The following is a 57,270-nucleotide window of genomic DNA, read 5'->3' on the forward strand; positions in this document are numbered from 1 at the left end:
CCCACATGTCCCTTCATCTAAATCACAATGTCAAAGAGCCGTCCAAACATCGAAGCGGACAGTGATCGTTCCCCGCTATCTCTATCGGGGGACATACTGTCCTGCTATGTTGGCGACCGTGCCTGGCGAAAACCGTTGGTCTTCACCGCGTCGGTGGAGTGGCATCTAGGCCCGTCAGGCGAGTCGGTCAACCACTTTTTCGCAAAAAATCGACAGCAGCCCCAAATCCGCATGCACCGTCCCTGCCGCTCTCCCGGCCACATCGCATGCCGCCGGCTTCCCGAGCCTGACTTGTAGAAGGAACAGAATAACTTAATTCCCCCCTCTCCCTCTTTCGGATAGCAAGCCGGCAGCGATCTCATCGCCCTCGCTTCCGCAAAGACGACGACGTCATGCGCTTCCTTCCACATTGACGGGGCAGCAGCGTCGAAAGCCGGCGGCGCGTCCCGAGGGACAGTCCATGATCTTTGCACAATTTGCGCAATCGCCCGCCGCGACACCGGATATTCCGTGATGGAAAGTGGGGGGTCGCTCGTTCTGGACATCGGGTCGGAAGAATAAGGCGTGTCCGTGGTGCGAAGGTGCAGTAGAGCCGGTGTCGCGCGGCCGGGGTGGCATGCGCTGCGCCGGATCGCGCCCCTGGTCGTGCCGGCGCTCCTCGCCGCCCCTCTCCTGCCCGCGCCGGCGCTCGCTCGTAACAGCGCCAACCCGGCCTTCGACATACCGCGCCAGAAGCTGGAAACCGCGATCCAGCAGCTTGCCTTGCAGGGCGGTCGGCAGATCGTCTTCCGATCCGCCCTGGCCGGTTCGGCCACATCGCGCAGGCTGTCAGGCGCCATGCCCTTTTCGGGCGCCCTGCGCCGCTTGCTCAAGGGCAGCGGCCTGACCTTCCGGGAGACGGCGAACCATGTCATCCTGATCGAACCGGCCTCCCCTGTTCGCGACACGACCGCCATCACCGCCGACGGGCCGCAATCCCCCCTGCCCCCTGCCCGCCCGCTGATCGTCACGGCGCAGCGGCGCACCGATCCGGTGAGCTTTGCCGGCGACCTGCGGCTGCGGCCCAGCGCCGCCGGAATTGCCGCCCTGGTCGAGGCCAGCCCCGGCATCAGCAGCGAACCGGGCAATGCCGGCCAGCGCGCGCTGATCGTGCGCGGCGTCGGCATGGCCGGCGAATCCACCACCCTGGTCTATTTCGGCGACGTGCCGATCGCCGGTCCGTCCGGCACCGGCAGCGACGCCGCGCGCACGACCAGCGACCTGTCGCTGGTGGACGTCGCTCAGGTGCGCATCGCACGCACCGCCCGCAGCGCCGAGCATGGCGTCGGCGCGCTGGCCGGCGAGATCGAGATCGCGCCCGAAGAACCGCATCTGGGCCAATGGGGCGGCGGCGCCAGCCTGGGCCTCGGCATCCAGCAGGGCGGCGAGCCGGATCTTTCGGCCTCCTCCACGCTCAATATCCCGCTCGGCGAGCGCGTCGCCCTGCGCGCGACCGCCTATGCCAGCCGCGCGGGCGGCTATATCGACAATGTCCGCACCGGCACGCACAACGTAAATGACGACGACATATCGGGGCTGCGCCTGATCGCGCGGATGGTGCCACAGCCCGATCTCGACATATCGGCGCTCTTTACCTGGCAGCATCGCCGCATTGCCGATGCCAGCTCCTGGTTCCAGTCGCTCGGCCCCTATCGCACCGATCGCTATTTCGCCGCGCCCACGACCCACGACTTTCTGATGGGGCGGCTGAAGGTCGGCTATGGCGGTGGCCCGGTTCGCCTGACCAGCATCACCGCCGCCTATCGCTGGTCGCTCGACCGACGTTACGACCGGACCAACGCCACCTTGCTGCAGGGCCAGGATCCCGAAGCCTGCCAGCGTTACTTCGCGCTCGATACCGCGTCCTGCGATCCGGCCCAGACCCAGCAGTTCGCCGATTATGCCGCCGGCCTCGCGCCATCGCTGCTGCATATCCCGATCGTGTCGACCCGCATCCTGCAGGAACTGCGCCTGGGCCATGACAATGCCCATGGCCTGGGCTGGGTGGCGGGCGTGCTGATCGATCATCGGACCGAGCGGCTACGCAGCGAACTTTCCTCCTACAGTGGCGATCCCGATATTAGCGGCGAGATATTCGGCGCGCGCCGGCTGGCGATCACGCGCGATCAGGCGGCGATGTTCGGGACGCTCTCCTATCGCGAGGATGACCTGCTCGTCTCGCTGGGGCTGCGCTATGATGATTATCGCGTCGCGTCGCAGAATGACGTGGTCGTGCCCAACCTGCTCAGCGGATCGATCGACTCCTGGCCGCGCACCGTCAACCGCTCGGGCGGGCTCAGCACGCGCGTCCATATCGACCTGCCGATCGCGCCGGGGGCCAGCTGGCATACCCAGTTGACGCGCAGCATCCGGCCGGGCGGGGTCAATACCGCCTCGGTGCTGCTGCCTAATCGCCGCACCTATGATGGCGACAGCCTGTGGGGCGCGGAACTGGGCTTCAACCTGCATCTGGGGCGCGACAGCGAAATGACGCTGACCGCCTATATGAACGATTGGCGCGACCTTCAGTATCGCGCCCTGTCGGAAAATCGCTCGCACGCCTATCTGGTCAATGTCGGCAACGCGATGATCCTGGGCACCGAGTTCGAACTGGTCGCCCGCCCCTTGCCGGGCCTGACCACCCGGCTGGAGGCCAGCCTGATCCGCGCCGACCTGACCCGCGTGTCCGACGCCGCGCCGCTGGTCGGCGGCGCCGACAAGGGCGACAGCATCCCCTTCGTGCCCCACCGCCGCCTGCAGGCCAGCCTGGCGCGCAGCTGGACGATCGGCGGCCATGGCCAGCTCACGGTCGAGGGCGACTGGCAATATCAGTCCGGTTCCTGGTCCACCTTCACGTCCGACGATCCCGACTTCGTCGAGACGTCGGCCTTCTCGCTGTTCGGTGCGGGCCTGAGCTGGCGCCGCGAGCGGAGCAGCCTGTCGCTGCGCGCCCGCAATATTTTCAACCGCGTCGCGAATTTGCGCGCGGTGACTAACGGATATGGGGTCGGTCAAACGTTCAGTTCGGGACCGCGATCGATTCTGCTGAGCTGGGACCGGCATTGGTGATGCAGGCCGCCGGTGCGGCTCGCAAGGGGTTGGAAAGCGCGGACAAGGGGTTTTGGGATTGAACCGTCTATCAGGATCGTCATTGCCGCAATCAGGCGGGGCGGAAAACAGGGCGACCGACTATTCCGCCTATATTCCCGCCCTGCGCCGCTACTTCGCCCGCCGCGTGGCCAACGGCCATATCGTCGACGATCTGGTGCAGGATGTGATGCTGCGCATGCATGTGCGGGATTCCCCCAATGGCATCGACAATCTGGATGGCTATATCTTCCGCACCGCATCGAGCGTCCTGCGCGATCAGGCGCGGCGCGATCAGGTTCGCCATGCCAAGGGCCATGACGAACTGACGGAAAAGGATCATCCTGCTGAGGAACGGACTGCCGACCGCGTCTTACAGGCAAGGGAAGAGATCGCCCAGGTCGTCCGCGCGCTGGAAGAGCTGCCGGAACGGACCCGCGATATCTTCCTGATGCGGCGCTACGAAGGGCTGGCCTATGGCGATATTGCGGAAAGGCTGGGCATTTCGGTGAGCGCGATCGAGAAACATGTCGCCAAGGCCGTCGCGCATATCGCCCGGCGCATGGCACAATAGGATAGCGGTCACTCCATGACCCAGGACGGGGACGACCCCTTCGACATCGCGGCAGCCCATTGGGCGCGGTTGCAGTCCGGCACGGCGACGTCTGCCGAGCGGGCGGCGATCACGGCCTGGTGCGACGCGGCCCCGGCGCATCGCGCGGCCATGGACGCCGTCGAGCGCGGCTGGGACAGCGCCGGCGCCGCGCAGCAGGATGATGCGATCGCAGCGATGCTGGCCCAGATGCAGGCGCGCCAGACCGAAGCCGCTGCGCCATCCAGCGGGCGCCGCCCCTGGCGCGCGGCCCTGCTGGCTGCGTCGCTGACCGCGCTGCTGGCGGTGCCGGCGACGCTCTGGTTCACCAGCCGCCCGGCCGACCATCCCGTGCCGCCTGCCCTGTCCGGCGAACAGGTGGCGCAGGCGACCGGCACGCGCCTGTTCAGCCCGGCCGGCCGTCGCCGCAATATCCAGCTGCCCGACGGATCGCGCGTGATCCTGGACGCCGACAGTGCGATCCGCTTCGCCTTCTCCGCCGACAAGCGGGCGGTCGCGCTGGAATCGGGCCGCGCCTATTTCGCCGTCCACAAGGACAAGAGCCGCCCTTTCAGCGTATCGGCCGGCAAGCTGACGGCCACGGCGGTCGGCACCGCCTTCGACGTGTCGCGCCTCTCGGGCCGGGAACAGGTGACCACGACCGAGGGGCTTGTCCGCGTCGTGACGGCTGCGGCGACTCACAATGGCAGCCGCGCCACTTTGCTGCCCGCCGGCATGCGCCTGACGCAGAAGGACCAGAGCGTTTCGGTCGATCCGGTCGACGTGACTCGCGAAAGCGCCTGGCGCGATGGCCGCATCGTCTTCACCGGCCGCTGCCTGTCCGACGTTGCGGCGGAAATGAACCGCTATGGCTCGGGCCGGCTGGAGGTGAAGGAAGATGCCGCCCATATCGCCATCAGCGGCGTGTTCGACATCGACAATGCCGATGGCCTGGCCGAAGCGCTGGAGCAGCAGGGGCTGGTGCATGTGGCCCGAAGCGCCGACCGGATCGTCCTGACCCGCGGCGATCAGATCATCCCGGGCGACTGCGCCGTCCGGGGCTGATCCAAAAAAACGGGGCGCCTGCCGACGCCCCGCCCCTTTCCCTTATTTCCGATTAGCCGCGCCATAGAGCAGCGCGTTGAACAGGAATTTGAACGTGCCATAGGATTGGGCGCGCTGCGCCACTTCCGGCCCCATCACCAGCAGCTTGCCCTTGCCGACATCGACATCGGCGACGGCGATCGTGCCGGCCAGCTTCTCCTGTCCCACGGCCCAGCCGCTGCGCAGCAGATCGCGCCCCTCGAACCAGGACACCTGGCCATAGGGGGTGGCATTTGCCGTCACAAAGGTCTGCGAGCGGTTGAAGAACATGTCCACCTGGTCGGGCAGGCCATAGGCCAGCGGCTGGCGGTTATCGACGCGCGCGCGCAGGATCGATCCGGGGATGAAGAAGCTCTTGGTGTCGAGTGGCTTCATCGCCCCCTCCACCTCACGCGCCAGCGCGGGTTTGAGCGGCGTACCGAGCAGGTCGATGAAGCGGGCCGAATTGCCGATCGCCACCACCGCGCCGCCATTGCGGGCAAAGTCCGCGACCGCCGGCACCGTCTTGGCGTCGGTCAGGTCGCCCAGCATCGGCACGAACTCGGCCGGTATGTCCTTGACGTCCGGCTGCTTGCCGGCGCGGGCCGTTCCCCAGGCGCCGCTCGGCGGCAAGGCGCCATCGGCGAACAGCAGCACGTCATAATCCTTGGCCAGATTGCCCGCGTCCAGACGCTTGGCATAGACCGGCGCGAACGGGAATTCGAACTTCTCCAGCAGGAAGCGGGTCCAGCCGGTCGGGATATTGCCGCCATAGCGATCGACCAGGCCGATGCGCAGCGGCTTGAGCGCAATGCGCTCGCCCTGCGGCGCGGCGTCGAGCGCATGGGCGGTCAGGCCCAGCTGCGTCACCGCGTCGCCGACGATCTTCTGCGCGCCGGCCGATGCCGGGATCCAGATCGCGCCCGCCTGCATCGCCTCGCCATCGGCGCTCACCGCCTGCTTCAGCCAGGCCGGACGCACGCCGGCCTTCAACAGACGGTTGGTCAGGATGAAGCTGTTGTTGCTTTCATGGCCGACGATCCAGCCCGCCTTGCCCTGGCCGACGATCCGGCCGGGCGGCGGCGCCAGCAGGTCGGGCACCGGGGTGAAATGCTGGTCCAGTCCGTCGAGCAGCCGGTCGAAGCCGATCCCCATCTGATAGGCCAGCGTATAGCCGGTAATATCATAGGGCGCCTTGGGCGGACCACCGGGAAAATCCGTATCGTGCGGATGGTCCTGCGGCTCGAACATGTCGATCACATGCGGGCGATAGGCCTGGTCGGTGCGCACGATATAGGAGCCGGCGGCATAGCTTTTTCCGCCCGCCTGGAACGGCGCGTCGGCGCGCTCCACCTCGACGCCATTCTTGATGAGCGCGTTGAGGAAGGCGATCGCGGTCGGCATGTCGCGCTGGTCGGCGGGAAGGATATAGGCGCGCGGATCACGCTCGGCCGGGGCCTGAAGCATCGTCTTGTAGAGGGCCGGATCGACCTTCTTGGGGCCACGCCCTTCGTCGAGCGCCTTGGCATTGGCCAGCCGGTCGACCTTGGACGGGGTGATGGTCCAGCTGTCCTTGCTGCCCTTCTCGATGCTGTTGGCGCCCATCTTCCAGATGTTGAACAGCAGCCGCTCGCGATTGCGCGAGGCATAGTCGATGACGGCGCGGTCCAGCGTCCACTGATAGTCGAGCGAATCCTGCAAATGCCAGTCGCGCGGTCCGATCGGCATCATCTCGTCGCCACGCGGCAACTGGGTCGACGGCACCAGCGGGATCTTCGCCGGGGTCGGCCCGCCGATGATCTCGGTCAGCAGGCCGATGCTGTTGTGGAAATAGGCGACCGATCGTTCCATGCCATTGTGCCAGGTCGAATAGGGCGCCGCGCTGCGCGTGCCCGACCCGGCCTTGCCTTCGGAAATCAGGCGCGAATGCATGGCGAAGCCGACTTCGTTGAGTTGCGCCATGACGATCGGGTCATAGTTGAAATTGAACGGATCGCGAAACGGCGGCACGAACACCACCATGCCCTCCGGCCCGGTCTGGTGCTGGTTATAGACGATCTGCGGATACCATTGGCGGAACAGCACCCGATTGACATTCTCGGTCTCGGGCATCGCCGCCATGAAGCTGTCGCGGTTATTATCGTGGCCGATATATTTCTGGTAGAGGCGCGGCAGCGTCGCCATCTCGCGCTTCTTGGGATCGGCCGAGCGCATATACCAGTTGGCGACCAGTTCCATGCCGTCGGGATTGTCATGCGCGAACAGGATGATGCAGTCGTCCAGCATGCGCATCGTTTCCGGGTCCGACTGGGTCAGCATCCGGTAAAGCACCTGGATCTGCCCCTGCGACGTCACCGTCTCGGTCGCGTGCATGCCCGCGTCGATCCAGACCACCGCCTTGCCCTGTGCCGCCAGCGTGCGCGCCTGCGCCTCGTCCACGCCATGGGCGCGGGTCAGCTTCTCGGCGATGGCGCGATACTCGTCCAGTTTCGCCAGATTGGCCGGCGAGGAGACGATCGCCATCCACTGGCTGCGCCCTTCCGCGCTCTTGCCGATGTCGACCAGCTTCATCCGGTCGCTTTCGCCCGCCAGCTTCTGGAGATAGGCCTCATATTCGCTGTAATTGGCGAGATAATAGTCGGTCCCCGGCGGCTGCTTGAAAAAGCGCTCGGGCGGGGTTGGCGTGCCGGTCTGGGCAGCGGCGGGAACGGCCTGCAACAGCAGCGCGCCCGACAGGAAAAGCCAATGGGGTTTCATGCAATCTCTCCAGATATCTGGTCGTAAGCGGGCAGAAAGGGAAAGGGGCACGATGCGGACCTTGATCGTTTCAGGCCGAATGGCCTGAAGCGTGAATCAAGGTCCATCCTCAAAAAATGGAGCCTGATTCACGCCATCGGTGGAAGCGCGTAGCGCTGCCACCTCAGGCGATCAGGCTCCAGATCGCGCCCCTTCAAGCAGGCCGTCAGCCCTTAGTAGAAGCGGACATTGTCGATCTGCAACCACATGCGCTTGCCCGGGCCGCGCGATCCGCCGAACTCGACCTGGGTGATGCCGTCACCGGTAAAGGCCGGGCCAGTCTTGCCGCGCCGCTCGACCGGCTTGAACTGGCTGAACGGCACCTCGACCGCAGCCCAGCCGGCGCCGCCCTGCACCTGCGCCTCCCAGACGCCGTCCAGGCCGTTCAGGCGAACGGTGTAGGCGCCGTCGCCCTTCAGCTCGAAGCGCAGGCCCTTATAGCCGCTGATCTTCGCCGGAGTGATCGACCCGCGGCTGAGCGGAATGGCAAAGCCGGCATAGGCCGCTTCCTTGACCGCCATGCGCGCCGACAGCGACAGCGCCTTGCCGCCCTCGTCGCGCGGCACCGTCTGGGTGATCTCGACCGACCGGTCGATGCCGCCATCGGGCGTATCGACGCGCAGCGTGTCGATCGACGAGCGGCGATCGTCGCGCTCGAAATCGTCGATCAGCGCGGGCACGCTGATCGAGGGCAGACGGTCGGTCTTGTTGGCGGCGGGCAGCGCCGGGGCGCCGGCGCCAAAGGCCAGCTTGCCGTCGATCAGCACCTGCGAGACCTTGTAGACATCCTTGATATCGGTCCAGGGCGTGCCGTCGATCAGCACGATGTCGGCGCGTTTGCCGACCGTGATGGTGCCGCGATCGGCATCGATGCGCATGATCTTCGCGCTGGTCTGGGTGCCGGCGACCAGCGCCTGGCTCGGCGTCAGGCCGGCCTGCACCAGCAATTCCATCTCGTGCAGGGTCGACGGACCATGCGGCGTGCCCGGCATGCCCGCATCGGTGCCCAGCGCGATCGGCACGCCGGCATCGAACAGTGCCTTCACATTGCCCAGTGCATACCCGAACTTGCGGAAGGTCTGCTTCAGGCGCGGATCGTCGGCCTTCACGTCGCCGCGCTTATAGGGATCATAGACCGCCAGCGTCGGCGCCATCGCCATGCCGCTCTGCTTGATCGCGGCGACTTCCTCGGCGGTGATCGGCCGATCCTGCAGCCCATGGGCCAGCGAATCCACGCCCGCCCGCGCCGCAACCAGGCCGCGATCGACGGTGACGGTGTGGGTCAGGATCGGCCAGTTCTGGACATGCGCCGCCTCGACCGTGGCCTTCAGCGTCCATTCGTCCATGCTGGTATTGTCGGGCGACACGCCATAGCGCCAGCCGTCGGAGAAGATCTTCACCAGATCCGGCTGATAGGGCACCAGGCTTTCGATCGCGGCCTTGCCGGCGGCGGGGGTGTTGACCCAGATGGTGGTTGCCTGGTCGGCCCAGTCGGCGCCATGGCCGCCGGGCGTGCTGATGCGCGCGGCGAAGCGGACATGGGGGGCGTTCAACTGGCCCAGCCAGGCGCGCAGCGGCGCGAACGCCTCGGGCGCTTCATTGAAATCATTCACCGTGGTCACGCCGGCCGCGACATAGGCATTGGCGATCTGCGGAAAAGTGCCGGGGCTGCCGCCGGCGGTCCAGTGGGTATGGACGTCGAAGAAGCCGGGCAGCAGCGCCTTGCCCTTGGCGTTGATGACCCTGGCGCCGCGCGGCACCTTCACATCGGCGCCGACGGCGGTGATGCGGCCATCCTGGATCAGCACGGTGCCGGGCGCGGGCGCCGCGCCGGTGCCGTCGAAAATGGTCGCGCCGACGATGGCGACCGTGCCGCCATCGGCCGGGGCCGAAACGGAAGCGGCGGAATACAGCGCGATCGGCAAGGTGATGGCCGAGGCCAGCAGGGCAGTGACAACAGATTTACGCATGGGACTTCCCCCTCAAAGACAAGGATTATTCTTCGGTCGCCGGCACTGCCGGCATGCAGAACCAGCATTCGGCATCGCTGCCGATCGGCGCGCCCGGCGGGATCGGCGGCGGCGGCGCGATCGGCTCGGCCAGCTTGGCGCGCTCGTCTGGCGACGCGGTCAGCATGGTGGCGAGATAGCGGTTATGCGCGGCGTCAGCGGCGGCCCCGCGTTTGCCGAGGCGCCCGGCCAGACTGTCCATATGTGCCCGCACGATGGCGATCGCGGTCGACGACAATTGCTTGTCGTCGGCCAGGCTGATGAGGCGCAGGACATAGCGGGCACGAACCTGCCGCGCGATTTCCGACTGGCGCCCGGCCGATGCCGGAGCGCTCACCCGATCGTCGATCGCACCCAGATATTCGTCGAGCGACAACTGGCCGGCATCGGCGGCATGCTGCGCCACCAGCCGGTTGAGCCGCTCGGGCGCCAGCAGGGCGATGAAGCTGCCGTCGGCCGCGACCTCGGCCGCGCGCGCCCAGTCGAAGGCGGCGGCGGTGCGGCCGGGCAGCAGTTCTATGTCGGTCTGGCGGTCGCTCATGCCCGACTGGATCGATGACAGCAAAGGTGACAGGCGATCGGGCAGATCGAGCGCGGCGGGATCGAGCGTCGCGAGCAGGGCGCGCAGCGCCGCCCGCTGCTGCGCGGCGTCGACCGGCAGCGCCTGCTCATGCCCGTCGCCCTTCACCGCATAGCTGTAATCCACCCCGCCGATCAGCTTCGACGCGGCCGTCACCTGATAGCGATGGAACAGATAGATCGGCACGATCATCCGGCGCAGATCGGCGGCCGCCGCCCCGGCTGCCAGATTGTCGAGGCCGAAGCGATCGAGCGCGATCCGGCGCACATCCATGATATGCGTCAGTTGCGCCGCCGCGTCGGTGCCGTCATCCCACATATTGCCCCAGGGCTGGGCATCGCCATCGCCGCGTGTGTCACCATCGGCGACAAAGCGATAGCCCTTGGTCTGGACCGCGCGGGTCATGGCGTCGAGTGCGCCCTTCTCGTCGGTGCCGGCCGGGAACTGGCGATAGAGCCAGTCGATCGCGAACTTGTCCCAGGCGCCGACGCCGGTGGCATAGGCGTCGGAAAAGTCGAGCGCACCGTCCCGCACGGCGATGCGCGGCGCGGGATAGTCCATCACCGACGCCCGGTTCTCGAAGGTCGAACCGGCGAAATTATGCGACAGACCCAGCGCATGGCCGACCTCATGCACGGCCAACTGGCGCAGCCGCGCCTTGACCAGCATGATCGGGTCGTCGCTGGCGCCGGTGCCTTCCCTGGATGCGCCGGCCAGCCCTTCGAAGATCAGCTTGTCCTGCCAGGCGCGCAGCGATCCCAGCTGCACCACGCCGCGCACGATCTCGCCAGTGCGCGGATCGACGATGGTGGTGCCGGTCGACCAGCCGCGCGTCTCGCGATGAACCCAGGCAATGACATTGTAGCGCGCATCCATCGGATTGGCGCCGACCGGCAGTTCCTCGACCCGGAAGGCATCGGCGAAGCCGGCGGCGTCGAACGCCTGCGCCCACCATTGGGCACCTTCCTTCAGTGCATCGCGGATCGCCTGCGGCGCAGCGCGATCGACATAGAAGATGATCGGCTTCTTGACCGGCGAGCGGTCTGCGCCGGGATCGGTCTTCTCCAGCCGGAACCGGCGCACCAGCCGGGTGACGATCGGCTCGTCCAGCGCGGCGGCATAATTGTTGCGGATCACCTGCACCGACGTGCCGGTGCGCGGATCATGGTCACGCGTGTGGAACTTGTCGTCGGGCAGGCGGATGAAGCTGTGATGCACCCGCACCGTCAGGCCGCGCGCGTCGGGCAGCACCCGTTCGATGCTGCGACCCGGCTCGTCGCTGGTGAAGGTCAGCGCCGCCTCGAACTCGACATTGTCCGGGAAGGCCAGGCTCTGCGCCGGATCGACATAGGACAGCGCCGGCGCAATCTTGAAATTGCCGGCCTTGGTCGCTTTCAGCCGCCCGGCGACGTCGAAGGCGTCGCGCATCAGCAGGCCGGACAGGTCGAGTATGATCCCCTTGTCATCTTCGCTGACAATGTCGCCCGACCAGATCGGCGAATTGGAGAAGGAACGCGCGACCGCCTGTTCTTCGCCAGCGTCGCCATTGAGCGCGCGGAAGCGGTAATTTTCGAACTCGGCCAGCACCTTGTTGCCGACCTTGCGGAACAGCAGCACCTGCGTCTCGCCCAGCCGCGCCCGATCCAGGCCGATCTCGGCGGCGCCAAGTCCCCCGGCGATCGAGGGGGTGTAGAGATAGCGGGCGATGACGCCATTGGCGCCCGCCCTGGGCAGGACGATCTTCTGCCCGCCCGCCAGCGTGAACAGGCTGGCCGGGGCCGGACTTGCAGCTACCGGCGCGGGCTGGGCCAGCGCGGTGCCGGCCGGCACGCTCAGGATCATCAGGGCGACAAGCGGCAGCGCGCGCAGCGATTTCATCAATAACATGTCCCGAAAGGAAAAAATGGGCACCGGCGCGATGGCCGGTGCCCCAGGAGGCATCAGAATTTGTGGCTGACGTTCAAGTACCAATAGCGACGCAGCGGCGAATAAAGCTGGCCCTGATAGCCACTGGACGACAGCGGCGGTGCCTTGTCGAACAGGTTGCGCACGCCGATGCGCATGCTGGTGCCGCTCAGCGATCCCTCGGTGAAGCGATACTGGCCATAGAGGTTCGCCGTGGTGGTCGCCTTGACCGTCCAGTAATCGCCATCGGCATCGATCAGGCCGGTGTCATAGACCTTGCCGGTATATTGGGCGAAGGCGCCGACCGTCACATTGTTGAGCGACCAGGTGAGCGAGGCCGAACCGCGCCATTTGGGCTTGCGATCGAGCTGCAACAGGCTGCGGCCGCCCGAGATGTTGACGGCGGCATCGATGTCGCCCGCATCCTGCGCCGCCAGCAGTTCGGCGATGCCCGGCGAGGGTTCCTGATAATATTTCAGGAAGTGCGACGCATTGACCGCGAAGTTGAAGCTGCCGATGCTGGTTTCGGGCGTGCGATAGGTCAGGTTGAAGTCCAGGCCCTTCACCGTCTGCGGCTGCAAATTGGTATATTGGTCGAGGACGTAGAGAACCTCGCCCGCCGGGGTCAGGCCGGTGCCGGCAAAGGCTTCGACATCCGAAGCGGTCGCCGCGGCGCGGATCACGTTCGGATTGCTCGAACCCTGCTTGCGCAGCAGATAGTCGAGGATCAGCGCATTGCCTTCGCCGAAGATGCCGACCAGGCCGGTCTGGCGCACCCGCCACCAGTCGGTGGTGAAGGTCAGATGGCCCATGCCGTCGGGCAGCGGCGGCTCCAGCACGACGCCGAAGGACAGGGTCTTTGCCCGTTCGGGATCGAGATCGGGGTTACCCGAGCGCCGGGCCGAGGTGGTCTGCGCTCGCGAACATTGCGAGAAGTCGGTGATGCGGCCGGCGCGGACGTCCGCCTCGCACATGATATAGTCGGTGCGGCTGTTCGCGCGCGTCACGACCGTCGCGTTGGTCTGCTCCAGGTTCGGGGCACGGAACGACTTGGCCCAGGAACCGCGGAAGCGGATGCCGCGCACCACTTCCCAGGCGCCGGCGATCTTGGGCACGGCGACATCGCCGAAATCGCTATAATGTTCGTAGCGACCGGCCAGCTGGAGATCCAGGCTGCGGACCAGCGGGATGTCCATTTCCGGCGAGACCAGCGGCACGGCAAATTCGGCATAGGCGCCGAACACTTCGCGATGGCCGCTAGTGTCGTTGTTGAGCGCGGAGTTGACGAAGTCGCCCGCAACCGCGCCGGTCAGCGGATCGGTATAGGTGATGGTGCCGTCGATGCGCGGATCACGATCGTCGAGCTGGGTCTCGCGCCGCGCCTCGATGCCGGCGGCAAAGCCGACATTGCCCCCCGGCAGGGTGAACAGGTCGCCCTTGGAGATGCGGAAGTCATAGGTCGCCAGCGTCGACTTGGTATAGCGGACCAGTTCCTCGCGCATCGCGTCGATGGTCGACTGGCTGTTCACCGACGTACCGAAGATGTTGTAGGCGTCGGGCGTCGAGAGCGACAGATATTCCTGCAACTTGGTGCGGCTGATATTGTCGCTGACGTCGCGGGCCCAGGCTTCGGAATAGCTGACCGCGCTTTCCCAGTTGAAGCCCTTGAACTCGCCACGCAGGCCGGCCAGCAGGCGATATTGCTGGTTGGTCACGGTCACGTTCATCGGACCGAAGTCCTCGAACAGATAATTGTTGATGGTCAGCGGCAGGCCGGCGGTCGGCGCGTTGGTGCCGGCCAGGCGATTGGGATTGGCGGTGCCGTTGGCGAACACGGCCTGGCCCAGCGGGTTCCAATAGTTGCTTGCCGGCACATAGATCGGGATCGAACTCAGCGTCGCGACCGGGCTCTGCTGCGCCTTGGTCTTGCTGCGATAGAAGCCACCCTCGGCGAAGAAGGTGACATCGTCGCTGATGTCATAATGGCCGGTCATGAACAGGTTGAGGCGGTTGAGGCGCGGCATGATCGACGTGCCCTGCGCCAGCGAGTCATAGCGCAGGTCACGGTCCGCGCCCGCCGTCGCCATCGCACCATTCTGGATACAGCGATCATTGCCGATCGACGCAACGCAGCCGGTGCTGCTGGTCGGCTGCAAATGGAACTGGCCCGATGCGTTGGTCAGCGACGTGCCGTTGATCGTCACCGGCACATTGCCATAGGTGCGCAGGTTGGCGAAGGGCGTGGTGGTCGACCGGCCGTCGAGCGAGGTCGAGCCTTCGAATGCCGTCCCCTCGAACAGGCCGCGCTTGTCGGAGGATTCGGTATAATATTGCTCGGTCGAATCCAGGCCGGTGCCATGGTCATAGCTGCCGAACAGGGTGATGTTGCCGCGATTTTCGGCAAAGTTGGTGCCGATCACGCCATTGCCGTTGAACTCGCGCAGGCCGGTGCCTTCCGCGCCGCCATATTGCAGCGACAGTTCCGCGCCCTGATAGTTGGTCTTGAGCACGGTATTGACCACGCCCGCCACCGCGTCCGCGCCGTAAATGGCGGCCGCGCCGTCGCGCAGCACTTCCAGCCGCTCCAGGCCGTTCACGGGGATAGCATTGGTGTTGTAGCTCAGCACCGGCACCAATTGGTCGTTCGCCTGGCTGGTCGGGTGGGCGACGACGCGGCGGCCGTTCAGCAGCACCAGCGTGTTGCCGATGCCCAGGCTGCGCAGGTCGAGCGAACCGATGTCGCCACGCGCGCCGTTGGAGCTGCCGGGCAGATACTGGCTGTTGAACTGGACGTCGCCAAATTGCGGGATCGAACGGAACAGTTCGTCGCCCGATACGGCGGCCGCGCTCTTGATCTCGTCGGTCGATATGACCGTGACCGGCAGCGCCTCGTTGATCTTGGCGCCCTTGATCTGCGATCCGACGACGACGATGCCGTCCGCGCCATCCGCCGCCGGCGCCGCGTCCTGCGCGAATGCGCTGCCTGCGGTCATGGCCCACCCCATGGCGATCAGGCTCGCCGCACAGGCCCCCTTGTTCCGATACAGTCCCATATGTCTTCCCCTGGCTCCCGCCATCCGATCCCTTCGGATGGGCTCTGATTTCTGTGGCTTTCCCCTCGTCCGGGTGTTTGGCCGGAAACCCTCTCATTGTCGGAGACGCAGGCCCGAAAATTTCCCCCATCAAAAATTTCACTTTTGTGATGGCGGTATCCATGTCCCTGATCGATAAGCCGTTTCACCAGTGGGGGATGGTGCTGTCCGCCCCGCTTCATGCAGCCAGGGGATCCATCCATGTCACGCTTCGCCCGCTCCTTCCTTGCCCTCCTCGCGCTCGGTGCATCGGCGCCGGCCCTGGCCGGGCCGCTGGCCGATGGCGACCGGATGGCGATCATGGCGGATGTCGATCGCGGCGCGGACACGCTGGCGAAGAACGCGCTGCAAATCTGGAACTATGCCGAAATCGGCTTTCAGGAGACGAAGAGTTCGGCCCTGTTGCAGCAGCAGCTGAAGGCCGCCGGCTTCACGGTCGAGGCCGGGATCGCGGGCATGCCGACCGCCTTCGTCGCCCGCTTCAGGACCGGCGACGGCCCGGTCATCGGCCTGCTCGCCGAATATGACGCGCTGCCCGGCCTGCCCCAGGCCGCCGAGCCGGTACGCAAGCCGATCGAGGGCATAGCCGGTCATGGCTGCGGCCATAATCTGTTCGGCGCCGCCTCGGTCGCGGCCGCGATCGCCACCAAGGACTGGATGGTCGCGCACAAGATCAAGGGCGAGCTGCGCCTCTATGGCACGCCGGCGGAGGAAGGCGGATCGGGCAAGGTGTTCATCGTCCGCGCCGGCCTCACCAAGGATGTGTCAGCGATGATCCACTGGCATGCCGCCGACAGCAACAGCGCATCGCAGAACACCGCGCTCGCCAATATCAGCGGCAAGTTCCGCTTCCATGGCACCGCCGCCCACGCCGCCGCCGCGCCCGAACGCGGCCGCTCCGCGCTCGACGGGGTCGAGGCGATGGATGCGATGGTCAACATGATGCGCGAACATGTGCCGCAGGAAACCCGCATCCATTATGTCATCACCGATGGTGGCAAGGCGCCCAATGTCGTGCCCGACACGGCCGAGGTCTATTATTATGTCCGCCACCCCAATCAGCAGGTGGTCGCCGACATCATGGACCGGGTGAAGAAGGCGGCCGAGGGCGCGGCCATGGGCACTGGCACCACGGTCGAGTTCAACCAGGTCGGCGGCACCTTCGACCTGCTGCCCAACGACACGCTGGGCCATGTGATGTATGACAATCTGAAACAGGTGACCCTGCCCAGCTACAATGCGCAGGAACAGGCCTTCATCACCCAGATCCAGTCGAGTTTCCCCAAGGGCACGCGCATGGGCGACGGCAGCGTCGAAGCCTATAGCAGCGGCGGCCTGACCCCCGCCTCCACCGATGTCGGCGATGTCAGCTACACGACGCCGACGGTCGGCATGGTCGCGGCCACCTGGGCGCCGGGCACCCCGCCACACAGCTGGCAGGCGGTCGCCGCCAGCGGCACCAGCGTCGGCACCAAGGGCGCGGTCGTCGCCGCCAAGGCGATGGCGCTGACCGCCGCGCAACTGTTCCAGAGCCCGGATACGCTGGCGGAGGCCAAGGCCGAACTGGATCGCCGTCGCGGCAAGGATTTCGTCTATCGCTCGCTGCTCGGCGACAAGGGGCCGGCGCTGGAATATCGCTCGGCCAAATAGGCCCCCGGTCACGCTGTCTTTCCCCTTATCTCACGGCGCTCGATCCCCGGTCGGGCGCCGTGATTTTGCCTGCTTGCCATTCCACTAGATAGTATATACTATCTATAAATCGAACCCGCTCAATGGGTCGTGGGAGAGGCGAATGACGATAGTGCGCGCATGGCCGGCACGGGCATCCAGCCCGGCGAACCGGCGGAAAGCGGGGCCTCATGCCCCCTGCTGATATCCTGCCCTATCTGGCCGATCTGGAAGGCGCGATGGCGGAACTGGCCAATTGCTGGCGGCCCGACGATCCCGCCTATCAGGCCGATGTCCGGCGCCAGGCGATGATGAGCCTGTCCTACAGTTATTTCGCCTATTTCCACGCCGATGCCGATCATCCCGACTGGGCGCCGCTGTGGAACCCGGTCTTCACCCTGCAGCCCAACCCGGACGACATCTATCTCTACAGCCCGATCCGGGGCGATCGCCAGTATCGGGTCAGCGGCAGCCGGGGCACCTGCCGGATCTTGTCCTTCACCACCCAGCGCTTCATGTCCGGCATGGTCGACGACATCAGCCAGATCGGCGGCCATAACGAGATTGACGATGCCGATATCCACGTCGACGCCGCCGGCAATTTCGAACTGATCTTCAGCGCCCGGCGCCCCGCCGGCTGGACCGGCAACTGGGCGCCGATCGATCCCGAAGCGACCGGCATGATGGTCCGTTTCCGCAGCTATGACTGGGCCAATGAAGTCGATCCGGTGATTGCGATCGAATGCCTCGATCCGGTCGGCCCCAAGCCACGCCTGACGCCGGACGAGATCGACGCGCGCATCGTCGAGATGGCGAAATTCCCGGCGCGCAAGACGCGCAGCTATTACCGGCTGCAAAATGGCGTGAAGGACCGTGTCGGCTTCAACCGGTTCGAACCCACGCGGATGAAGGGCGCGCTCGCCAAGCAGGTCTACTGGCCCGCCGTCTTCCAGTTCGATGCGGACGAGGCCCTGATCATCGAGACCGATCTGCCGGCCCATCGCCCCTATTGGAACATCCAGCTCAACGACCCGCTCTTCAGCGCGCTCGAATATGTCTATCGCCTCTCCAGCCTGAACGGCCACAGCGCCCGGATCAGCAGCGACGGGCGGTTCCGGGCCGTGATCGCGCTCGAAGACCCCGGCGTGCCCAACTGGCTCGACCCGGCGGGCTATAGCGAAGGCGGCATCTATGGCCGCTGGTTCGATTGCGACAGCGCGCCGACGCCGGTCATCAAGCGGGTGAAGCTGCACGAACTGCGCGACCATCTGCCCGCCGACACCCCGGTCGTCACCGCCGAGGAACGGGCCGAGGAACTGCGCCAGCGGGTCCGCGCCTGCCAGAGGCGCCGCCGATGGTAGTCATGAACGAGCGCTTCGCGCCGCCGCCGCGGTTCCGCGATGCGGCCGACCAGGCCCATGACCTCGCCATCGCGCAGGCCGGCAGCGACGATTTTGGCGAGGCCGGCTATCGCGAAGGGCTGCGCATCCTGCTGCTGTCGATGGACCGTGATCCGCGCTTCACCGAACGGGGCCGCCGCATCGCCTGGGGCAGCATCGTCGCCGCGCTGGCGGCCCGCGCCCATGCCATCGGGTCGATGAAGGACAATCCCGGCTTCGATGCGCAAGCGGTGCTGCGCCCGATCGTCATCACCGGCATCCCGCGCACCGGCACCACCGCGCTGCACAAGCTGATGGCGGTCGATCCCCGGTTTCAGGGGTTCGAAACCTGGCTCAACGCCGCGCCCCAGCCGCGCCCGCCCCGCGCAAGCTGGGAAGGCCATCCGCTGTTTCGCGACGTTGCCGCGCAACTGGCCTCCCGCTATGCCGCCGTGCCCGATGTCGTCACCGCCCATGCCATGGCGGCGGCCGAAGTGGACGAATGCCTCTTCATCCTGCGCCAGGGTTTCGTCTCCAATTTCTGGAACAGCGGCTGGTATGCGGCGGGCTATGATGCCTGGTGGCAGGCGCAGAGCGAACGCGCCGCCTATGACCATTATGCCCGCGTCGTGCAGTTGGTCGGCTGTCGCGAGCCGAACAAACGCTGGCTGCTCAAGAACCCCGGCCATATCGCCAATCTCAACCTGCTGTTTGCGGTCTTCCCGGACGCGTCCGTCATCATCACCCATCGCGATCCGGCCAGGGCCGTGCCCTCGCTCTGCTCGCTGCTGATGAAGAGCCATCCGCTGATGGACGAAGGGCCGGCCGACCTGCGGGCACGGATGATGCTGGCGCGCGAGACCGAGAAATGGGCGACCGCCGTGCAGAAGGCGCAGATGGTGGAACAGACGCATGGACAGCAGATATTGCACGTCATCCAGTCGGACCTGCACCGCGCGCCGATGGCGGTGATCGAACGCATCTATCGCTTCGCCGGGCTGGATCTGGGCGACGATGTCCGGGCCGCCATGGCGACGCGCATCGCCGACGATCCCGAACGACAGCATGGCGCCCATCGCTATGACCTTGCCGATTTCGGCATGAGCGGGGCGGCGATCCGCGCCCGTTTCGGCGCCTATGTCGATCGCTTCGACCTGGTCGGAGCCAGACGATGAAGGCGGCCATCTATCCGGGCGCCGGCCAGCCCATGGTCGTCGAACAATTGCCCGATCCCGTGCCCGGCCCGGACGAAGTGCTGATCCGGGTGCATCGCTGCGGCATATGCGGCACCGACCTGCACATGACGGAGGGTCATGCCTTCCAGTTCCCGGCCGGCACCGTGCCGGGCCATGAATATGCCGGCGAAGTCGTCGCGCTCGGGAAAAATGTCGCGGGCTGGCGGGTCGGCGACCGGCTCACCGCCCTGCCCTCCACCTGCTGCGGCCATTGCGAGGCCTGCGCGCGGGGCAATCTGGTCCTGTGTCCCAACGCGCCCGGCGTGATGGGCGGCTTTGCCGACTTTATGCGCGTGCCGGCGGCCGTGGCGATCCGCCTCCCCGCCACCCTGTCGCTTGCCGATGGCGCGTTGATCGAGCCGCTCGCCGTCGCCCGCTACGGCCTTCGCCAATCGGATATCGGGCCAAGCAGCCGGGTGCTGATCCTGGGCGGAGGATCGGTGGCGCTCTGCGCGATCTGGTGGGCGCGATGCATGGGCGCGGCCCGCATCGTCGCTGCCTCCCGCTCGCGCCATCGCGCGGACATGGCGCTCGCCATGGGCGCCGATGCGTTCGTGCCCTTTGGCGAGGGCGAGGAACAGCATGTCGCCGACCATCTGGGCGGCGCGCCCGACATCGTCATCGAATGCGTCGGCCTGCCGGACTTTCTGGGCCGGGCGATCCGCCATGTCGGCCAGTTCGGCCAGATCATCTCGCTCGGCTTCTGCACCGCGCCCGACGCCATCACTCCCGCCATCGCCGCGCGCAAGGCCGTCACGATGCGCTTCCCGGTCGGCTACACATTGTCCGATTTCGAGCATGTCGCGCGCGAAATGGACAAGGGCCATGCCGACCCGAAAATGCTGATCAGCAGCGAGATCGACCTGCTGGACCTGCCGGCCATGTTCGACGCCCTGCGCGGCCCCAATCGCGAGACCAAGGTGCATGTCCGGCTGGGGCGGGAGGAAGGCTGACCCGCCCCGCCCGGCTCAATCCTCCTTCGTCCAGCCCATCGCCTTCAACATCACGTCGAACAGGCGGGTGTTGGCGAAGAAGCCATGGACCTGATCGGCACCCGGACCGGCGGCGGCGGCGATCACTTCCTCGCCGGTGTGATTGTCCTCCACCCCGATGACCGTGTTGCTGGCGACCGTTGCCCCCGGCCTGGCGGCGGCGGCCGCATATTGCTGGGCCATCGGGGCGTTGCGCTTGCCGCTGGTCATGCGCAGGCCGAAACTATGGTCGGCGGTGAACAGGATCAGCGTATCCTTGCCCGCGATCGCGCTCACCCGGCGGATCATCTCGTCCATCTCGATCACATGCTTCAGGCCATTTTCCGGCTTGTCGGTGTGCATGTCCCATTCGACCATCAGGAAATAGCCTTTGGGATTGCGCGCCAGCTGGCCGATCGTCGCCTCGACCGCCGGGATCGGCGCATAATCGGCATCGCGCAGCACCGCCGCCCGGCCGCTGCCCCCGACCAGTGCCGGATCGTCGCCGAACCGATATCCCGCCTTGGAGAAGGCCGCTTGCGGCGTGGTGCCATCCTTGGCGAAGGACGCGACCGCATCGGCCTGCCCCTTGCCGATCAGGATATCGACGCCATTGCCGAAGCGGGGTGCCAGCATCTGGCGGAAAATCTGGTCCTTGTCCTTGCGCGTGGCGACATGGGCGAAACAGGCGGCCGGGGTCGCGTCCCAGATCGGCATGTTGGTCACGACGCCGGTCGAAAGGCCGCGCTGCTCGGCATATTCCAGGAAGCTCTTGACCGGGGTGATCGCCCCATCGGCCGCCGGCAGCGCCGATATCATGCCGCTGTTGGTCTTGTGCCCGGTCATGATCGCGCTCATGCCCGCCGCCGAATCCGTCACCCAATTGTCGAGCGCCGACGTGTCGGACAGGCCGACATGGGGCATCGACTGGATGAACAGCGACTGCGGCCGGTCATGCGCCATGATGCCCGCAGCGTTCAGCGTCGGCACGCCGCCGGCATCGCCCAGAAACAGGATGATGTTGCGTGCCCGCTGCGGCGCGGCTCCGGCCGTTTCCTGGGCCTGTGCCGGAGCGGCGGCGAGCATTGCGCCCGCCGCCAGCATGATCCCGATCGATCGCATCGTCATTGCCGTCCTTCCGTTCAGAAACGGGCGCGCACGCCGGCCATCAGCGTGGTGCCATAATCGGTGTAGCCCGCGAAGCGATCGTCCCGGACATATTGCCACTGGACGCCGCCGGCCACGTTGATGCCCTGCACCACGAATGTGACATTGGGCGTGACCTTGTAGGAGATGTCGAAGTCCAGGCTGCCGAACGCCGCGTCGTTGTTGGCGGCCAGCCCCGCGCCGCCGACATCGCGCAGCACCTTGCCGCGCCAGCTATAGCTGGCCCGCGCCCCGACCGGCCCCTTTTCGTAGAAGGCGGTGAGGTTGAAGCTGTCGCCGGCCACGTCGGTCAGGTCGTCGCGGAAGGTGGTGCCGTCGGACAGGGCATAGGTGCCCTTGCTCTTGGTATGGGTGTAATTGGCCTGGAAGCCCAGGCCATCGAACGGCGCCGGCAGCATCTTGAACAGTTGCTGATAGGCGATCTCGATCCCCGCGACATAGGCATTGCCGCCATTTTGCGGCGCGGTCAGGCGATAGATCTGGCCGTCCAGGTCGAAATTGCGGGTCTGCTGGAAGACGAAGCTGGTGATGTCCTTGTAGAAGGCGCCACCGATCAGCGCGCTGCCCGGCGCGAAATACCATTCGACCGTGCCGTCATATTGCCAGGCTTCGAACGGCCGCAGTTCGGGATTGCCGCCCACCGCCGTCAGCACCGTCGGGTTGGAATTGATCGTCAGGCGCGGCGCCAGGTCGGCCAGCGACGGCCGGGTGATGACCTTGGACGCGGCCAGATGCATCTGCAGGTTCGACGTGAACTCGGCGACCAGGTTGAGCGAGGGGAGAAAATTCCCGTAATTGCGCTCATAGCTGACCGGCAGCGCCGCACTGCCATTGTCGGCATAGCCCGACGATGTCTGCCGGGTATGGGCATAGCGCAGGCCCGCGTCGCCGCGGATGGTCATGCCGCCCAGCGGCAGGCTGAACTCGGCCATGCCATAACCGCCGATGATCCGTTCATCGATGGCATAGCTGTTGCGCCGGTCACCACGGGTCAGCGGCGCGTCGAGCAGCGCCTCCTTACCGGTCGCCGCGTCCCAGAAGCGGTCGGGATCGGGCATGACCCAGCTGGTGGGCAGATTGCCGCCCACGCCGCTCAGGAAATCATCGACCGGGAAGGCCTCGAAATAGCTGTCGTCGAAGCGCTGGCCGGCGATGCCGCTGGTGAAATTGATGTCGCGGCGGTTATAAGTGCGGTCGCGCTTTTCATATTTGGCGCCGAAGCGCAGCGCCTGCACCACGCCGTTCAGTTCGCGGGATATGTCAAAGGTCGCGGCCCGCTGGCGATCGAGCGAGTCATTGACGCGATATTCGATCCGGCGCCCTGGCAGAGTGGTGGATTCCGTCAGATCCGCCGTCAGGAACTCCAGGTTCGGCAGCCGCTCGCCGACCTTGCCATAGTCGAAGGCGACCTGGCCGACGCTGCCGAGCAGGCGGCTGCGATAGATGGGCGTGGGCGTGTTGGAATAGGCGCGGCCCAGGCTGGCGTCGGCGGACAGCGTCCAGCCATTGGTAGACCATTTCGCGTTCGCGCCGATCAGCCAATTCTCATATTCCAGCCGCGACGTCTCACGGCCGATCTGGGTCGATGTGGTGACGGTCGCGGCGGTCAGCACGCCATTTTCGATCACCGCCGTGCCGGGCACGATCGCGCCCGGCGTGGTCGCGGAAAAATCGGTCGAATAGGTCAGTTCGTCATAATCGATGTTGAGCCGGCTCCACAGGCCATCGACGTTCAGCTCGAACCGGTCGTCGGGCTTCCACTGGATCGCGCCGTTGAGGCCGATGCGGTTGCGGTTCTCCCGCTCCAGCGTCGGGCGCGTGCTGGTCGGCACCAATATCGTGTCGCTGTCCAGCGTGCCGTCGCCATCGGCGTCGATCCGCCCGTCGGCCCAGCCGACGCCGGTGATGCGGTCCTGCCGGGTGGTGCGCTCGTCATAGACCGCCGCGATCAGTGCGCCGAACGTGCCCTCGTCATTGACCCAGCTCGCCATGCCCGACAGGCGCGGATCGACCGTATCGGCCAGGCGCGGCGAGCTGGCGGTGGCGGACAGCGCCAGCACCGGTTTCTTGAGGTCGATCGGGCGGAAGGTCTGCAAATTGACGATGCCGCCGATGCCGCCCTCGGCCAGGTCCGCGCGCGGGCTCTTGATGACTTCGACCGCCGACATGAGTTCGGACGGCAGCGTGTCGAAGCGGAACTGGCGCCCGCTCTGGCCGCTGTCGCGCACATTCTCGTTCACCGCGGCCGCCCGGCCGTTGAGGGTGACGACCTGGAAGTTGGCACCCAGGCCCCGGATGCGGACGAACACGCCTTCGCCGCGATCGCGCACGATCGACACGCCGGGCACGCGCTGCAACGCTTCGGCGATGTTCTGGGCGGGGAACTTGCCGATATCCTCGGCCTTGACCACATCGACCACATTGGTGGCCTTGCGCTTTTCGGCGAGCGCGCTGGAGAGGCTGGCGGCGTAGCCGGTGACGATGATGTCAGGCGCCACATCCGCGCTGCCGGTGGTGGCAATGTCCTGCGGTTGGACCGGCGCCGCCACGATCAGCAGCGCGCCATTGGCCTGGCGCCGCACGGCCAGCGGCTTGCCCTGGATCAGCCGCTCGACCGCCGCCATCGCATCCATCCGGCCGCTCAGCGGCGGGCCGCTCATGCCCGCAACCAGTTGGGGGGCGAACAATATGTCGGTGCCGGTCTGGCGGGCCAGTGCTTCCAGCGCGGGCGCAAGCGGCTGCGCGGCGATCTGCACCGACGCCTGGCGCTGCTGCGCCTGGGCCGGGACGGCGCACAAGGCGGCAAGAGCGGCGCCCAGCACCAGAGAACGGCGCAAAGTGCGCGAAGAAGAAATGGTCACGATCATCCCCCGTGGACAGCGGCAGAAGGCGCCGCGCCTCCCCGACGCGCCAGCGGAGTTTTACCCCACCCCGGCATCGGCATTTTTTTCAGCCGCCCAGCAGAACCCGGTCGTCCACCTGCCGGACGGGCACCGACAGCAATTGCGACAGCGCCTGGCCCAGCGCGACATTGTCGCCCATCCGGTACATGCCGCTCACCCGCAAGGCCGCGGTGTGCGGATCGGCGATCACCAGCCGGGTCAGGCTGTAGCGATTGGCTTCCGCCGCCACGGCATCCAGCCGGTCGTCATGAAAGGCCGCCCGGCCGCTCTGCCAGGCCTGGGTGGTTTCGGCATCGGGCCGATCGACCTGCACGGCATCGGCGGCGTCGGTGCGGATGCGTTGCCCGGCGGCCAGGTGGCGTTGTCCGCCGTCGATAGCGACATCGGCCTGTCCGGCCAGCGCCGTCATCGCCAGCCTGTCATCATTGTCGCGCCGCACGTCGAACCGGCCGCTACCCGCCACGAAGCTGCCCCGACCGGCATCGATCGCAAAGGGCACCACTGTCGGCTTCACCGTCAGCGCCACACGCCCCCGTTCCAGCCACAGCCGCCGCCGGCTGGCGCTCGCCAGCACCCGGACATCGGTATCGGCGTCCAGGAACAGCGTCGATCCTTCGGGCAAGGTCAGTTGGCGCTGCTCGCCAATGCCGGTGCGATAGCGCGTGCCGGCCATCGCCGTCTGCATCATCGCCATGCCCCCGCCGCCCACCACCAGCGTGCCGGCGCAGGCTGCGATCATCCGACGGCGCGACAGGCTGCGCACCGGCGCGGGCACGGGCACGGGCACGGGCACGGGGCGCATCGCCGCATCGGTGCCGGGCACCAGCGCCCAGATATCGGTCGCCCGCTCGAAATCCGCCGCATGCGCAGGATCGGCCGCGATCCAGGCGCGAAAGGCCTGCTCGTCGTCCACCGTCCGTTCATCCGCATTCAGCCTTGCAATCCACTCGGCGGCGGTCCGGGCCATGGGGCGCTCACCGGGCATGTCGGGGCTCACCAATCCTTCGTCCATTCGCCAAGGAAGGTCATCGCCCTGGCCATATGCTTCTCGACCGCGCTCTGGCTTATTTCCAGCCGCTCGGCAATCTCGCGATATTTTAGATTGTCGATCCGCTGCAGCAGGAACACCTCGCGCGTCCGGGGCGGCAGCTTGTCGATCCCCTCCGACACGCGCCGCAACCGCGCCTGCGCCATCAGCGCCTCGTCCTGCAACGGCGCGCCGTCGCGCAGCAGCGCCAGCGCATCGTCGCCAGCGGCCGGCCCGCGCACCTTTTCCCGCCGATAGCTGTCCTTTGCCCGGTTGACCGCCGCGCGGACCAGGAAGGCTTCCTCATTATCGGGCCGTTCGGGCCGGGCCGCCATGCGGACATAGGCATCGTGCAACAGATCCTCGCTGTCGGAACGCCGGGTCATCCGCTCGACCTGCGCCAGCAGGCCGGCCCAGCCGGCCCATAGCCGCCGCGATGGCATATGCGTTTGTTCTTGAGGATGATCGCCCATGGGCAAGGCGACCTATCGTCATCGATAGTCAGTTTGATGACCGAACGATTTCAATTGGATGACGGTACATCCTGCGCGGACGGATCGTCATGGTGCAATCGCCGTGCCGTTCGCGCCTTAATCGCCCCGCAATCCGCCCAATGTCCAGGTCGCCATCCTGTGGAAGGCGATCGGCACATTGCCGCGCACCGACAGGCCCGGTGTGACAAGCGCCGGCTTGCCCCTGCCTTCTGCCTCCGATGCCGCGCGCGTCCCGTCCTTGCCTGCCCCATCGCCACGGGAAAAATCGACAGCAAAAATCGATAGCCACTCGCAATAGCATTGACAATGCGAATAGCTCTCAATAGCAGCCGCTGCAACAATCAAAAGGGGTTCTGAAACAATGGCGAAATATGGAAACACTCCCTCCTTCCTTGCTCTGAGCTGTGTCGGCGCGATCGCCTTCGCATCGGGCGCGCAGGCACAGGATAGCGCGCAGGGCCAGGCGCTGGGCGGCGTCACGGTCACCGACACCGCCATCGACGATGCCGCCGTGAAGGTGGAAAAGGCCGAGTCGCCCAAATATGTTCGCCGCCTCCTCGATACGCCGCAGACCATCACGGTGATCGGCAACCAGACCATCCAGAAGCAGAACCTCCTGACCCTGCGCGACGTGCTGTCGACCGTTCCGGGCATCACCTTCGGCGCGGGCGAAGGCGGCGGTGGCTATGGCGACAGCATCAATCTGCGCGGCCAGAGCGCCAACACCGACATCAGCATCGACGGCGTGCGCGACAGCGCCCAATATAGCCGCACCGATCCCTTCAATCTTGAGCAGATCGAAGTCACCAACGGCGCCAACTCCGTCTATGGCGGCTCGGGCGCGATCGGCGGCAACATCAACCTGGTGACCAAGCGCCCCAAGGCCGACAGCGAAACGCTGGTGCAGGGCGGCATCGGCACGTCGGACTATTATCGCGCGACCATCGACAGCAATGTCCGCGTCAACGACAAGATCGCCGTGCGCCTGAACGCCATGTATCATGAAAATGACGTCGCCCGGCGCGACTTCGACAGCTACAAGCGCTGGGGCGTGGCGCCCTCGGTCAAGCTGGGCGTGGACGGGCCGACCTCGCTGACCCTGCTCTACACCCATCAGGAAGACGAGAATACGCCGCTCTACGGCGTGCCCTATTACAAGAATGCGATCTATGACGGGCCGCTGCCCGGCGTCCCCTATAGCGGCTATTATGGCTACAAGAATCTGGACAAGCAGGATCAGACGATCGATCAGGCGACGGCGATCTTCGACCATCGTTTCAGCGACCTGCTGTCGGTCCGCAACCTGTCGCGCTGGCAGCGGGTCGAGCAGAATCTGGTCGTGAACCCGCCGCAGGGCAGCTATTGCTTGGCCAACGGCACGCTGCCGACCGGCGTGGCCTGCGCCGCCGGCCAGGTTCCGGGCATGTATTATCCCAGCGGCCCGCGTGGCGGCTTCCGGGACTCGGTCAACCAGACGCTCTACAATCAGCTCGACCTGACCTTCAACATTCCGGGCGGCCATACTCTGGTCGTCGGCACCTCGATGCTGCAGGAAGATTACACGCTCGACAATGGCAACGTCCTGCGCAACGCCAACGGTGCCACGCCGAACCCCACGCTCGATCCGATCAGCATCAGCAACCCGAACGGCATCTATACCGGCCCGGTCAACAAGATCCGGTCCGGCCACCAGATGGGCGACCTGTTCAATATCGCGACCTATGCCTTTGCTGCGGCCAAGATCGTCGATGGGCTCGAACTGAATGGCGGCGTCCGCTGGGAGCATAACCGCGCCCGCTTCCGTTCCGACACGATCGCGACCCCTGCCACCGGCGGCGCCTACACCACCGGCCCGCAGCAGAATGCGACCGACGATCTCTTCTCCTACCGCGTCGGCCTCGTCTACAAGCCGGCCGAAAATGCCAGCCTCTATGTCGCCTATGCCAACAGCAAGACGCCGACCGCGACCAGCGTGCGATCGGGCTGCGGCCTGGTGATCGTCGGCTCGGGCGGCAGCAACAATGCCTGCGAAGCCAAGCCTGAACAGGCGGTCAATTACGAAGTGGGTGGCAAGATCGACCTGTTCGACGGCGGCCTGCAGCTGACCGCCGCGCTGTTCCGCAACGAACGCACCAATTATCGCGTCGCCAGCAACGATCCTCTGATCGGCACGCTGCCGGTCAATGACGGCCGCAACCGCGTCGATGGCGTCACCCTGGGCGCATCGGGCAACATCACCGACGCCTGGACCATCTTCGCCAACTACACCTATCTCGATACGAAGGTGATCCAGAGCATCTCCGACTATCAGAAGGACCAGGGCGTCGTGGACGTGCAGGCCGGCAATCCGCTGACCAACACGCCCAAGCATTCGGGCAGCCTGTTCACCACCTACACCCTGCCCTTCGGGCTGCAGCTGGGCTATGGCCTGACCTATCAGGGCAGCTGGTATCTCAGCAATTCGAGCGCTGCGACCATGTACAAGGCGGACGATTATCTCGTTCACCGGGCGATGCTGTCCTACACGTTCGACGAGAAGCTGACCGCCCAGCTCAACGTCCAGAACTTCACCAACGAAAAATATTATACCAGCGTCCGCAACAATGGCTGGGCCAATCCGGGCGAAGGTCGCTCCTGGGTGCTGACCCTGGGCTACAAGCTCTAACCCCCCTCTCCCCGCCGGGCCGGCCATGCCCTCCTCGACATGGCCCGGTCTGGCGAACGGAACGCCCGCAGTCCGCTGCGGGCGTTCTTTTTTTGGCCTGACGGGCATGGCGATGACGACCCCGCCTGCTAAGGGATGCCCATGACCGCCACCGCCGATCTTGCCATCCGCCTGCGCCGCGCCAGTTTCAACCGGGCGCTCGCCGATGCCGACCTTGCCGCCATCGGCCCGATCCTGGCGCAGAATGTGGTGATGGTGACCGGCACCGACAGCGGCGTCATCGCCGGGCGCAAGGCGCAACTGATGGCCTGGAAGCGCGAATTTGCCGCGCCCGACCGCAGCATCTACACCCGCACGCCCGACACGATCCTCGTCTCGCCCATCGAACCGATCGCCTTCGAACATGGTCATTGGCAGGGCGTCGCCGCCTCGTCCGGCATCCTCATCGCCTCGGGCGCCTACACCGCCAAATGGCGACAGCGCGGCGATGAGTGGCTGATCGAGGCGGAACTTTACCTGACGCTGGCCTGATAGTTCCCGTCGGCCGATGCCAAGACGACCGGCCCCGCGCGCCAGGATAAAGGTTAATAAAATATTGCCGCGCCAGACCAACAGGACTATGGCACGCCAGCCCTCTCTTTGACGTCGCAGCGCCAGGATCGGGTTCGACAATGCTGGGAGCGGAAGGGGGGACTTCGCCGCAGGTCACGCTATCCATTGTGACGATGTGCGAAGACTTTTTAGTATCTATTATGAAAAAGACCAGTTTCATGGCTTCGGCGTCGCTGGCGTTGTTCGCCGCCGCCCCCGCTCATGCCTCCCCCGTCACCGGCGCCGACGCGCTGCGCGAATGGAATCTGGTCGTGCTGGGCGACCTGAATTCCTCTTCCGAAGTCGAGGGCCGCACCTTCGTCGGCGGTGACCTCACCGGCACATCCTCCAGCTACCAGATCAGCACGCCCGCCACCTCCGCGACCGGACAGGCCGGCCTCACCGTGGTCGGCAATGTCACCGGCGGCATCAAGAATTTGAACAACGGGTCGGGCGCGCTGGTCGGCGGCAATGTCGAAAGCGGCTTCAACCTCAATGGCGCGGCCCAGACGGTGAAGGCCGGCGGCACCATCAGCAACACCAATATCAACCAGAATAATGTCCAGTCCGGCCTTGCCACGTCGGACCCAGGCTTCGCCGCCAGCCTGGCGACGCAGGGCACGGTGCTGGCCGGCAGCATGAAGCAATTGTCGACCAACCTGTCGGGCCTGGCCGCCAACAGCGACATGGCGATCAGCGGCAACCGCGCCACCTTCAACGCCAGCCCCGACGCCAATGGCCTGGCCGTCTTCTCGATCAGCGCCGCCGACCTCGACAAGATTGGCGAGATCGCCTTCAACCTGAACGGCGCCGACACCGCGATCGTCAATGTCAGCGGCAGCGCAGTCAGCCTCAACGACAATTTCCTGGGCGGCACCGCCAATCTGGGCGAACATGTCATCTGGAATTTCGGCGACGCCCAGTCGCTCGACCTCACCAATAGCTGGGGCGGATCAGTGCTCGCCCCCTGGGCCGATGCGACCACCGCCAACTATATCCAGGGATCGGCCGTGTTCGGCAGCCTGACCCAGAATGGCGAGATGCATCTGGGCACCTATAGCGGCGGCTACACCCCGCCGATCGATCCGCCGACCGGCAGCAGCTCGGGCGGCACGCCGGTGCCCGAAGCGCCGGGCTGGACCTTGTTCCTGCTCGGCATAGCAGGGGTATTGCTCGGCCGCCGGTTGATGCGTAAAGCCGCCTGATCCGCCCTTCATCGCGCTTTCCAATCCCTTCACCCTCGGCCAGACGCGGGAAACGGACGGACTGGCGCAGCGCCCTTCTGATCGCCGCCGGGCGGCGGCACAGGGGGCCATTGTTTCACAATCTTTGCAGATCGCCGCTTTCCCATGAAAATGCCCCGCTTCTTCTCCTCGACCGCCTGCGACATGGCGATCGACCTTGGCACCGTGAATACCGTCATCCACGCCCGCGACCGCGGCATCGTGCTCAACGAACCGTCCGTCATCGCGATCGAGACCATTCGTGGCATGCGCAAGGTCAAGGTGGTCGGCAATGAAGCCAAGCTGATGATGGGCAAGACCCCGGCGAACATCCAGGCGATCCGCCCGCTGCGCGACGGCGTGATCGCCGACATCGATGTCGCCGAACAGATGATCAAGCATTTCGTCGAGAAGGCACAGGATGGCGGGCGTTTCGGCCGTCGCTATGATGTGGTGATCTGCGTGCCGACCGGCTCGACCATGGTCGAAAGGCGCGCGCTGCGCGATGCCGCCTCCAACGCCGGCGCGGCGCGGGTGCAGTTGATCGAGGAACCGATGGCGGCGGCGATCGGCGCCGGCCTGCCGGTCACCGAACCGCGCGGCGCGATGGTGGTCGATATCGGCGGCGGCACGACCGAGGTCGCCGTGCTGTCGCTCAACGGCATCGCCTACAGCAATTCGGCCCGTGTGGGCGGCGACAAGCTGGACGACGCGATCGCCTCGCATATCCGCCGCGTCCACAACCTGATGATCGGCGAAGCCACGGCCGAACGCGTCAAATGCGCGATCGGCTGCGCCACCCCGCCCGATGGCGAGGGCGAGCGGATCATCGTCAAGGGGCGCGACCTGGTGAACGGCCGCCCGGCCGAAATGACGATCAGCGAAGCGGAAATCTGTGACGCCCTGTCCGAACCGGTCGGCCAGATCAAGATGGCGGTGATGACCGCGCTGGAACAGACCGCGCCCGAACTCTCGTCCGACATCATCGATGAAGGGATTACCCTGACCGGCGGCGGCGCGCTGCTCCGCCGGCTCGACGAAGCGCTGTCGGAAGCGACCGGCCTGCCGGTGCGGATCGCGGAGATGCCGTTGATGTGCGTCGCCATGGGCGCCGGCAAGGCGCTGGAAGATCGTGCCTATGAAGGCGTTCTGACCATGTCCTGATCGGCGCGCACCGCCCCGACGATGGATGGCGCGTGCGGGCAGCCCGCGCCGCCACATCGACGCTTGCCAGCACCGCCAAATGCCGCCAAGCAAAGATCCTGAAAGAAGAGGATGCGCGGGCGGATGAGCTATTATGACGTTCTGATCGTGGGAGCCGGCCATGCCGGCGCACAGGCGGCGATCTCGCTGCGCCAGCACGGTTTTGAAGGCAGCGTCGGCATGATCGGCGACGAGAAGGATCCGCCCTATGAGCGCCCCCCCCTCTCCAAGGAATATTTCGCCGGCGACAAGAGCTTCGAGCGCATCCTGATCCGCCCCGCCGCTTTCTGGGCCGAGCGCAAGATCGATATGCTGCTGGGCAAGCGGGTCAAAAGCGTAGATCCGGTCGGCAAGTTCGTCACCGTGGGCGACGAGGAAATCGGCTATGACAAGCTGATCTGGTGTACCGGCGGTTCGCCCCGTATGCTGACCTGCAGCGGCGCCGAAGCCGCCAACGTCCATGCCGTGCGCCGCCGCGACGATGTCGATGCGATGATGGCGAAGATCGACAGCGTCAGCCATGTCACCATCATCGGCGGTGGCTATATCGGGCTGGAGGCGGCCGCCGTCCTCTCCAAATTCGGCAAGACCGTCGTGCTGCTCGAAGCGCTCGACAGGGTGCTGGCGCGCGTCGCGGGCGAGGATCTCTCGCGCTTCTATGAAGCCGAACATCGCGCCCATGGCGTCGACCTGCGCACCGACACGAAGATGGACTGTATCGAAGTGACGGATGGCCGGGCAACCGCCGTGCTGATGCAGGACGGCGAGCGGATCGAGACCGACATGGTGATCGTGGGCATCGGCATCGTGCCCGAAACCGGCCCGCTGATCGCGGCCGGCGCGGCCGGTGGCAATGGCGTCGATGTCGACGAATATTGCCGCACCTCGCTGCCCGACATCTATGCCGTAGGCGATTGCGCGTCCCACGCCAACCGCTTTGCCGGCGGCGCGCAGATGCGCCTCGAATCCGTCCAGAATGCCAATGACCAGGCCAAGGTCGCGGTCGCCCACATCCTCGGCAAGGCAGAAGCCTATGACGCCGTGCCCTGGTTCTGGTCGAACCAATATGATCTCAAGCTCCAGACCGTGGGCCTCTCGACCGGCTTCGACCAGACCGTGCTGCGCGGCGACCCCGCCACCCGCAGCTTCTCGGTCGTCTATCTGAAGGGCGGCAAGGTGATCGCGCTCGACTGCGTCAATGCGGTCAAGGACTATGTCCAGGGCCGCGCCCATGTGCTGTCGGGCGCGCATCTCGACCCCGCACAACTGGCCGATGCCGGCATCCCGCTCAAGGAAGTGGGCCTCGCCTGACGAAGCCAGGTTCGGCGCCCTGCCTGCGCCCTTACTCCTGCGCACCGGCGTCACTGCATGAAGAGCGCGCAAAAAGGGCCGCCCCGACAGGGACGGCCCTTTCTCATGCTATGGGTCGCATGAAAGGATCAGCGCTGCTCGCGGTCCTGATCGTCGCGGCGCTCCTGCTGGCCGCCGCCCTGCTGGCGACGCTGTTCGTCCTGCTGGTTCTGCTGGTCCGGCTTGCCGGGCTGGCCGCCCTGCTGACCGGGATTCTGGTTCTGATTCTGATTGGCCATGTCTTCTCTCCTGAAGCCTGTCCGTCTGAGGTGGAAGCGCTTCGCGCTTTCACCGATGGCGTGAATCAGGCTTTATTCTTTGATGATAGACCTTGATTCACGCTTCAGGGGGCTTGGCCCTGAAGCGATCAAGGTCTAGCGGGCGTCGTAACCCGCCAGCGCTCAACCGGAGCCGGTGCGACGATGTTCCGAAAAATCGTGCTGATCGAGATCAAGGCTGGGGCAAGTTTCTGGAAACGCGCCCTATTTCCTGTCGATCCCGCGCCTTGAGCCGATCGCTAGCGCACCAGCGGCACTGCGGCCAGCCGGTCGGCCGATGTCAGGAACAGCGTCGCGCCGCCCTCGCCGATGCAGCAATTGGCGATCGCCTTGCCGGTGCGGATCTTGCCGAGCAATCTGCCGTCGGGCGCGCAGACATGGACGCCGCCGGGGCCGGTGGCAAAGACGGTGCCGTCGGGCGCGGTCTTTATCCCGTCGGGCAGGCCCGGCTCGCCCGCCGCCAGTTCCTTGCCCATATCGCGGAACAGGCGCTGGCCGGTCGGCAGGCCGTCCGCGCCCAGGCTATAGGCCAGCACCTGCGGCCGTTTCTCGTCCGACAGCGCCAGATACAGCGTGCGACCGTCGGGCGACAGGGTCACGCCATTGGGCCGGCGATGGCTGCCGTCGATCAGCGTTACGGTGCCATCGGGCGTCAGGCGATAGAGGCCGTTGAAGCCGATCTCGCGCAGCGATGACGTGTCGCCATCGGTCAGGCCATAGGGCGGGTCGCTGAAATAGATGCTGCCATCGGCGGCGATGGTCAGGTCATTGGGGCTGTTGAAGCGCTTGCCCTGATAGCGATCGGCCAGGATGGTCCGCGCCTTCGTCTTGAGGACCACCCGCACGATCGCGCGCGTGCCGCTGTCGGCGCCGACCAGATGGCCGTCCCTGTCGATCGCAATGCCGTTGAGGCCGGCTTCGCGGATGTCCTTCGGTATCGCCGTCTGCAGGCCGGAGGGCGACAGGAAGGGCGTTACGCCCTCCTTGCGGGTCCAGCGATAGACGATGTTGGACGGCGGATCGCCGAACAGCAGCGCGTCGATCGGCGCGGCCCAGCTCGGCCCCTCGGCCCAGCGATAGCCTTGCGCCAATATTGTCACCTGCGCGCCGGGCGCGATGATGCGATCCAGCGCCGGGTCGATCCGGTCGATCCGCGCGGCGGGCAGGTCGGCGGCACGCGCAAGGGCATGGGTGAGCGGCAGGGCGGCCATCCCGGCCAGCAGGGTGCGACGATCGATCATGCGGACAGGCTAACCGAACGATGCTCCGCCGCCGAGCGATAGATCGCCTCGATCACGCGCAGGTCCGCGAGGCCCTCCTCGCCCGCGACGATCGGCGCGGTGCCGTTCGCGATGCATTCGGGCAGATGGTCGAGCTGGGCGGCAAACTGGTTCTTCGCCGGCACCGGCAGGCTGCGCGGCGCGGTCACGCCATCCTTGCGGATCATCATCGTCTGGCCGCTATATTGGGTCGCGGGTTCCATATCGATCCAGCCCTGGGTGCCGATCACCCGATAGCCATTATGGGCCGAGCTGTAGCTCGACACGCAATTGGCGATGATGCCCGAGGGGAAGCGCAGCATGAAATCGATCCGGTCCTCCACGCTGGCAAAGCGCGGATCGCTGCGGTCGGTGCTGGCGATCGCGCTGACCTCCACCGGCTCCTCGCCGGTCAGGTAGCGCGCGGCGTTCAGGCTGTAGATGCCGATGTCCATCATCGATCCACCGCCGGACAAGGGACGGTCGAGCCGCCATTGCCCGGCCTTGATCGGGAAGCCATGTTCGGCGGTGATGATGCGCGTCGGCCCGACATGGCCGCCCCGCGCCAGCTCGATCGCCAGCCTGTTATAAGGCTCGAAGCGCGATCGATAGCCGATCATCAGCTTGCGCCCGGCCTTGGCGCAGGCGGCGATCATCGCCTGGCATTCGGCCGCCGACACCGCCATCGGCTTCTCGCACATCACATGCTTGCCGGCCTGCGCGGCGCGGATGCTATATTCGGCATGCAGGCTGTTGGGCAGGACGATATAGACGATGTCGATATCGGGATTGTCGCCAATGCGGTCGAACTCGGCATAGCTGTAGCGATGCGTTTTCGGGATGCCGTACTGGTCGCCATATTGCGCCAGCTTGGCCGGCGTGCCGCTGACCAGCGCGACCAGCTTCGCATGGTCGCACCCCGCGAAATTGGGCATGATCTGCTGCGTGGCATAATAGCCCAGGCCCACGATGGCATAGCCCAGCTTGCGCGGTGGCGCGGCGCAGGCGGTCGTGCCGCCCATGCCGGCCAGCACCAGCCCGGCGCCGATGCCTCCCATCAGTTCCCGTCGCGAACGATCCATGCGGCGTCTCCCGCCAAGAGGGTAGTGTTCAGTCCGCGGCGCGGCTCAGCGCCGGACGCATCCAGCCGAAATGGCTGGCGGCAATGGCGACCTGGGTGCGGTTGCGGACGTTGAGCTTGCGCATCAGGGCGGTCATATGGACCTTCACCGTCGCCTCGGCCATGCCCAGCTCATAGGCGATCTGCTTGTTGAGCAGGCCCGAATGAACGCAGCGCATCACCTTCATCTGTGTCGGCGTGAGATGTGGGGTGTCGGGGACCATCTGGTCCTGGCGATCGAGAATATGCAGATCCTGCATCCTGCCTCTCCCTGTGATTGATCCGCGTTGGGGCCTGGTTCGGCCCAGGATTCGTTAGCGCTAACGATACTGGAATCAGTCAGACAGGTTCAAGCGGAATTTTGCAATATTCGGGAAATAACCTAGCCTGTGGCGGAAATACGGCTATAACCTGTCCAACAGATTTTCGGGATTCGCCACGCGGATCATCGATCGGGCATAAGAAAGAGAGGGTGGGGATGGCGTTACCATATCGTCGATCGGGGCCGTGCGGCCGGGGCATCAGCCGGGCTGGGGAAATGGGAGTTTCTGCCCGATGACCCCCGCCGACTATCGCCTGCTGATCGCCGCCGTCATCGGCATCGCCCTCTCCATCGCCCTCATCATCCGCGGCCGGCTTCATCCCTTTGTCGGCCTGCTCTGCGGCGCCTTCACCGTCGGCCTGATCGCCGGCCTGCCGATGGAGGAAACCGCCAAGGCGGTCGAAAAGGGCGCGGGCACCATATTGGGCGGCACCGGCCTGGTCGTCGCGCTGGGCCTAGGCCTCGGCGCCATGCTGCAATTGTCGGACGGCGCCGGCGGCCTTGCCCGCTCGGCGCTGCGCATCTCCGGCGTGAAGGGCGCACCCTGGGCCAGCCTGTTCACCGCCATCGTCATCGGCCTGCCGCTCTTCTTCGAAACTGGCCTCGTCCTGCTGCTGCCGATCGTCGCGTCGGCCGCCGCCGCGCTGCCGGCCGGGCAAAATGGCGATACCGCCAAGCTCAAGCTGATGCTGCCCGCGCTGTCGGGCCTGTCGGTCGTCCATGCGCTGGTGCCGCCGCATCCGGGGCCGTTGCTCGCAGTCAATGCGCTCGGCGCCAATCTCGGCCTCACCCTTCTCTATGGCCTGATCGTCGGCATCCCGACCGCGATCATCGCCGGCCCCTTGCTTGCCCGCTTCACCGCGCCCGGCGTAAAACTGAACCCGCCGCTGCTTGATCCGGTGAAGGTCGATGTCGCCACCCCCTCGGTCGGCCGCGCGCTCGCTGCCGTGCTGCTGCCGGTGGTGCTGATCGCTGCGGGACAGGCGGTGGCGCTGCTGCCGGCGTCGGTCGCGCCGCATTTCCACTGGCTCGGCTGGGTCAGCGATCCGGTCGTCGCGCTGCTGATCGCGGTGCTGGTGGCGCTGCCGCTGCTGTTCGGCCGCCGCATCACCGATGCGAAGATCCAGAACGCGATCTGGACCGAGGCGATGATCCCGGCCGGCGGCATCATCCTGGCGATCGGCGCGGGCGGCGCGCTCAAGCAGGTGCTGGTCACGGCCGGCCTCTCCGACCTGCTGGTCCGCTTTGCCGCCGGCGGCGCGATCTCGCCGATCCTGCTCGCCTGGGGCGTGTCGGTCTGCATCCGCCTCGCCACAGGCTCCGCCACCGTCGCGACGATCACCACCGCCGGCGTGATGCAGGGGCTGGTCGCCGCCTCGGGCGTGGAGCCCGAATGGATGGTGCTGGCGATCGGCGCGGGTTCGCTCTTCTTCTCTCACGTCAACGATCCCGGCTTCTGGCTGGTCAAATCCTATCTCGGCACCGACATGCCGGGCACGTTCAAGACCTGGTCGATCATGGAAACCGTGGTTGCGGTCGTCGGCCTGCTGCTGGTGCTGGTCGCCAGCAGCATCTTCTGAACGGAACGCTGCTGGTGCTGGTCGCCAGCAGCATCTTCTGAACGGAACGCTGCTGGCGCTTGTCGTCAGCAGCCTCCAATGGCTAGGAGAGCCGGGATGCGGAAAATCGATCCACAGGTGCGCCGATGAACCAGGCCCGATTGTCCGACCATGCCTATGCCGGCATTGTCGAGATCATCAACGACCAGGATCTGGCTGTCGGTGACCGCCTGCCGTCGGAGGCGGCGCTGGCGGAGCGGTTCGGCGTCTCCCGCGCGATCGTGCGCGAGGCGCTGGTCCGCCTTGCCTCGGACGGCATTACCGAGGCGCGCCGGGGCGCCGGCTCCTTCGTCAAGAGCCGCCCGTCGCAGCGGCTCGCCGCCTTCATGCCGGCGACCGAACTGCCTGCGACGCTGGGCAGTTACGAGGTCCGCTTCGTGCTGGAGGCGGAGGCTGCGCGCCTCGCCGCCACCCGCCGCAGCCCGATCGAAATGGCGCATGTCGAGGAAGGGATGGAGATGCTGCGCATTGCCCTCCTGTCGAGCGAACCGGCCCATGACGAGGATATGGAACTGCACCGCCGCATTGCCGAGGCGACCGGCAACCCGGCCTTCCTGATCGCCTTCGACGCGCTCCATGCCGATGTCGACAAGGTGATGCGCGCGGGCGTCGACATCAGCCGATCGCGCCCGCCCGAGGTGATCGCGACCATGCTGCGCGAACATGAACAGATCGTCGCCGCCATCCGCGCGCAAGATTCCGAAGGCGCGGCCCTCGCGATGCGCTGGCATTTGTGGGAAGGGCGCCGCCGGCTGATGCCGTAATGGGCGCTTACGCCCCCCGAAGACACAGGGAGGTCTGGAGGCTAGGAATGCAGCCTGATTCCCGCCATCGGTGAAAGCGCGGAGCGCTCCCACCTCAGACGATCAGGCTCTAGTTCGCCTTGGACAGGTCTACCTTCTCGACCCATTCGGGGTAGAAGGTCGGCTCGCGGTTGGACCAGCCGATCGCCGTGGCTGCCGCCTCGCTGATCGACTGCAGCAGCAGCCGGCGCTTTTCGGGATGAAGATGCGGCAGGCTCGCCGCCGCGCAGAAGGCACCCGGCAGCCAGGGCCGCGCCCCCGCCCCCAGCAACCGCTCATACAGGAAGCGATAGGCCGAGAAGCTCGCCAGCCGGTCCTGCCCCAGGTCGAAGGCGGATACCGTCACCAGCGGCGCCATGAACGGCTCCACCTGGTCCAGCCCGCTATCGTCGGGGACATGCGCCTTGATCTCGTCCAGTCGGCCATAGATGCGCGCCTGGGCGCGGATGCTGGCTTCCTCGACCATGTCGCGCGACCATAGCTTCATCGCGTCGCGGCGATGCAGCCCGATGTCCAGCGATCGGCGAATATATCTCTGCGTGGCCGACGGGAAACTGGCGAATTCCCGCAATTCCGCCAGGGTAATGGCCCCGTCCGCCGGTCTTGCACTCGTGCCCATTGCTCATGCCCTCCGACGTGAAGTCGATCAGTAGAACATGCGCCCACCATGGTTAGCAAAGGCTTAACAGGCACCTGTTCCACCGATTGTCACAAGGGACCAGATTTCTTTTTGCAGTGCAACATGATATTTTTGTGAAATGCGACGGACGGAGGATTATGCCCCGGCTTCAACCGCTTCGGGTGCCAGCAGCCAGGCAAGTCCAGCCGTCGCATCGTCGAAAATCTGGAGATAGGGCTGTTTCATTTCCCGCTTCACCTGTAACCGCGTGATCGCGCTGCCGGTGATGATGGCGATCCGCCGTGCCTTGGGGAAATCACCCAGATTCGCGCGGAAGGACGCGACCGCCTCCTGTGGCTGGGCCGAACTCTCGCTCATGTCCATGCGCAGCAGATAGCCCGGCTTGAACCCCTCGGCGACGAAACGCGCCTTGCACTCGCGGGCATAGGCGGCGACCTCCTGCGCTGTGAACAGCATGGACCATTTGATGTCGAGCAGGTTCAGATCATGGCGAAATTCTATTCGATACATGGCGCAGCCTCCTGCGCGCTCCCTGCCATGACCGGGTTAATATTTCGCCTTCCGCCGGTTCAGCCGGCGCGCCGCTCCAGCACCGCGCCGATCATGCTGCGCCACACCGCCACGTCGCCGGCCCGCGCCATGTCGGCATCGGGTTCGCGCAACGTGTGCAATATCGCATAGGCATCGTCGACATGGTCGGGCCATGCCGCATCCACCGCGCCCGCCGCATGGGGATCCTTGCCGCCGCCATTCAGGCTCAGCTGGCGCCCCGCCAGGACGCGGGCAATACGTTCGATCGCGGGGGTGGTGGAAGTCGGCATCGTGGTCAGCTCCTCTCGCGCGGGGAAGCCGGTCCTGCCGCCTGATGGCGGTCAGGGCCGCGCTTGCCCGACTGGAATAACATGGATTTTCGCGGCCCGCTATCAGGCACGTCCGGACTTTTCGGGTTCCGGCTTATCGGGAAAGCCCGAAGATGGCACCGGTTCGCCATCATCGTCCGGCCGGCTGGTCGCGGGCGGGTCCGACGCGTCCATGCTGTCTTCCAGCGCGTCATCCAGCTTCTTCTCGCTCTCGCGCGTCGTGTCGCTCATGTTCGCTCTCCTTTTTCCCTGCCAGATCAACCGACAGGGACCAGCACCGGTTCCCCGCGTCGCCGCTTCGACAAACCGCCAAGGCGCTTCGACCAGCATCGCGCACGGGGGGCGACAGCGCGCTCGCTCTGGCGTAGATATCCTCCATGACACTTCCCACCGAAGACGGGCCACGCGGCGTGGCGCCTGCCGTCGCCCTTTATTCCATCATCGGCTTCTGGTTCTTCTATGCCGTGCTGATCAGCCTGCGCGCGGCGGTGGTCGGCTTTGATTCCCAGATCGAAATGGCGGCGCGGCGCGCGGTGGTGACGCTGATCGGCATCATCGTCACCTGGGTGCTCTACCTCGTGCTGCGCCGGTTCGATGGCAAGCCGCTGATGATCCGGGTGGTGGCCGCCTTCTCGCTCGCCGCCCCCTTCGCGCTCGCCATGGCGGCGGCCAATTTCTATGTCTTCAACATCTATGATCCGGTCAGCATGTTCCCCGATGCGGATCATGAGAAATATACCCAACAGGGCTATGCCCTGACCGCGATCCTGGAAGATGCGCTCAGCCGCTATTTCTTCCTCGCCGCCTGGGCCGGCCTCTATCTCGCCCTCTCCTATGCCAGCGAAGCACATCGCACCGAACGCCGCGCCGCCCGGCTGGAACGCGCCGCGCAGCAGGCCGAACTGCGCTCGCTGCGCTATCAGGTGAACCCGCATTTCCTGTTCAACACGCTCAACTCGCTCTCCTCCCTGGTGATGAAGGACCGGCGCGACGAAGCCGAACAGATGATCATGTCGCTCTCCAATTTCTACCGCACCAGCCTGACCGGCGATCCGCTCGACGAGGTGCCGCTGGAGGAGGAAGTCCATCTCCAGAAACTCTATCTGGATATCGAGGCGGTCCGCTTCCCCGATCGGCTCGCCACCCGGATCGACATTCCCGCCGACCTGCTCAATGCCTGCGTGCCGGGCCTCATCCTCCAGCCTCTGGTCGAAAATGCGATCAAATATGGCGTCTCGCGCACCGCCAGCCCGGTCGAGATCACGATCAGCGCGCGCGAGGAGCACGGCCTGCTGCACCTCGTCGTCGCCGACAATGGCGACAAGCCGCCCAGCCCCGCCGATGGCGGCAGCGGCATCGGCCTGGCCAATGTGCGCGACCGCCTGTCCGCCCGCTTTGGCGATCAGGGCCGGATCGACTATGGTCCGCAGGCCGATGGCGGCTTTGCCGTCAATCTCTTCCTTCCCATCACCCGCCGGGGTTGCTGACGCCGATGTCCATCCGCACCATGATCGTCGATGATGAGCCGCTCGCGGTCGAACGGCTGCAGATGCTGTGCGCGCGCGAACCGCGCATCGCGCTCGTCGGCACCGCCAATGATGGCGAGGCGGCGCTGCGCCTGGTCGAGGGGCTCAAGCCCGACCTGCTGCTGCTCGACATCGCCATGCCGCTGCTCGACGGCATCGGCGTCGCCCGCGCGATCAGCCAGATGGGCATTCGCCCGGCGATCATCTTCGTCACCGCCTTCGAAAGCTTCGCGGTCGAGGCGTTCGATCTTGCCGCGATCGATTATCTGCTCAAGCCCGTCGCCCATGATCGCCTGACCCGCGCGGTCGACCGGGTCGAACAGGCGCTGCGCAGCCGCGAGGGCGAGGATGGGGTGAGCGCCCCGGCCGATCCGGCGCCCGAATGGGCCGAGGAATTCTGGGTGCCGCACCGGTCCGAACTGGTCCGCATCGCCGCCGACCAGATCGACCGGATCGAGGCGGAGCGCGACTATATGCGCCTCCATGTCGGCGCTCACAGCTATTTGCTGCACCAGACCATCAGTTCGCTGGAGGAACGGCTCGATCCCCAGGCGTTCGTCCGCCTGCACCGCTCGCACATCGTCCGCCGCCCGCATATCGCGCGGCTGCGTCACGACGGCAGCGGCGTCTGGTTCGCGGCGCTGGCCGACGGCAATGAAATCCGCATCGGCCGCACCTATCTCGCCAATGCACGGGCCATGACCGGACGCTAACCGGGCGCTGAGAGTCCTTTTGGGAATGTCCGCACCCGCCCGCCCCCCCCACCCGGCCACCCAGACATTGTACCCTGATGGGTGGCCGGGAGGGGGTGCGGGCTGGTGCCGCATCGGAAATGCGCCCTTCCGCGCATTTTCCAAAAAGCCGCTGAGCGCCTGCTACGCGCTCAATAGACCCACTGGATGCGCGTCAGGAACGTATCGCTCTCGCCGCGCTCGCCGAACCGGTCGAGCCATGTGTGCCCCCAGGTCGCGCCGAATTTCCAGCGCGTCGTCGCCCACCAGTTGAGGCCCAGCATCGTCTTCTTGAAACGGCCGCCCTCGATGCCGTTATCGTCCAGGTCCATTTCCGAATAGCGCGCGACCAGTTCGGGCGCGCCCCAACGGCCCTTGGGGATGACGCGCCGGGCATAGCCGACATTGCGGTCATAGGGCCGGGTTTCCCCGGTCAGCACCCAACTGCCGGTCACATACCAGCCATGGAAGACCGGATCGCGAAATTCGCGCGAATTGGTGCGGTTCACTATATATTCGCCCAGGAACGAGACCGGCCCCACATTCAGCAGCGCCTCCCCGGCAAAGCCGTCGCTGCCCTGGGCGGCGAACTTGCCGGTGTCGATCGCATATTCGCCGACATTGGTTTCCGCCCGGCCGCTGTAGCGGACCGTCTGGTCTGCCGCCGCATGGCGATAGGCGACGCCGAGATGCAGGAACTCGTTGCGGTCCGGCACATCCCAGATCAGCCCGGTCAGGCGCGCCGAATAATCCCAGCCGCGATCGCTCTTGCTGTTGAAGTCCCAGCTATCCTTGTAGGCGCCGGCCGAAAAGGTCGCCGCCTTGTTCGCGCCCAGCACCTGGACGAAGCGGACGCCGAAATTGCGCGACACGAAGAAGGGCGTCAGCACGCGCTCGCTATGCGGCAAATTGGCCGAATCCCCGACCATTTCATAGGAGAATGTCTCCTTGGTCTTGCCCACCGTCATCTTGGTGCGGCTACCCAGCGGAAAGGTCAGCGCCGCATCGGTCAGCTTCCATTTCTGCTCGGGGGCGGTGTCGAACCCCTTATATTCGCCACTGACCTGATAGCTCACCCGATAGGTGCCGCCGATCGATCCGGTGAGGCTGAGGCGCGCCGCGCGCACCTGAAATTCGTCGTTCAGCCGGCCGACCTGATCCTCGCTGATCGCATCCTGGCTGAAATCGGTCCAGTCGCCGATCATCACCAGCCCGAAGCGGATCTTGAAGAAAGGCTGTTCCTTGCTCGGATCCGCCGGCTTGGCCGGTGCGAAGTCGGGGAAAACATAGTGCGGCGTCTCATCCACCGCATGGACATCGCCACCGCTATGATGGCCGATCGGCTCATAGAGCGATTCCGTGCTCTGCGCCTGGACGGCAGACGCCTGAAATCCCCCCATCAGCGCGATTGCCATGATGACGGGCGAAGTGCTGCAAAGACGCGCGCGCATGACCATTATCCCCTTGAACCTGCCTCTCCTGATCGCCGAAAGCCGCGCACCGGGCCATCGGGTGAAATACCGATAAGGGGGCGGCTACGCTGCGCACGAAAAAAGGCCCGGCTTGCGCCAGGCCCCTTTCCTTCTCGGCGTGTCCGCCGCGGGTCAGTTGCCCACGACCGCGCGCGCATCCTTGGCATCGGCATAGCGCTCGCTGCTGGCGGCGCGGGCAATGGCGGTGGCGATCGGCGCTTCGACATGCGCGATCGCGGCCGAACGGCAGGCGCTCATGGCGGCCAGGTCGCTGGTGGCGCATACCTTGTTGGCTGCGCGCGCGATCCGGCTGCGCAATTGCTGCTGGTCGGCATGGCGGGTCAGGTTCAGGTCGCCGAAGCGAACCTGCGTGGTACGACCGTTGGACTTGAATTCCTCGGCCGAAGCGATGCCGGAACCGGCCAGCAGGGCGGCGGCACCCAGCGCAGTGATGATCTTGGTGGTGGCGAACATGGCGTGTCTCCTCAAAACTGTCATGGCATCCGGCAGCGTCATCAGGGGGCGTCGACGGGCCGGATGCGAACGGTTCGGCGGGGGTCTTTGGGGGCGTTGCGCCATGTCCCGTTCGCCCATCCTGTTTACGCGGATGCCCGTTCCACCGCCCGTGCGCTTCGACCGGCAACCATCGGCATCGGCCAACGACCGATCCATCGACCAAGGGCGGATTTGCGGGGACGAACGACCGGACGAATGACATTCGTCCACGAAACGACATCGCTTTCCCTAGGGGAAACTACGGAGATGAAAGGGACGCGGACATGAAAACGCCCCCGGCGCAAGGGATGCCGGGGGCGTATCCGGATGCTGTCGGGCACTCCAGATCTTGTCTCAACTGTTACCGTCAACACGGCACCATCGGCCGTGAACCGTCGCTTAACGCGCTGCTCTCTGGCCTGTTTCCATGTCAGAATAGCGACAGTGCATGCGCACGGGACGATGCTTCGATGACCGGCGCCCAGCATCCGCCGGGCGGCATCGGCCGGGGACGAACCACCCACCGCCATCCACCAACGACATCGGCCCCGATCTCAGGCGTCCGGCGACGGCAGTCCGGCGCGGCGCAACGCCTCGGCCAGATAGGCGGCAAAGGCCGCGTCGCGCCCCGGCAACCGATGCCGCAGCCAGCCCAGTCCCACCAGCGCCCGCCAGGCATTGAGCGCCTCGGGCTCCATCCCCGCCAGCTTGCGATAGCGTGCAACATAATAAGCGGTGGTGGCATCGCGCAGCCTGCCCTCCAGCCTCCCGGCCGACTGCCCCGGCCCGAACCGCATCAGCATCTCGCTGCGCACCACATCGGCCGCCGGGGCCGATCGGGCCGCCTTCGACCAGTCGATCACCGCCAGCCCGTCGCCGCTGACGATCAGATTGGCCGGGTGCAGGTCGCCATGGGACAGTCGATCGCCTTCGATCAACTGGTCCAGCCGGTCGATCGCCGCCGCGCGCAGCCGATCGCCGATCGGCGCCATCTCGATATCCTCGGCCAATATCGCCTTGCGGCTGCGCAGTTCGGGCAGGTCATGCGTATGGATGGCCCGCTGCAACGCCGCCATCGCGCCCATCGCCCAGCCGATCCGATGGGGATGGCGGACGATATGATGGAGCAGGTTCGGCCCCTCTATCTCGCTATAGATGATGCCCTGCCGGCCACCAGCCTCCGCGCGGCCGAATACGCAGGGCACGGGCAGCCCGGTTTCCTGGATCGCCTGCGCCATCGCATGTTCGCGGGCGATGATCCCGGCATCGACGCCTTCATGGAACAGCTTGAGCACCCGCCCCCCGTCCAGCCGATAGACCGCGGCAGAGGCGCCCTCGGCAATGAAGGTGGAAGGATCGGGCAGCATCATGCCCCTCGCCTGTGCCGCAGCCGGGCAGGATTGGCCAGTGTTTTTGCGATGGGTGCCGCAGGCGCTGATGGCCGGCGGCACCCATCCCCTTTACCAGCCGAAGGTCATGCCGACCCGGCCACCGGTCGAACCCTTGACGGTCGAACCGGCGAAGCCGCCGCTCATCCACACGCGCTCGGTAACCTGGGCCACCGCCGCGCCGGAAAAGCCCTGCTGGCCGCGATAGGTCGACAGGTTGAACGACAGGGCAAAGGTCGAATCCGGCGGCAGCAGCGTGCCCCCCATCGCCATGGCCGCCGCGATGCCGGCATTGGCCGCGCGCAGCTGCTGCTTCATGCCGACGACTTCGCCTTCCAGCGTGCCGACCCGGCCGCCAAGACCCGACAATTCGCCGACGTCCAGCGCCGCCGTCGCCAGATTGCCCGCCGCATCGGTCGTCACCAGGCTGACCGCGCCCGACTGGGCGGCCCGGCTGGCCGAGGATGTGATGCCGGCGGCGGTATAGGTCGAACTGGCCGAACCCAGCGCCACCTGGCCCTGCCGGACGGTGGTGACATTGGCACCGATCGCGATGCTATCGGCATAGACCGCCTGGGCGCCATTACCCAGCGCCACCGCGCTGGCACCATTGGCCGTGCTGGCATTGCCCAGCGCGACCGCGCCGTCGCCGGTGGCCGTGTTGTTGGCGCCGATCGCAACCGCACCGGTGCCGGTCGCGACATTGGGATCGCCGATCGCCACTGCGCCATTGCCGCTCGCGCGATTGGCATAGCCGACCGATACGGCTGCGCCGTTGGTCGCCTGCGCGCCATTGCCGATGGCGACGGCATTGGCCGCCGACGCATTGGCGGCGTTGCCCATCGCAATGGCATTGGCGCCACTCGCGGTCGGGGCAGCGCCCGATCCGTTGGCTGCGATATAGGCGGTGCGGGCCGCTGCCGCATCAGCGCTGCTCTTGGCATCATTGGCGGTCGCCAGCGCGCTGTTGGCGGTTCCGGCGATACCATTGGCGACAGTCAGCGCCTCGGTCGCGCTGCTGCTGGCCGTGCCGATCTGCGCCAGCGCATTATTGGCGATGTCGCGCGTCTCGTTGCCATAGGCGATCGCCGTATCCGCCTTCACGCCCGCCGCATCGGCGGATGCCTGCGCCGTTGCCGCATTGGCGAGCGCCGTGTTGGCGGTGCCCTGTGCAGCAGCCGCGTTGGACAGCGCCGTGTTAGCCGTGCCCTGCGCGGTCGCCGCGTTGGCAAGTGCCGTGTTAGCCGTCCCCTGCGCCGCCGATGCATCGGCCTTCGCGCTATTGGCGGCATCCTGCGCCGTGGCCGCATTGGCCAGCGCTGTATCGGCCGTCGACTGGGCGGTCGCGGCGTTAGCAAGCGCCGTATTGGCGGTGCCATTCGCCGTCGTCGCGGTCGCCAGAGCGGTGTCGGCGGTGGACTGGGCAGCCGCCGCATCGGCCTTGGCGCTATTGGCCGTGCTCTGTGCAACAGCCACACCGGCCAGCGCAGCATCGGCCTTGCCATTGGCGGTATCCGCCGTCGCCTGCGCCGTCGCGGCGTTGGCAAGGGCCGTGTCGGCGGTGCCCTGTGCTGCGATGGCTGCGGCGTTGACCGCGTTCAACTGCGACAGGTTAACCGCATCCGTCGCTTCGGTCCCCGCAGCCAGATTGGTGATCTGACGTTCCGCACCAACATTACCGATCGAAAGACTGTTTTCTCTCGTCGTTAGCGAGCCATTACCCAACGCGATGCTGTTGAATGTATTAGCAGTCGCACCATACCCAAGAGCGACATTGTTATAAGCTGCCATCGTCCGGCTACCGATAGCCAAGGATGCCACACCTGCCTCGCTTGCATAACCAATGGCAATACTGTCTTGAGACTCGGCACTACTCAGCGATCCGAGAGCAAGCGAACGAGCACCAGAGGCCCATCCGAGAATCGCAATCGCGCCGCTGCTTGAAGTGGCTCCTCGACCAATAGACACCCCGTCGTACGCCGAGGCCCCTGCACCAATAGCCACCCCGCCTGCCAACAAGCTTGACGCATACGAGCCGATGGCAATGGCGCGTTCCATTGTGACCATACTATTATCGCCTAGAGCGATGCTCTGCTCTCCCGAAGCGAGAGCCCCATAACCGAGGGCACTACTCTGTGCTCCAATCGCACGAGCATCATATCCAATTGCAGTGGCCCTGGAATAGGCGAATGGATAATCGGGGTGTCCTGCAATTGCATTGCTGCCTACCGCAACGCTCGAACTACCATAAGTTTGAGCATCAACACCGCATTCCGTGCTATCGGTATATGCCCCCTCATTGCATTCCGCCGTCTCGTCGGCGCGTGCCATACCGGCCGTGGCGAGCGCGCACAGACTGATCCCCGCCGCGACGCTGCGCGACAGGCCAAATTTCTTCATCATGAAACAGACTACTCCTACAGACCAAAGGTGCAGTCGGAGGGGACGGCTCTCAAGCTAGCCCCCGAATCATCCCCTCTTCCCCCACTCTGACACCGGTAGCCACCACCTATTCCCTGGTAAAGCGGGGCCGGAGGGAAAAATTGCGGACGGGCTGGAACCCATATCGGCGGCTTCCTATCTTGGCGGCCGGGCGTGCGTGCACCCCCTTGCCCCCACAGAACAAATCTGGAACAAGACGCCCATGAGTCTTACGCATATTTCGGTGCGCGGCGCGCGCGAGCACAATCTCAAGGGCGTGGACGTCGATCTGCCGCGCGACAGCCTGATCGTCATCACCGGCCTCTCGGGCTCGGGCAAGTCCTCCCTCGCCTTCGACACCATCTATGCCGAGGGGCAGCGCCGCTATGTGGAGTCGCTCTCCGCCTATGCGCGCCAGTTCCTGGAGATGATGCAGAAGCCCGATGTCGAGCATATCGAGGGCCTCAGCCCCGCCATCTCGATCGAGCAGAAGACCACCAGCCGCAACCCGCGCTCCACGGTCGCCACAGTCACCGAAATCTACGACTATATGCGCCTGCTCTGGGCGCGCGTCGGCATCCCCTATTCGCCCGCCACCGGCGAGCCGATCAGCGCCCAGACCGTCAGCCAGATGGTCGACCGCGTCATGCTCCTGCCCGAAGGCACCCGTTTCTACCTGCTCGCCCCGGTGGTGCGCGGCCGCAAGGGCGAATATCGCAAGGAACTGGCCGAATGGCAGAAGGCGGGCTACACCCGCGTCCGCATCGACGGCGAACTCTACCTGATCGAGGATGCCCCCGCCCTCGACAAGAAATACAAGCATGACATCGAGGTCGTGGTCGATCGCCTGGCGGTCAACGCCGACATGGCCACCCGCCTCGCCGACAGCTTCGAGCAGGCGCTCAAGCTCGCCGACGGCCTCGCCTATGTCGACCTGGCCGAGGGCGTGGTCCCCGGCCGCGAAGACGAAGCCCAGTCCGCGGGCAAGATGAAGAATGCCGGCATCCCCGCCAACCGCATCGTCTTTTCCGAGAAATTCGCCTGCCCGGTCAGCGGCTTCACGATTCCCGAGATCGAGCCGCGCCTCTTCTCCTTCAACGCGCCGCTGGGCGCCTGCCCGGCCTGCGACGGCCTGGGCGAGCGGCAGGAGTTCGACCCCGAACTGGTCGTCCCCAACGAAGCCCTCTCCCTGAAGAAGGGCGCCGTCGTCCCCTGGGCCAAGTCCAACCCGCCCAGCCCCTATTATATGCAGGTGCTCGGCTCCCTCGCCAAGGAGTTCGGCTTCAGCCTCGAAACCCCCTGGGCCGAGTTGCCGGGCGAAGTGAAGCTCATCATCCTCCACGGCACCGGCGGCAAGCCCGTCACCCTGCGCTTCGTCGACGGCAAGAAGTCCTACGAGGTCCAGAAGCCGTTCGAGGGCGTGATCGGCAATTTGAACCGCCGCCTGCTCCAGACCGAAAGCGCCTGGATGCGCGAGGAACTGAGCAAATATCAGACCGCCATGCCCTGCGAGACCTGCCACGGCGCGCGCCTCAAGCCCGAAGCGCTCGCGGTCAAGATCGCCGGCGAGGATATCTCCGTCTCCACCCGCCGCTCGGTGGTGGACGCGCTCGCCTTCTTCTTGCGGCTGCCCGATGCGCTCAACGACCAGCAGAAGCAGATCGCCCGTGCCATCCTCAAGGAAATTGTCGAGCGCCTCGGCTTCCTCAACAATGTCGGCCTCGACTATCTGAACCTCGACCGCACCAGCGGCACCCTCTCGGGCGGCGAAAGCCAGCGCATCCGCCTCGCCAGCCAGATCGGCTCGGGCCTCTCGGGCGTCCTCTACGTCCTCGACGAACCCTCGATCGGCCTGCACCAGCGCGACAATGACCGGCTGCTCGTCACCCTCAAGCGCCTGCGCGACCTCGGCAACAGCGTCATCGTCGTCGAGCATGACGAGGATGCGATCCGCGCCGCCGACTATATTGTCGACATGGGGCCGGGCGCCGGCGTCCATGGCGGCACCATCGTCGCCCAGGGCACCCTGCCGCAGCTATTGGCGCACAAGGACAGCCTGACCGCGGACTATCTCAACGGCACCCGCCGCATCGACGTGCCCGCCAGGCGCCGCAAGGGTTCGGGCAAGAAGCTCACCGTCCACAATGCCCGCGCCAACAACCTCACCGGCGTCACCGCGTCGATCCCGCTCGGCACCTTCACCTGCATCACCGGCGTCTCGGGATCGGGCAAGTCCAGCTTCACCATCGACACCCTCTATGCCGCCAGCGCCCGCACCCTGAACGGTGCCCGCATCGTCGCCGGCCCGCATGACAAGATCACGGGCCTGGAACATTGCGACAAGGTGATCGACATCGACCAGTCGCCGATCGGCCGCACCCCGCGCTCCAACCCGGCCACCTATACCGGCGCCTTCACCAATATCCGCGACTGGTTCGCGGGCCTGCCCGAAGCCCAGGCGCGCGGCTACAAGCCGGGCCGCTTCTCCTTCAACGTCAAGGGCGGCCGCTGCGAAGCCTGCCAGGGCGACGGCGTGCTCAAGATCGAGATGCACTTCCTCCCCGACGTCTATGTCACCTGTGACGTCTGCCACGGCGCCCGCTACAACCGCGAGACGCTGGAGGTGAAGTTCAAGGGGATGAGTATCGCCGACGTGCTCGACATGACAGTCGAGGATGCGGTCGAATTCTTCAAGGCCGTGCCGCCGATCCGCGACAAGATGGCGATGCTCGCCGAAGTCGGCCTTGGCTATATCAAGGTCGGCCAGCAGGCCACCACCCTGTCGGGCGGCGAAGCCCAGCGCGTCAAGCTCGCCAAGGAATTGTCGCGCCGCGCCACCGGCAACACCCTCTATATCCTCGACGAACCCACCACCGGCCTGCATTTCGAGGATGTCCGCAAGCTGCTGGAAGTCCTCCACGCCCTGGTCGAACAGGGCAACAGCGTCGTGGTGATCGAGCATAATCTCGATGTCATCAAGACGGCGGATTATATCATCGACATGGGACCGGAGGGCGGCGTGAAAGGCGGCGAAGTCGTTGCGCAGGGCACGCCGGAACAGGTCGTGAAGGAACCCCGCAGCTTTACCGGGCGCTATCTGGCGCCGTTGCTGGGGCTGGAGGCTGTGGCGGCGGAATGAGCAACCGAAGGGGACATATGAATCCTAGCAGCACATTCAAACAATATGCCTCTCAACCAAATCACGGCGGCTATTTCGAAAGTTGCGGAAATGATAACATAGACAAATTTCTGTCATCCAGCCTTACCAGCATTAAAAATTGTGTAATTGGAATAACTAAAGATAATGCAGATTTATCATCAATTAATTATGGATTCACATGCAAAGACAATTTCTCTGCCCATTCATCCATATTCCATTCTGAAGATATTATAGCAATAAGCGCATGCCTGCCGCTAAAAATACTTAGCCTAGCCAAAGCTGCTTCAACTCTAAAATATGAACGAAATTCAGGATATTGGCTAAAATACACTGGAAACATTGAATACGATTTCAATAAATCATGGAAATTTAGACAATATATTGAAGATGAAAGTTTTTTAAATAAAACTGGTGACTACAATACAGATCACTTCATAGGAAGCATCACAGAAATTTCTATAAGATTTATAGGATTACATGAGTTTTTCCATATTGCCGCCGGCCACACAAGGTGGCTGAAAAAGACTTTTAGCATTGCATCAATTGATGATGGATTAGATTGTGAATCTGATGATCTACAAAACAGCATTGGCGATATAAAAAAGATTTTAGAATGGGATGCAGATTGCCACGCCATACACAGGCTAGTTTTAGCTACATTTAACGCTGCCCCCTCGGACAAGAGAGATGAATATGGGAAAAACATATTCACTATTAATCCATATGGCCCATATGGCGTGTGGCAACAGGCTGCATATTTTCTGATATTTTCGATAACGGTATGTTATTTTTTTCTATTCAATCAATCTCTTTCAATTTCAAGATATCATCCGGATAATCTTTTCAGAATGAGATCATCAATATACTATATTTTACAAATATCTTTTTCGATATCCGGCATACATCCAGAAACTATGATGCAAATTGTTATTCAAGCCTTAGGAGATTCTAAAAAATTTTGGGTGAATTTTTCTGAAAAATATTCGTTAGACTTCGACATTCTAGAATTTTTAAATATAAAAAATATCGAAAACGTTTTTGAAGATGAAAAGCCATATAGAGAAAAAATGTTATATTTCTTAAACAATGGCCTATCCAGAAGATTCTAAATCCAGAATTACAGGAGAAGTATCAATATGAATTCACAGTTAATTTACGGAATTGCGGTGAAATTTTATTCAGAACCCGAAGTTCTCCAAACCTAATCCATATCAGATCAATCTACCCCGCCCGGATTGGCTCCACTGCGCCCATCTGCTAGACGTTCCCCATGCCCAAACTTACCCCCATCGAGTCCGAGTTCGCGACAACCGAGGATGCGGAAGCTCATGACGCATGGGTCCGAGCCAAGGTGGAACGCGCACTGACCTCCAACAAGCCGCGCATCCCGCATGACGCAGTCATGGCCAAGGCGCAGGCCGTTCTCGACAAATATAAATGACCCTGCCGGTCGTCTGGGATGACGAGGCCGAAACGGCCCTCCTGACCATCCTCGACTATATCGGCCCGCGCAACAAGCCGGCGGCCGAGCGCCTCTATGCCGCCATCCGACACACAGCCGACAATCTGCCCAACCACCCTTATACGCATCGCCCCGGCCGCGCGCCCGGCACGCGCGAAGCCGTGGTTCATCCCAATTATATCCTCATCTACCGCGTCGGGATCGAAGCGATCGAGATATTGACGCTCGTCCACGCGCGCCAGCAATATCCCTGACCCTTGCCCCTCTACCGCCCCCAATTCGAGGCCGCCCTTCGCCTCCTCGCCCGGATCAGCGATGCCATGGTCGCGCGCGGCCTGTCGCGCCCCATACTCGTCGGCGGGGCGGCGGCGGAATTTTACTCGTCCAGCGCGCTGACGACCGGCGACTTCGACCTGTGCGCCATCGGACAGAGCGAACTGGAGGAGGAAATGCAGCGGGTCGGCTTCGTCCGCCCTTCGGGTTCCGGCCAGTCGCTGCGCGGCTGGATCCACCCCGACTTCAAACTCGGTTTTGAAATCGTCGCCGATGTGCCGATGGACGGCAATGTCGATGCGGCCCATATCCGTCTCGTCCGGCCGATCGGGGAAACGGCGCTGTTCCGCATCATTTCGGTCGAAGATTTGATCGCCGATCGCATGGGCCAATATGCGTCGGGCACGGCACGGGATCGGCTGGATCAGGCGCGCCTGCTGCTCGCCCTTCACCCCGACGCCGATATGGCGTATCTGGAACGGCGCATCCGCGAAGAAAGCATGGGCGATTATGGCGTCGAAGACATTAGCGATTGAGCCGGACGAGCCGGTCATCGACATGGCCGAACTGGGCGAGCGCTTGGCGCGTCGTCGCGCCGAACTCGGCATTAGCGACGCCGATCGGCCCCGTAACGCCGGCACCCGCCGCACCGACAGCAAGACAGCGTTGCTCAAGGCCATCAAGGATGTCGGCGGCGACTGGTAGGCGCGCACCCAAAGCCCCAAAAATCCTATTCCGCTGTCCTACACCCGGCCTTTCTGCCTACCCTTCCGGCAACGCGTCCTCTTTCCCTGAAAGGGCCTTGCCATGTCCTGCGCATTTCCGCCGATCACGCCGCCCCTGCCGGACACTATCCCCACGCCCGATCCGCAGCGGCGGGTCGATGGCTGGAGCCCGGCGCGCCAGCGGCGCTTCCTGGAGATACTTGCCGCCACCGGCGTCATCATGCTCGCCTGCGAAGGGGTGCGCATCACCGCGCGCTCGGCCTATACGTTGCGCATCCGCCATGACGGCGCCGCCTTTCGCCTGGGCTGGGACGCCGCGATCCTGATCGCCCGCGCCCGCCTGGCCGACGATCTCCTGTCGCGCGCGATCATGGGCAGCGAGGAGACCATCCGCAAGGATCCCGACAATTATGAGGTCCGCCGCCACCGCCATGACAATCGCCTCGCCATGTCGATGCTCGCGCGGCTCGATCGCATGGCCGACAGCCCGCCCGAAGGGTCGGATGCCGCGCTCGCCCGCGTCGTGGCGCAGGATTTCACCGCCTATCTCGACCTGATCTGCCCGGCCGAACAGGCCGACAAGGAGTCCGAACTGATCGGCCTGCCGCGCACCGGCATGGAACATATGGCCCGCAATATGGCGGACGCCCACCTGCTCAACGGCGATCAGCCCGAGACGCCCGAACCCGTCGAACCGGAGGCGGCAACCGCGCTCGCCCCCGCCGCCTCGGTCGCGCTCTTCATCGCCGCCCGGCTGGCGCTCCAGCCCGGTGCCAAGCGCCCCCAGAATCCCTCGGCCATCCAGCCCGGAATCTCGCCCTTTTCCGACCGCAATGAACGGTGTGAACTTCCGCCCCATATCAACCGCGCCGACCTGCCGCCGGAGGAGGCCGCGACCCGTTTGCGCGGCGTCTGGTGGGATGAGGATCGCGAGGAATTGCGCACCGATTATCCCGCCCCGCCCGGCTTCACCGGCGACCAGAGCGAGGATTATTACGATATCGACGATTATGACCGCGCCCTGACGCCCGCCGAGGAGGTCGCCTATGCCGCGGAGCTGGAGGCGCAGGCCCGCCCCTATGAGGATGCCGCCACCCGCGCCCGCGACGCCCGTTTCGGCTTCGCGCCGGGCAGCGACGCGGAAATCGCCGTGCTGGAAGCCGCCGGCCTGAACGGGGAAGAGGAAGAGGAGGCTGACGAGGCCTGGGAATCGGCCGAACCCGCGCCCGCGCCGGCCTGATCCCGGCGGCACGATTTGCTATTGCGGCCGATCTGCCCTATAGGGGTCGGGCTATAGTCGCAAATCGACGGTCTTCGGCGCTTTGCGGCACCTATCTCCTTCTTTCCCTGCCCCTCTAGCCCCCGGCGGGTCCACACGGGGCCTGCCGCACAGAAAGAAGGAAATATCATGAGCAGCATCACTGGCGTCGTCAAGTTCTTCAACGCCGACAAGGGCTATGGCTTCATCGCCCCCGACAATGGCGGTCAGGACGCGTTCGTCCACATCAGCGCCGTCGAGCGTGCCGGCCTCGCCACCCTGCGCGAGAAGGACCGCGTGTCCTATGACCTGGAGCAGGACAAGCGCGGCAAGATGGCCGCGGTGAACATCGCCCACGCCGAATAATCGGCCGGCCGGGATCGGTCGAATGATCGACCGGTCCGGATCGGGCGCCGCCCTGGCGTGGCGCCCGGCCCACTTCCTTGTCCAAAGGAGTTTTCGATGGCCCTCCCCGATTATCGCGCGCTCGCCGCTCAGGCCCATGCCGACGCCGACGCCGCGACCCTCGCCAATGTCCGCGACCGCTGCCTGCGGGCGGAAAATGCCTGGCTCGAAATGGCCCGGCGCCAGGATCTGACCGAAAACGCCCGCGCCCGCCGCGATGCGGTTGCCGCCGCTGCTGCGGCCGATCGCCGTCAGATATAATCCTCGGCAATGCTGGCGCCCAGCAGGATCAGGTTCGCCGCGATCAGCATCGCCATGTTCGCGCGCCGGTTCCTGATCCGCAGCAGCGCGACCAATAGCGTCAGCAGCCCCACCAGACCGCCCAGCAGGATCGGCGCGGCATAGGGGGCGAGCGGCCCGGCGGGGGCATCGGCCACCGGCCTTACCTCCTCCAGCACGCCTTGGCCGATCGTGACCGCGACATTGGCCAGCAGCAGCCCGCCGATCACCATCCGCTTCTGCCGGTCATACCAGTCGTCGAAATCGGGCCATTGTTCCGGCTCGTCGGGAAAGATCAGCGACGCGGCGAGATGATAGACACCGACGATAGCCAGCACCACGACCAGCGTCAGATAGCTCGCATCCATCTGGTCCCGCATGATATAGGCGCTGCCCCAGAAGCTGGTGAGATCCAGCAGCACGAACAGGCCGAGCAGCGGCGTCAGCCAGCCGATCCGCACCGGCTTGGCGGTCCGCTTGAGCTTCAGCGCGCGGGCAAAGCCGCCCAGCACCTCGGCGATCGCCAGCCCCAGCAGCAGCCCGAACACCGCGAACACCAGATCGAATGCCGTCATTGCCACCCCCGTTTTTCCGGCAACCCCCGCCACCGTCCGTCGCAAGACTAGCAAGGCCCGTCGCGGACGCAATCTTCCTTGGAACCCGCCGCCCGTCCGCCGGTTCTTCTCCCGACAGCAAACAAGGAGTTCTCCATGATCCGCACCCTGATTTTCGGCGCCATCGCCGGCTATGTCGGCAAGAAGCTCTATGACGATGGCAAGCTGACCGAGTTCAAGGACGACCTCGTCGCCCGCTATAACGACGCCAGGGCCAAGCTGGAGGACCAGCGCATCCAGGACAGTCCGGCCCCGGTCGTCACCCCGGCCACGACCAGCGGCGCCTCGCCCCTGGCGCATTAAGCCCCATTCTCTCGGCGGCGCGCCACCACGACGCGCCGTTGATGCCGTCCGCTCGCTGCCACACTCCCCTCTCGATGGCAGCGGCGGGCGGTTTCCTTTTATCTCCAGCATCTTGGCGCAACTTTCGCGCCGCTTCCGGGTTCTCCTCCCGACAGGGTATAAGAAGAGGAGACACCCATTGCGCACCCCCATCCTGGCACTAGCCGCCCTTGCCATGCTGCCGCTCGGCGCCTGTGCGTCGGACAATTATGGCGGCGGCTACGGCTATGACCGCCCCGGCGGCTACAACCGCCCGCCCGGCGGCCGCGACCGCGACCGCGACCGGGATCGCCGCCCACCGCGCCGCCATCTCGGCGACAATGACCAGATCTACCGCGACCGCGACGGCCGTTACTATTGCAAGCGGGATGACGGCACCACCGGCACCATCGTCGGCGCCATCGCCGGCGGCGTGCTCGGCAATGTCATCGCCCCTGGCGGCTCCAAGACCCTCGGCACCATCCTCGGCGGCGCCGGCGGCGCCCTCGCCGGCCGGGCCATCGACAAGAACGACATCAACTGCGAATGACCAAAAAAAGGGCGTGGGGATCACTCCCCACGCCCTTTCCTACTCAAGCCAATTCGGCTTACAGCTTGCCGGTCAGTTCCGGCACCACCTTGAACAGATCACCGACCAGGCCGATGTCGGCCACCTGGAAGATCGGCGCATCCTCGTCCTTGTTGATGGCGATGATGGTCTTGCTGTCCTTCATGCCAGCCAGGTGCTGGATCGCACCCGAGATACCGACGGCGATATAG

At 65.2% G+C, this 57,270-nt stretch carries 50 protein-coding genes and 1 pseudogene (1 of these 51 only partly in view); 27 read left to right on the forward strand and 24 right to left on the reverse strand.

The genetic code is table 11. The features are described from left to right. The first annotated feature begins 645 nt into the window (after positions 1–645). The 3 genes from GGQ90_RS21305 to GGQ90_RS21315 all read left to right on the forward strand — a co-directional run bounded on the left by GGQ90_RS21305 (position 646) and on the right by GGQ90_RS21315 (position 4,783). Entirely contained in the window at positions 646–3,108 is a 2,463-nt protein-coding gene (locus GGQ90_RS21305) for a TonB-dependent receptor (RefSeq protein ID WP_343053984.1), read from the forward strand. A gap of 82 nt (positions 3,109–3,190) precedes the next feature. Continuing rightward, positions 3,191–3,700: an RNA polymerase sigma factor gene (locus GGQ90_RS21310; RefSeq protein ID WP_188083889.1), complete on the forward strand. Its 510-nt coding sequence runs from the start codon at positions 3,191–3,193 to the stop codon at positions 3,698–3,700. Between the two features lie 15 nt (positions 3,701–3,715). After that, positions 3,716–4,783, forward strand: a complete 1,068-nt coding sequence (locus tag GGQ90_RS21315) for a FecR family protein (RefSeq protein WP_188083890.1) — start codon at positions 3,716–3,718, stop codon at positions 4,781–4,783. 42 nt (positions 4,784–4,825) lie between these two features. On the opposite strand, the gene GGQ90_RS21320 is transcribed toward GGQ90_RS21315, so the two are convergent. The 4 genes from GGQ90_RS21320 to GGQ90_RS21335 form a co-directional block, all read right to left on the reverse strand. Continuing rightward, positions 4,826–7,558: a M14 family metallopeptidase gene (locus tag GGQ90_RS21320; protein WP_188083891.1), complete on the reverse strand. Its 2,733-nt coding sequence runs from the start codon at positions 7,556–7,558 to the stop codon at positions 4,826–4,828. 212 nt (positions 7,559–7,770) lie between these two features. Then, on the reverse strand, positions 7,771–9,567 hold the full coding sequence (locus tag GGQ90_RS21325; RefSeq protein ID WP_188083892.1) for a CIA30 family protein: 1,797 nt from the start codon (positions 9,565–9,567) through the stop codon (positions 7,771–7,773). A gap of 25 nt (positions 9,568–9,592) precedes the next feature. Beyond that, entirely contained in the window at positions 9,593–12,064 is a 2,472-nt protein-coding gene (locus tag GGQ90_RS21330; RefSeq protein ID WP_188083893.1) for a zinc-dependent metalloprotease, read from the reverse strand. 62 nt (positions 12,065–12,126) lie between these two features. Beyond that, positions 12,127–15,144 (reverse strand): TonB-dependent receptor domain-containing protein, encoded by a 3,018-nt coding sequence (locus GGQ90_RS21335; RefSeq protein ID WP_188083894.1) that lies wholly within the window; start codon positions 15,142–15,144, stop codon positions 12,127–12,129. A 240-nt stretch (positions 15,145–15,384) separates the two neighbouring features. Between GGQ90_RS21335 and GGQ90_RS21340 the strand changes: the two genes are divergently transcribed. The 4 genes from GGQ90_RS21340 to GGQ90_RS21355 all read left to right on the forward strand — a co-directional run bounded on the left by GGQ90_RS21340 (position 15,385) and on the right by GGQ90_RS21355 (position 20,418). Then, positions 15,385–16,833, forward strand: a complete 1,449-nt coding sequence (locus GGQ90_RS21340; protein WP_188083895.1) for an amidohydrolase — start codon at positions 15,385–15,387, stop codon at positions 16,831–16,833. A gap of 209 nt (positions 16,834–17,042) precedes the next feature. Further along, complete coding sequence (locus GGQ90_RS21345; RefSeq protein ID WP_188083896.1) at positions 17,043–18,212, forward strand: DUF1214 domain-containing protein; 1,170 nt, start codon at positions 17,043–17,045, stop codon at positions 18,210–18,212. Beyond that, the gene (locus tag GGQ90_RS21350; protein WP_246428365.1) at positions 18,206–19,405 is read left to right on the forward strand and encodes a sulfotransferase family protein; all 1,200 of its coding nucleotides are present in this window, start codon (positions 18,206–18,208) and stop codon (positions 19,403–19,405) included. The genes GGQ90_RS21345 and GGQ90_RS21350 overlap by 7 nt, the downstream gene beginning before the upstream one ends. After that, complete coding sequence (locus GGQ90_RS21355) at positions 19,402–20,418, forward strand: alcohol dehydrogenase catalytic domain-containing protein (protein WP_188083897.1); 1,017 nt, start codon at positions 19,402–19,404, stop codon at positions 20,416–20,418. The genes GGQ90_RS21350 and GGQ90_RS21355 overlap by 4 nt, the downstream gene beginning before the upstream one ends. Before the next feature lie 15 nt (positions 20,419–20,433). Here the strand turns inward: GGQ90_RS21355 and GGQ90_RS21360 are convergent, their stop codons facing one another. The 5 genes from GGQ90_RS21360 to GGQ90_RS21380 all read right to left on the reverse strand — a co-directional run bounded on the left by GGQ90_RS21360 (position 20,434) and on the right by GGQ90_RS21380 (position 26,408). Then, the gene (locus tag GGQ90_RS21360; RefSeq protein ID WP_188083898.1) at positions 20,434–21,564 is read right to left on the reverse strand and encodes an alkaline phosphatase; all 1,131 of its coding nucleotides are present in this window, start codon (positions 21,562–21,564) and stop codon (positions 20,434–20,436) included. A gap of 14 nt (positions 21,565–21,578) precedes the next feature. Continuing rightward, positions 21,579–24,470: a TonB-dependent receptor gene (locus GGQ90_RS21365; protein WP_188083899.1), complete on the reverse strand. Its 2,892-nt coding sequence runs from the start codon at positions 24,468–24,470 to the stop codon at positions 21,579–21,581. An 82-nt stretch (positions 24,471–24,552) separates the two neighbouring features. After that, positions 24,553–25,473, reverse strand: coding sequence for a FecR family protein (locus GGQ90_RS21370; RefSeq protein ID WP_246428366.1), 921 nt, complete (start codon positions 25,471–25,473; stop codon positions 24,553–24,555). A gap of 26 nt (positions 25,474–25,499) precedes the next feature. Beyond that, positions 25,500–25,976, reverse strand: a complete 477-nt coding sequence (locus GGQ90_RS21375; RefSeq protein ID WP_246428367.1) for an RNA polymerase sigma factor — start codon at positions 25,974–25,976, stop codon at positions 25,500–25,502. Between the two features lie 147 nt (positions 25,977–26,123). After that, on the reverse strand, positions 26,124–26,408 hold the full coding sequence (locus tag GGQ90_RS21380) for a hypothetical protein (RefSeq protein ID WP_188083901.1): 285 nt from the start codon (positions 26,406–26,408) through the stop codon (positions 26,124–26,126). Here GGQ90_RS21380 and GGQ90_RS21385 point away from each other — a divergent pair. The 5 genes from GGQ90_RS21385 (at position 26,389) to GGQ90_RS21405 (ending at position 33,020) form a co-directional block, all read left to right on the forward strand. Next, positions 26,389–28,692: a TonB-dependent receptor gene (locus GGQ90_RS21385; protein WP_188083902.1), complete on the forward strand. Its 2,304-nt coding sequence runs from the start codon at positions 26,389–26,391 to the stop codon at positions 28,690–28,692. The genes GGQ90_RS21380 and GGQ90_RS21385 overlap by 20 nt on opposite strands. A 141-nt stretch (positions 28,693–28,833) precedes the next feature. Further along, the gene (locus tag GGQ90_RS21390) at positions 28,834–29,223 is read left to right on the forward strand and encodes a nuclear transport factor 2 family protein (protein ID WP_188083903.1); all 390 of its coding nucleotides are present in this window, start codon (positions 28,834–28,836) and stop codon (positions 29,221–29,223) included. 221 nt (positions 29,224–29,444) lie between these two features. Further along, a complete protein-coding gene (locus GGQ90_RS21395) occupies positions 29,445–30,488 on the forward strand; it encodes a choice-of-anchor A family protein (RefSeq protein WP_188083904.1) in 1,044 nt (347 codons plus the stop codon). 144 nt (positions 30,489–30,632) lie between these two features. After that, on the forward strand, positions 30,633–31,670 hold the full coding sequence (locus tag GGQ90_RS21400; protein WP_281391456.1) for a rod shape-determining protein: 1,038 nt from the start codon (positions 30,633–30,635) through the stop codon (positions 31,668–31,670). A gap of 123 nt (positions 31,671–31,793) precedes the next feature. Beyond that, on the forward strand, positions 31,794–33,020 hold the full coding sequence (locus GGQ90_RS21405; RefSeq protein ID WP_188083905.1) for an NAD(P)/FAD-dependent oxidoreductase: 1,227 nt from the start codon (positions 31,794–31,796) through the stop codon (positions 33,018–33,020). Between the two features lie 128 nt (positions 33,021–33,148). On the opposite strand, the gene GGQ90_RS21410 is transcribed toward GGQ90_RS21405, so the two are convergent. The 4 genes from GGQ90_RS21410 to GGQ90_RS21425 all read right to left on the reverse strand — a co-directional run bounded on the left by GGQ90_RS21410 (position 33,149) and on the right by GGQ90_RS21425 (position 35,976). Beyond that, a complete protein-coding gene (locus GGQ90_RS21410; RefSeq protein WP_188083906.1) occupies positions 33,149–33,298 on the reverse strand; it encodes a hypothetical protein in 150 nt (49 codons plus the stop codon). A gap of 278 nt (positions 33,299–33,576) precedes the next feature. Further along, positions 33,577–34,578 (reverse strand): SMP-30/gluconolactonase/LRE family protein, encoded by a 1,002-nt coding sequence (locus GGQ90_RS21415; protein ID WP_188083907.1) that lies wholly within the window; start codon positions 34,576–34,578, stop codon positions 33,577–33,579. After that, positions 34,575–35,678, reverse strand: a complete 1,104-nt coding sequence (locus tag GGQ90_RS21420; RefSeq protein ID WP_188083908.1) for a Gfo/Idh/MocA family protein — start codon at positions 35,676–35,678, stop codon at positions 34,575–34,577. The genes GGQ90_RS21415 and GGQ90_RS21420 overlap by 4 nt, the downstream gene beginning before the upstream one ends. A gap of 28 nt (positions 35,679–35,706) precedes the next feature. After that, positions 35,707–35,976, reverse strand: coding sequence for a helix-turn-helix domain-containing protein (locus GGQ90_RS21425; RefSeq protein WP_188083909.1), 270 nt, complete (start codon positions 35,974–35,976; stop codon positions 35,707–35,709). A 295-nt stretch (positions 35,977–36,271) separates the two neighbouring features. Here GGQ90_RS21425 and GGQ90_RS21430 point away from each other — a divergent pair, with 295 nt between their 5' ends. Then, positions 36,272–37,618 (forward strand): GntT/GntP/DsdX family permease, encoded by a 1,347-nt coding sequence (locus GGQ90_RS21430; RefSeq protein ID WP_048936503.1) that lies wholly within the window; start codon positions 36,272–36,274, stop codon positions 37,616–37,618. 125 nt (positions 37,619–37,743) lie between these two features. Then, positions 37,744–38,421, forward strand: coding sequence for a FadR/GntR family transcriptional regulator (locus GGQ90_RS21435; RefSeq protein WP_188083910.1), 678 nt, complete (start codon positions 37,744–37,746; stop codon positions 38,419–38,421). 109 nt (positions 38,422–38,530) lie between these two features. Here GGQ90_RS21435 and GGQ90_RS21440 read toward each other — a convergent pair whose 3' ends face one another. From GGQ90_RS21440 to GGQ90_RS21455, 4 genes are all read right to left on the reverse strand, one after another. Continuing rightward, on the reverse strand, positions 38,531–39,079 hold the full coding sequence (locus tag GGQ90_RS21440) for a hypothetical protein (RefSeq protein ID WP_188083911.1): 549 nt from the start codon (positions 39,077–39,079) through the stop codon (positions 38,531–38,533). 156 nt (positions 39,080–39,235) lie between these two features. Then, complete coding sequence (locus GGQ90_RS21445; protein WP_188083912.1) at positions 39,236–39,610, reverse strand: STAS/SEC14 domain-containing protein; 375 nt, start codon at positions 39,608–39,610, stop codon at positions 39,236–39,238. A gap of 59 nt (positions 39,611–39,669) precedes the next feature. Then, positions 39,670–39,921, reverse strand: coding sequence for a hypothetical protein (locus GGQ90_RS21450; protein WP_161731905.1), 252 nt, complete (start codon positions 39,919–39,921; stop codon positions 39,670–39,672). Between the two features lie 102 nt (positions 39,922–40,023). Next, a complete protein-coding gene (locus GGQ90_RS21455; RefSeq protein ID WP_188083913.1) occupies positions 40,024–40,191 on the reverse strand; it encodes a hypothetical protein in 168 nt (55 codons plus the stop codon). Positions 40,192–40,337: 146 nt separating this feature from the next. Between GGQ90_RS21455 and GGQ90_RS21460 the strand changes: the two genes are divergently transcribed. After that, positions 40,338–41,447, forward strand: a complete 1,110-nt coding sequence (locus GGQ90_RS21460) for a sensor histidine kinase (RefSeq protein ID WP_188083914.1) — start codon at positions 40,338–40,340, stop codon at positions 41,445–41,447. Between the two features lie 5 nt (positions 41,448–41,452). After that, positions 41,453–42,199, forward strand: coding sequence for a LytR/AlgR family response regulator transcription factor (locus GGQ90_RS21465; protein ID WP_188083915.1), 747 nt, complete (start codon positions 41,453–41,455; stop codon positions 42,197–42,199). A 170-nt stretch (positions 42,200–42,369) separates the two neighbouring features. Here GGQ90_RS21465 and GGQ90_RS21470 read toward each other — a convergent pair whose 3' ends face one another. From GGQ90_RS21470 to GGQ90_RS30020, 5 genes and pseudogenes are all read right to left on the reverse strand, one after another. Then, on the reverse strand, positions 42,370–43,668 hold the full coding sequence (locus tag GGQ90_RS21470; protein WP_246428368.1) for an OprO/OprP family phosphate-selective porin: 1,299 nt from the start codon (positions 43,666–43,668) through the stop codon (positions 42,370–42,372). 153 nt (positions 43,669–43,821) lie between these two features. Continuing rightward, positions 43,822–44,163: a UrcA family protein gene (locus GGQ90_RS21475; protein WP_188083917.1), complete on the reverse strand. Its 342-nt coding sequence runs from the start codon at positions 44,161–44,163 to the stop codon at positions 43,822–43,824. 575 nt (positions 44,164–44,738) lie between these two features. Next, positions 44,739–45,554, reverse strand: coding sequence for a phosphotransferase family protein (locus tag GGQ90_RS21480; protein WP_188083918.1), 816 nt, complete (start codon positions 45,552–45,554; stop codon positions 44,739–44,741). Positions 45,555–45,644: 90 nt separating this feature from the next. Further along, the gene (locus tag GGQ90_RS21485) at positions 45,645–47,363 is read right to left on the reverse strand and encodes a YadA-like family protein (RefSeq protein ID WP_246428369.1); all 1,719 of its coding nucleotides are present in this window, start codon (positions 47,361–47,363) and stop codon (positions 45,645–45,647) included. Positions 47,364–47,417: 54 nt separating this feature from the next. Beyond that, positions 47,418–47,975 (reverse strand): annotated as a pseudogene (locus tag GGQ90_RS30020) (hypothetical protein); the annotation flags it as partial. Positions 47,976–48,216: 241 nt separating this feature from the next. Between GGQ90_RS30020 and uvrA the strand changes: the two are divergent. From uvrA to GGQ90_RS21530, 9 genes are all read left to right on the forward strand, one after another. Next, positions 48,217–51,132, forward strand: coding sequence for an excinuclease ABC subunit UvrA (uvrA, locus tag GGQ90_RS21490; protein ID WP_188083920.1), 2,916 nt, complete (start codon positions 48,217–48,219; stop codon positions 51,130–51,132). Positions 51,133–51,149: 17 nt separating this feature from the next. Then, complete coding sequence (locus GGQ90_RS21495) at positions 51,150–52,262, forward strand: hypothetical protein (protein WP_188083921.1); 1,113 nt, start codon at positions 51,150–51,152, stop codon at positions 52,260–52,262. A 161-nt stretch (positions 52,263–52,423) separates the two neighbouring features. Next, positions 52,424–52,594, forward strand: a complete 171-nt coding sequence (relB, locus tag GGQ90_RS21500) for a type II toxin-antitoxin system RelB family antitoxin (protein WP_188083922.1) — start codon at positions 52,424–52,426, stop codon at positions 52,592–52,594. Then, complete coding sequence (locus GGQ90_RS21505; protein WP_188083923.1) at positions 52,591–52,869, forward strand: type II toxin-antitoxin system RelE/ParE family toxin; 279 nt, start codon at positions 52,591–52,593, stop codon at positions 52,867–52,869. Before relB ends, GGQ90_RS21505 begins: the two co-directional genes overlap by 4 nt. Positions 52,870–52,872: 3 nt before the next feature. Further along, positions 52,873–53,424 (forward strand): hypothetical protein, encoded by a 552-nt coding sequence (locus GGQ90_RS21510; protein ID WP_188083924.1) that lies wholly within the window; start codon positions 52,873–52,875, stop codon positions 53,422–53,424. Beyond that, entirely contained in the window at positions 53,399–53,593 is a 195-nt protein-coding gene (locus tag GGQ90_RS21515) for a hypothetical protein (RefSeq protein ID WP_188083958.1), read from the forward strand. Before GGQ90_RS21510 ends, GGQ90_RS21515 begins: the two co-directional genes overlap by 26 nt. 102 nt (positions 53,594–53,695) lie before the next feature. Beyond that, positions 53,696–54,853: a hypothetical protein gene (locus GGQ90_RS21520; protein ID WP_188083925.1), complete on the forward strand. Its 1,158-nt coding sequence runs from the start codon at positions 53,696–53,698 to the stop codon at positions 54,851–54,853. Positions 54,854–55,021: 168 nt separating this feature from the next. Then, on the forward strand, positions 55,022–55,237 hold the full coding sequence (locus tag GGQ90_RS21525; protein WP_007706481.1) for a cold-shock protein: 216 nt from the start codon (positions 55,022–55,024) through the stop codon (positions 55,235–55,237). Between the two features lie 96 nt (positions 55,238–55,333). Further along, positions 55,334–55,537, forward strand: a complete 204-nt coding sequence (locus GGQ90_RS21530; RefSeq protein ID WP_188083926.1) for a hypothetical protein — start codon at positions 55,334–55,336, stop codon at positions 55,535–55,537. Here GGQ90_RS21530 and GGQ90_RS21535 read toward each other — a convergent pair. Next, entirely contained in the window at positions 55,528–56,130 is a 603-nt protein-coding gene (locus tag GGQ90_RS21535; RefSeq protein WP_188083927.1) for a hypothetical protein, read from the reverse strand. The two genes, GGQ90_RS21530 and GGQ90_RS21535, sit on opposite strands and share 10 nt — an antisense overlap. A 135-nt stretch (positions 56,131–56,265) precedes the next feature. Between GGQ90_RS21535 and GGQ90_RS21540 the strand changes: the two genes are divergently transcribed. Then, positions 56,266–56,472, forward strand: coding sequence for a hypothetical protein (locus GGQ90_RS21540; RefSeq protein WP_188083928.1), 207 nt, complete (start codon positions 56,266–56,268; stop codon positions 56,470–56,472). Between the two features lie 178 nt (positions 56,473–56,650). Then, positions 56,651–57,040 (forward strand): glycine zipper 2TM domain-containing protein, encoded by a 390-nt coding sequence (locus GGQ90_RS21545; RefSeq protein WP_188083929.1) that lies wholly within the window; start codon positions 56,651–56,653, stop codon positions 57,038–57,040. A gap of 58 nt (positions 57,041–57,098) precedes the next feature. On the opposite strand, the gene GGQ90_RS21550 is transcribed toward GGQ90_RS21545, so the two are convergent. After that, a protein-coding gene (locus GGQ90_RS21550; protein WP_188083930.1) for an electron transfer flavoprotein subunit alpha/FixB family protein crosses the window boundary here: on the reverse strand, positions 57,099–57,270 show its 3' portion. Its footprint extends 761 nt past the window's final position; the window shows 172 of its 933 coding nt (coding positions 762–933); its start codon lies off the right edge, out of view; its stop codon occupies positions 57,099–57,101.

It is taken from the genome of Sphingobium scionense (genome assembly GCF_014197035.1).
GTDB classification, from domain to species: domain Bacteria; phylum Pseudomonadota; class Alphaproteobacteria; order Sphingomonadales; family Sphingomonadaceae; genus Sphingobium; species Sphingobium scionense.

What these genes read in the sequence shown, in the direction of transcription:
- GGQ90_RS21315 (WP_188083890.1), top strand. Translation starts at nt 3,716, where the DNA reads ATGACCCAGGACGGGGACGACCCCTTCGACATCGCGGCAGCCCATTGG.
- GGQ90_RS21320 (WP_188083891.1), bottom strand. Translation starts at nt 7,558, where the DNA reads ATGAAACCCCATTGGCTTTTCCTGTCGGGCGCGCTGCTGTTGCAGGCC.
- GGQ90_RS21325 (WP_188083892.1), bottom strand. Translation starts at nt 9,567, where the DNA reads ATGCGTAAATCTGTTGTCACTGCCCTGCTGGCCTCGGCCATCACCTTG.
- GGQ90_RS21330 (WP_188083893.1), bottom strand. Translation starts at nt 12,064, where the DNA reads ATGAAATCGCTGCGCGCGCTGCCGCTTGTCGCCCTGATGATCCTGAGC.
- GGQ90_RS21335 (WP_188083894.1), bottom strand. Translation starts at nt 15,144, where the DNA reads ATGGGACTGTATCGGAACAAGGGGGCCTGTGCGGCGAGCCTGATCGCC.
- GGQ90_RS21340 (WP_188083895.1), top strand. Translation starts at nt 15,385, where the DNA reads ATGTCACGCTTCGCCCGCTCCTTCCTTGCCCTCCTCGCGCTCGGTGCA.
- GGQ90_RS21345 (WP_188083896.1), top strand. Translation starts at nt 17,043, where the DNA reads ATGCCCCCTGCTGATATCCTGCCCTATCTGGCCGATCTGGAAGGCGCG.
- GGQ90_RS21350 (WP_246428365.1), top strand. Translation starts at nt 18,206, where the DNA reads ATGGTAGTCATGAACGAGCGCTTCGCGCCGCCGCCGCGGTTCCGCGAT.
- GGQ90_RS21355 (WP_188083897.1), top strand. Translation starts at nt 19,402, where the DNA reads ATGAAGGCGGCCATCTATCCGGGCGCCGGCCAGCCCATGGTCGTCGAA.
- GGQ90_RS21360 (WP_188083898.1), bottom strand. Translation starts at nt 21,564, where the DNA reads ATGACGATGCGATCGATCGGGATCATGCTGGCGGCGGGCGCAATGCTC.
- GGQ90_RS21365 (WP_188083899.1), bottom strand. Translation starts at nt 24,470, where the DNA reads ATGATCGTGACCATTTCTTCTTCGCGCACTTTGCGCCGTTCTCTGGTG.
- GGQ90_RS21370 (WP_246428366.1), bottom strand. Translation starts at nt 25,473, where the DNA reads ATGGCCCGGACCGCCGCCGAGTGGATTGCAAGGCTGAATGCGGATGAA.
- GGQ90_RS21375 (WP_246428367.1), bottom strand. Translation starts at nt 25,976, where the DNA reads ATGCCATCGCGGCGGCTATGGGCCGGCTGGGCCGGCCTGCTGGCGCAG.
- GGQ90_RS21385 (WP_188083902.1), top strand. Translation starts at nt 26,389, where the DNA reads ATGGCGAAATATGGAAACACTCCCTCCTTCCTTGCTCTGAGCTGTGTC.
- GGQ90_RS21390 (WP_188083903.1), top strand. Translation starts at nt 28,834, where the DNA reads ATGACCGCCACCGCCGATCTTGCCATCCGCCTGCGCCGCGCCAGTTTC.
- GGQ90_RS21395 (WP_188083904.1), top strand. Translation starts at nt 29,445, where the DNA reads ATGAAAAAGACCAGTTTCATGGCTTCGGCGTCGCTGGCGTTGTTCGCC.
- GGQ90_RS21400 (WP_281391456.1), top strand. Translation starts at nt 30,633, where the DNA reads ATGAAAATGCCCCGCTTCTTCTCCTCGACCGCCTGCGACATGGCGATC.
- GGQ90_RS21405 (WP_188083905.1), top strand. Translation starts at nt 31,794, where the DNA reads ATGAGCTATTATGACGTTCTGATCGTGGGAGCCGGCCATGCCGGCGCA.
- GGQ90_RS21410 (WP_188083906.1), bottom strand. Translation starts at nt 33,298, where the DNA reads ATGGCCAATCAGAATCAGAACCAGAATCCCGGTCAGCAGGGCGGCCAG.
- GGQ90_RS21415 (WP_188083907.1), bottom strand. Translation starts at nt 34,578, where the DNA reads ATGATCGATCGTCGCACCCTGCTGGCCGGGATGGCCGCCCTGCCGCTC.
- GGQ90_RS21420 (WP_188083908.1), bottom strand. Translation starts at nt 35,678, where the DNA reads ATGGATCGTTCGCGACGGGAACTGATGGGAGGCATCGGCGCCGGGCTG.
- GGQ90_RS21425 (WP_188083909.1), bottom strand. Translation starts at nt 35,976, where the DNA reads ATGCAGGATCTGCATATTCTCGATCGCCAGGACCAGATGGTCCCCGAC.
- GGQ90_RS21430 (WP_048936503.1), top strand. Translation starts at nt 36,272, where the DNA reads ATGACCCCCGCCGACTATCGCCTGCTGATCGCCGCCGTCATCGGCATC.
- GGQ90_RS21435 (WP_188083910.1), top strand. Translation starts at nt 37,744, where the DNA reads ATGAACCAGGCCCGATTGTCCGACCATGCCTATGCCGGCATTGTCGAG.
- GGQ90_RS21440 (WP_188083911.1), bottom strand. Translation starts at nt 39,079, where the DNA reads ATGGGCACGAGTGCAAGACCGGCGGACGGGGCCATTACCCTGGCGGAA.
- GGQ90_RS21445 (WP_188083912.1), bottom strand. Translation starts at nt 39,610, where the DNA reads ATGTATCGAATAGAATTTCGCCATGATCTGAACCTGCTCGACATCAAA.
- GGQ90_RS21450 (WP_161731905.1), bottom strand. Translation starts at nt 39,921, where the DNA reads ATGCCGACTTCCACCACCCCCGCGATCGAACGTATTGCCCGCGTCCTG.
- GGQ90_RS21455 (WP_188083913.1), bottom strand. Translation starts at nt 40,191, where the DNA reads ATGAGCGACACGACGCGCGAGAGCGAGAAGAAGCTGGATGACGCGCTG.
- GGQ90_RS21460 (WP_188083914.1), top strand. Translation starts at nt 40,338, where the DNA reads ATGACACTTCCCACCGAAGACGGGCCACGCGGCGTGGCGCCTGCCGTC.
- GGQ90_RS21465 (WP_188083915.1), top strand. Translation starts at nt 41,453, where the DNA reads ATGTCCATCCGCACCATGATCGTCGATGATGAGCCGCTCGCGGTCGAA.
- GGQ90_RS21470 (WP_246428368.1), bottom strand. Translation starts at nt 43,668, where the DNA reads ATGCGCGCGCGTCTTTGCAGCACTTCGCCCGTCATCATGGCAATCGCG.
- GGQ90_RS21475 (WP_188083917.1), bottom strand. Translation starts at nt 44,163, where the DNA reads ATGTTCGCCACCACCAAGATCATCACTGCGCTGGGTGCCGCCGCCCTG.
- GGQ90_RS21480 (WP_188083918.1), bottom strand. Translation starts at nt 45,554, where the DNA reads ATGATGCTGCCCGATCCTTCCACCTTCATTGCCGAGGGCGCCTCTGCC.
- GGQ90_RS21485 (WP_246428369.1), bottom strand. Translation starts at nt 47,363, where the DNA reads ATGGCAGCTTATAACAATGTCGCTCTTGGGTATGGTGCGACTGCTAAT.
- uvrA (WP_188083920.1), top strand. Translation starts at nt 48,217, where the DNA reads ATGAGTCTTACGCATATTTCGGTGCGCGGCGCGCGCGAGCACAATCTC.
- GGQ90_RS21495 (WP_188083921.1), top strand. Translation starts at nt 51,150, where the DNA reads ATGAATCCTAGCAGCACATTCAAACAATATGCCTCTCAACCAAATCAC.
- relB (WP_188083922.1), top strand. Translation starts at nt 52,424, where the DNA reads ATGCCCAAACTTACCCCCATCGAGTCCGAGTTCGCGACAACCGAGGAT.
- GGQ90_RS21505 (WP_188083923.1), top strand. Translation starts at nt 52,591, where the DNA reads ATGACCCTGCCGGTCGTCTGGGATGACGAGGCCGAAACGGCCCTCCTG.
- GGQ90_RS21515 (WP_188083958.1), top strand. Translation starts at nt 53,399, where the DNA reads ATGGCGTCGAAGACATTAGCGATTGAGCCGGACGAGCCGGTCATCGAC.
- GGQ90_RS21520 (WP_188083925.1), top strand. Translation starts at nt 53,696, where the DNA reads ATGTCCTGCGCATTTCCGCCGATCACGCCGCCCCTGCCGGACACTATC.
- GGQ90_RS21525 (WP_007706481.1), top strand. Translation starts at nt 55,022, where the DNA reads ATGAGCAGCATCACTGGCGTCGTCAAGTTCTTCAACGCCGACAAGGGC.
- GGQ90_RS21530 (WP_188083926.1), top strand. Translation starts at nt 55,334, where the DNA reads ATGGCCCTCCCCGATTATCGCGCGCTCGCCGCTCAGGCCCATGCCGAC.
- GGQ90_RS21535 (WP_188083927.1), bottom strand. Translation starts at nt 56,130, where the DNA reads ATGACGGCATTCGATCTGGTGTTCGCGGTGTTCGGGCTGCTGCTGGGG.
- GGQ90_RS21540 (WP_188083928.1), top strand. Translation starts at nt 56,266, where the DNA reads ATGATCCGCACCCTGATTTTCGGCGCCATCGCCGGCTATGTCGGCAAG.